General features: G+C 37.4%; 60 protein-coding genes and 1 tRNA gene (1 of these 61 cut by a window edge). 26 read left to right on the top strand and 35 right to left on the bottom strand.

Annotated elements, in window-relative coordinates:
* On the top strand, positions 1-4 hold the 3' end of the coding sequence (secDF, locus tag HA632_RS01215; RefSeq protein WP_176305422.1) for a protein translocase subunit SecDF. The gene continues 2,969 nt to the left of window position 1, outside the view; only the last 4 of its 2,973 coding nucleotides appear in the window; its start codon lies beyond the left edge, outside the window; it ends in the stop codon at positions 2-4.
* A 67-nt stretch (positions 5-71) separates the two neighbouring features.
* Here secDF and HA632_RS01210 read toward each other — a convergent pair whose 3' ends face one another.
* From HA632_RS01210 to HA632_RS01190, 5 genes are all read right to left on the bottom strand, one after another.
* The gene (locus HA632_RS01210; protein ID WP_176305421.1) at positions 72-452 is read right to left on the bottom strand and encodes a DUF4258 domain-containing protein; all 381 of its coding nucleotides are present in this window, start codon (positions 450-452) and stop codon (positions 72-74) included.
* A 66-nt stretch (positions 453-518) separates the two neighbouring features.
* Positions 519-1,712: an alanine dehydrogenase gene (locus tag HA632_RS01205; protein WP_176305420.1), complete on the bottom strand. Its 1,194-nt coding sequence runs from the start codon at positions 1,710-1,712 to the stop codon at positions 519-521.
* A 44-nt stretch (positions 1,713-1,756) separates the two neighbouring features.
* Positions 1,757-2,164 (bottom strand): tRNA (adenosine(37)-N6)-threonylcarbamoyltransferase complex ATPase subunit type 1 TsaE, encoded by a 408-nt coding sequence (gene tsaE / locus HA632_RS01200; RefSeq protein ID WP_176305419.1) that lies wholly within the window; start codon positions 2,162-2,164, stop codon positions 1,757-1,759.
* 84 nt (positions 2,165-2,248) lie between these two features.
* Entirely contained in the window at positions 2,249-3,802 is a 1,554-nt protein-coding gene (locus HA632_RS01195; RefSeq protein ID WP_176305418.1) for a bifunctional response regulator/alkaline phosphatase family protein, read from the bottom strand.
* 147 nt (positions 3,803-3,949) lie between these two features.
* Positions 3,950-4,153, bottom strand: coding sequence for a DUF2892 domain-containing protein (locus HA632_RS01190; protein ID WP_176305417.1), 204 nt, complete (start codon positions 4,151-4,153; stop codon positions 3,950-3,952).
* Positions 4,154-4,271: 118 nt separating this feature from the next.
* Here HA632_RS01190 and HA632_RS01185 point away from each other — a divergent pair, with 118 nt between their 5' ends.
* The 14 genes from HA632_RS01185 (at position 4,272) to HA632_RS01120 (ending at position 18,129) form a co-directional block, all read left to right on the top strand.
* On the top strand, positions 4,272-4,904 hold the full coding sequence (locus HA632_RS01185) for a Crp/Fnr family transcriptional regulator (protein ID WP_176305476.1): 633 nt from the start codon (positions 4,272-4,274) through the stop codon (positions 4,902-4,904).
* A 132-nt stretch (positions 4,905-5,036) separates the two neighbouring features.
* Positions 5,037-6,455, top strand: a complete 1,419-nt coding sequence (locus HA632_RS01180; RefSeq protein ID WP_176305416.1) for a rhodanese-like domain-containing protein — start codon at positions 5,037-5,039, stop codon at positions 6,453-6,455.
* Positions 6,456-6,464: 9 nt separating this feature from the next.
* On the top strand, positions 6,465-6,668 hold the full coding sequence (locus tag HA632_RS01175; protein WP_176305415.1) for a hypothetical protein: 204 nt from the start codon (positions 6,465-6,467) through the stop codon (positions 6,666-6,668).
* Complete coding sequence (gene trxA / locus HA632_RS01170) at positions 6,661-6,963, top strand: thioredoxin (protein WP_176305414.1); 303 nt, start codon at positions 6,661-6,663, stop codon at positions 6,961-6,963. The genes HA632_RS01175 and trxA overlap by 8 nt, the downstream gene beginning before the upstream one ends.
* Positions 6,963-7,163, top strand: a complete 201-nt coding sequence (locus tag HA632_RS01165; RefSeq protein WP_176305413.1) for a DUF6132 family protein — start codon at positions 6,963-6,965, stop codon at positions 7,161-7,163. The genes trxA and HA632_RS01165 overlap by 1 nt, the downstream gene beginning before the upstream one ends.
* Before the next feature lie 119 nt (positions 7,164-7,282).
* Positions 7,283-7,618 (top strand): hypothetical protein, encoded by a 336-nt coding sequence (locus tag HA632_RS01160; protein WP_176305412.1) that lies wholly within the window; start codon positions 7,283-7,285, stop codon positions 7,616-7,618.
* On the top strand, positions 7,611-7,919 hold the full coding sequence (locus tag HA632_RS01155; protein WP_228778733.1) for a hypothetical protein: 309 nt from the start codon (positions 7,611-7,613) through the stop codon (positions 7,917-7,919). Before HA632_RS01160 ends, HA632_RS01155 begins: the two co-directional genes overlap by 8 nt.
* A 117-nt stretch (positions 7,920-8,036) precedes the next feature.
* Positions 8,037-9,635: a hypothetical protein gene (locus HA632_RS01150; RefSeq protein WP_176305411.1), complete on the top strand. Its 1,599-nt coding sequence runs from the start codon at positions 8,037-8,039 to the stop codon at positions 9,633-9,635.
* 142 nt (positions 9,636-9,777) lie between these two features.
* The gene (locus HA632_RS01145) at positions 9,778-11,085 is read left to right on the top strand and encodes a TolC family protein (RefSeq protein ID WP_176305410.1); all 1,308 of its coding nucleotides are present in this window, start codon (positions 9,778-9,780) and stop codon (positions 11,083-11,085) included.
* 28 nt (positions 11,086-11,113) lie between these two features.
* Positions 11,114-12,199: an efflux RND transporter periplasmic adaptor subunit gene (locus HA632_RS01140; RefSeq protein WP_176305409.1), complete on the top strand. Its 1,086-nt coding sequence runs from the start codon at positions 11,114-11,116 to the stop codon at positions 12,197-12,199.
* Positions 12,200-12,245: 46 nt separating this feature from the next.
* Positions 12,246-15,461, top strand: a complete 3,216-nt coding sequence (locus tag HA632_RS01135) for an efflux RND transporter permease subunit (RefSeq protein WP_176305408.1) — start codon at positions 12,246-12,248, stop codon at positions 15,459-15,461.
* Positions 15,462-15,477: 16 nt separating this feature from the next.
* The gene (locus HA632_RS01130) at positions 15,478-15,783 is read left to right on the top strand and encodes a hypothetical protein (RefSeq protein WP_176305407.1); all 306 of its coding nucleotides are present in this window, start codon (positions 15,478-15,480) and stop codon (positions 15,781-15,783) included.
* 10 nt (positions 15,784-15,793) lie between these two features.
* Positions 15,794-15,979, top strand: coding sequence for a DUF2892 domain-containing protein (locus HA632_RS01125; protein WP_176305406.1), 186 nt, complete (start codon positions 15,794-15,796; stop codon positions 15,977-15,979).
* A 110-nt stretch (positions 15,980-16,089) separates the two neighbouring features.
* Positions 16,090-18,129, top strand: coding sequence for a M13 family metallopeptidase (locus HA632_RS01120; RefSeq protein ID WP_176305405.1), 2,040 nt, complete (start codon positions 16,090-16,092; stop codon positions 18,127-18,129).
* Between the two features lie 33 nt (positions 18,130-18,162).
* On the opposite strand, the gene HA632_RS01115 is transcribed toward HA632_RS01120, so the two are convergent.
* From HA632_RS01115 to rsfS, 7 genes are all read right to left on the bottom strand, one after another.
* Positions 18,163-18,939, bottom strand: coding sequence for a superoxide dismutase (locus tag HA632_RS01115; RefSeq protein WP_176305404.1), 777 nt, complete (start codon positions 18,937-18,939; stop codon positions 18,163-18,165).
* Between the two features lie 3 nt (positions 18,940-18,942).
* Entirely contained in the window at positions 18,943-19,218 is a 276-nt protein-coding gene (locus HA632_RS01110; RefSeq protein WP_176305403.1) for an acyl-CoA-binding protein, read from the bottom strand.
* A gap of 12 nt (positions 19,219-19,230) precedes the next feature.
* Complete coding sequence (locus HA632_RS01105; protein ID WP_176305402.1) at positions 19,231-19,881, bottom strand: phosphatidylserine decarboxylase family protein; 651 nt, start codon at positions 19,879-19,881, stop codon at positions 19,231-19,233.
* Positions 19,871-20,674 (bottom strand): phosphatidate cytidylyltransferase, encoded by an 804-nt coding sequence (locus tag HA632_RS01100; RefSeq protein WP_176305401.1) that lies wholly within the window; start codon positions 20,672-20,674, stop codon positions 19,871-19,873. Before HA632_RS01100 ends, HA632_RS01105 begins: the two co-directional genes overlap by 11 nt.
* Before the next feature lies 1 nt (position 20,675).
* Positions 20,676-21,281 carry an LUD domain-containing protein gene (locus HA632_RS01095; protein ID WP_176305400.1) on the bottom strand — a complete coding sequence of 202 codons (606 nt, stop codon included), beginning with the start codon at positions 21,279-21,281 and terminating at the stop codon, positions 20,676-20,678.
* 115 nt (positions 21,282-21,396) lie between these two features.
* Positions 21,397-23,331, bottom strand: a complete 1,935-nt coding sequence (gene ftsH / locus HA632_RS01090) for an ATP-dependent zinc metalloprotease FtsH (protein ID WP_176305399.1) — start codon at positions 23,329-23,331, stop codon at positions 21,397-21,399.
* Positions 23,332-23,350: 19 nt separating this feature from the next.
* Positions 23,351-23,722 carry a ribosome silencing factor gene (gene rsfS, locus HA632_RS01085; protein WP_176305398.1) on the bottom strand — a complete coding sequence of 124 codons (372 nt, stop codon included), beginning with the start codon at positions 23,720-23,722 and terminating at the stop codon, positions 23,351-23,353.
* 93 nt (positions 23,723-23,815) lie between these two features.
* On the opposite strand from rsfS, the gene HA632_RS01080 reads away from it, so the two are divergent.
* Positions 23,816-24,544 (top strand): biotin--[acetyl-CoA-carboxylase] ligase, encoded by a 729-nt coding sequence (locus tag HA632_RS01080; RefSeq protein WP_176305397.1) that lies wholly within the window; start codon positions 23,816-23,818, stop codon positions 24,542-24,544.
* A gap of 2 nt (positions 24,545-24,546) precedes the next feature.
* Here HA632_RS01080 and HA632_RS01075 read toward each other — a convergent pair whose 3' ends face one another.
* From HA632_RS01075 to HA632_RS01040, 8 genes are all read right to left on the bottom strand, one after another.
* Complete coding sequence (locus tag HA632_RS01075; RefSeq protein ID WP_176305396.1) at positions 24,547-24,912, bottom strand: glyoxalase; 366 nt, start codon at positions 24,910-24,912, stop codon at positions 24,547-24,549.
* 37 nt (positions 24,913-24,949) lie between these two features.
* Positions 24,950-25,153 carry a helix-turn-helix transcriptional regulator gene (locus tag HA632_RS01070; protein ID WP_176305395.1) on the bottom strand — a complete coding sequence of 68 codons (204 nt, stop codon included), beginning with the start codon at positions 25,151-25,153 and terminating at the stop codon, positions 24,950-24,952.
* A 3-nt stretch (positions 25,154-25,156) separates the two neighbouring features.
* Positions 25,157-25,693, bottom strand: a complete 537-nt coding sequence (locus tag HA632_RS01065) for a DUF2975 domain-containing protein (protein ID WP_176305394.1) — start codon at positions 25,691-25,693, stop codon at positions 25,157-25,159.
* 490 nt (positions 25,694-26,183) lie between these two features.
* Positions 26,184-26,411, bottom strand: a complete 228-nt coding sequence (locus tag HA632_RS01060; protein ID WP_176305393.1) for a hypothetical protein — start codon at positions 26,409-26,411, stop codon at positions 26,184-26,186.
* Between the two features lie 34 nt (positions 26,412-26,445).
* Complete coding sequence (locus HA632_RS01055; protein WP_176305392.1) at positions 26,446-27,183, bottom strand: hypothetical protein; 738 nt, start codon at positions 27,181-27,183, stop codon at positions 26,446-26,448.
* 215 nt (positions 27,184-27,398) lie between these two features.
* Positions 27,399-28,013, bottom strand: coding sequence for a response regulator transcription factor (locus tag HA632_RS01050; RefSeq protein WP_176305391.1), 615 nt, complete (start codon positions 28,011-28,013; stop codon positions 27,399-27,401).
* Positions 28,010-29,800: a sensor histidine kinase gene (locus HA632_RS01045; protein WP_176305390.1), complete on the bottom strand. Its 1,791-nt coding sequence runs from the start codon at positions 29,798-29,800 to the stop codon at positions 28,010-28,012. The genes HA632_RS01050 and HA632_RS01045 overlap by 4 nt, the downstream gene beginning before the upstream one ends.
* 4 nt (positions 29,801-29,804) lie before the next feature.
* Positions 29,805-30,254 carry a hypothetical protein gene (locus HA632_RS01040; RefSeq protein ID WP_176305389.1) on the bottom strand — a complete coding sequence of 150 codons (450 nt, stop codon included), beginning with the start codon at positions 30,252-30,254 and terminating at the stop codon, positions 29,805-29,807.
* 295 nt (positions 30,255-30,549) lie between these two features.
* Between HA632_RS01040 and HA632_RS01035 the strand changes: the two genes are divergently transcribed.
* Complete coding sequence (locus HA632_RS01035) at positions 30,550-32,037, top strand: aminotransferase class V-fold PLP-dependent enzyme (protein WP_176305388.1); 1,488 nt, start codon at positions 30,550-30,552, stop codon at positions 32,035-32,037.
* Positions 32,038-32,051: 14 nt separating this feature from the next.
* On the opposite strand, the gene HA632_RS01030 is transcribed toward HA632_RS01035, so the two are convergent.
* Positions 32,052-32,924, bottom strand: coding sequence for a lysophospholipid acyltransferase family protein (locus HA632_RS01030; RefSeq protein ID WP_176305387.1), 873 nt, complete (start codon positions 32,922-32,924; stop codon positions 32,052-32,054).
* Positions 32,925-33,023: 99 nt separating this feature from the next.
* Here HA632_RS01030 and HA632_RS01025 point away from each other — a divergent pair, with 99 nt between their 5' ends.
* Positions 33,024-33,653 carry a rhomboid family intramembrane serine protease gene (locus HA632_RS01025; protein WP_176305386.1) on the top strand — a complete coding sequence of 210 codons (630 nt, stop codon included), beginning with the start codon at positions 33,024-33,026 and terminating at the stop codon, positions 33,651-33,653.
* Positions 33,654-33,699: 46 nt separating this feature from the next.
* Complete coding sequence (locus HA632_RS01020; RefSeq protein WP_228778732.1) at positions 33,700-34,440, top strand: SIMPL domain-containing protein; 741 nt, start codon at positions 33,700-33,702, stop codon at positions 34,438-34,440.
* Positions 34,441-34,525: 85 nt separating this feature from the next.
* Here the strand turns inward: HA632_RS01020 and HA632_RS01015 are convergent, their stop codons facing one another.
* From HA632_RS01015 to HA632_RS00990, 6 genes are all read right to left on the bottom strand, one after another.
* Positions 34,526-35,068 carry a hypothetical protein gene (locus HA632_RS01015; RefSeq protein WP_176305385.1) on the bottom strand — a complete coding sequence of 181 codons (543 nt, stop codon included), beginning with the start codon at positions 35,066-35,068 and terminating at the stop codon, positions 34,526-34,528.
* A gap of 428 nt (positions 35,069-35,496) precedes the next feature.
* A tRNA-Tyr gene (locus tag HA632_RS01010) sits at positions 35,497-35,578 on the bottom strand.
* 149 nt (positions 35,579-35,727) lie between these two features.
* Positions 35,728-36,099: a TlpA disulfide reductase family protein gene (locus HA632_RS01005; protein WP_228778731.1), complete on the bottom strand. Its 372-nt coding sequence runs from the start codon at positions 36,097-36,099 to the stop codon at positions 35,728-35,730.
* A gap of 35 nt (positions 36,100-36,134) precedes the next feature.
* Positions 36,135-36,899 (bottom strand): DUF4369 domain-containing protein, encoded by a 765-nt coding sequence (locus HA632_RS01000; protein WP_176305384.1) that lies wholly within the window; start codon positions 36,897-36,899, stop codon positions 36,135-36,137.
* A 79-nt stretch (positions 36,900-36,978) separates the two neighbouring features.
* On the bottom strand, positions 36,979-38,391 hold the full coding sequence (locus tag HA632_RS00995; RefSeq protein ID WP_176305383.1) for a rhodanese-like domain-containing protein: 1,413 nt from the start codon (positions 38,389-38,391) through the stop codon (positions 36,979-36,981).
* Positions 38,392-38,455: 64 nt separating this feature from the next.
* Positions 38,456-39,241: a sulfite exporter TauE/SafE family protein gene (locus HA632_RS00990; RefSeq protein WP_176305382.1), complete on the bottom strand. Its 786-nt coding sequence runs from the start codon at positions 39,239-39,241 to the stop codon at positions 38,456-38,458.
* A gap of 205 nt (positions 39,242-39,446) precedes the next feature.
* Between HA632_RS00990 and HA632_RS00985 the strand changes: the two genes are divergently transcribed.
* Positions 39,447-41,408: an endonuclease gene (locus tag HA632_RS00985; protein ID WP_176305381.1), complete on the top strand. Its 1,962-nt coding sequence runs from the start codon at positions 39,447-39,449 to the stop codon at positions 41,406-41,408.
* A 48-nt stretch (positions 41,409-41,456) separates the two neighbouring features.
* On the opposite strand, the gene HA632_RS00980 is transcribed toward HA632_RS00985, so the two are convergent.
* Both HA632_RS00980 and mnmE read right to left on the bottom strand, forming a co-directional pair.
* Positions 41,457-43,424, bottom strand: a complete 1,968-nt coding sequence (locus tag HA632_RS00980; RefSeq protein WP_176305380.1) for a PAS domain S-box protein — start codon at positions 43,422-43,424, stop codon at positions 41,457-41,459.
* A 95-nt stretch (positions 43,425-43,519) separates the two neighbouring features.
* Entirely contained in the window at positions 43,520-44,929 is a 1,410-nt protein-coding gene (mnmE, locus tag HA632_RS00975; RefSeq protein ID WP_176305379.1) for a tRNA uridine-5-carboxymethylaminomethyl(34) synthesis GTPase MnmE, read from the bottom strand.
* Between the two features lie 146 nt (positions 44,930-45,075).
* Between mnmE and HA632_RS00970 the strand changes: the two genes are divergently transcribed.
* On the top strand, positions 45,076-45,909 hold the full coding sequence (locus tag HA632_RS00970) for a universal stress protein (protein WP_176305378.1): 834 nt from the start codon (positions 45,076-45,078) through the stop codon (positions 45,907-45,909).
* Positions 45,910-45,967: 58 nt separating this feature from the next.
* Here HA632_RS00970 and dnaN read toward each other — a convergent pair whose 3' ends face one another.
* The 5 genes from dnaN to HA632_RS00945 all read right to left on the bottom strand — a co-directional run bounded on the left by dnaN (position 45,968) and on the right by HA632_RS00945 (position 50,810).
* Positions 45,968-47,086 (bottom strand): DNA polymerase III subunit beta, encoded by a 1,119-nt coding sequence (gene dnaN / locus HA632_RS00965; RefSeq protein WP_176305377.1) that lies wholly within the window; start codon positions 47,084-47,086, stop codon positions 45,968-45,970.
* Between the two features lie 62 nt (positions 47,087-47,148).
* Entirely contained in the window at positions 47,149-48,831 is a 1,683-nt protein-coding gene (gene gldG, locus HA632_RS00960) for a gliding motility-associated ABC transporter substrate-binding protein GldG (RefSeq protein ID WP_176305376.1), read from the bottom strand.
* The gene (gene gldF, locus HA632_RS00955) at positions 48,831-49,556 is read right to left on the bottom strand and encodes a gliding motility-associated ABC transporter permease subunit GldF (RefSeq protein ID WP_176305375.1); all 726 of its coding nucleotides are present in this window, start codon (positions 49,554-49,556) and stop codon (positions 48,831-48,833) included. Before gldF ends, gldG begins: the two co-directional genes overlap by 1 nt.
* Positions 49,557-49,622: 66 nt before the next feature.
* Positions 49,623-49,919, bottom strand: a complete 297-nt coding sequence (locus tag HA632_RS00950) for a putative quinol monooxygenase (RefSeq protein ID WP_176305374.1) — start codon at positions 49,917-49,919, stop codon at positions 49,623-49,625.
* A gap of 66 nt (positions 49,920-49,985) precedes the next feature.
* Entirely contained in the window at positions 49,986-50,810 is an 825-nt protein-coding gene (locus HA632_RS00945; protein WP_176305373.1) for an S-adenosyl-l-methionine hydroxide adenosyltransferase family protein, read from the bottom strand.
* 123 nt (positions 50,811-50,933) lie between these two features.
* Here HA632_RS00945 and HA632_RS00940 point away from each other — a divergent pair, with 123 nt between their 5' ends.
* From HA632_RS00940 to HA632_RS00925, 4 genes are all read left to right on the top strand, one after another.
* Positions 50,934-51,887, top strand: a complete 954-nt coding sequence (locus tag HA632_RS00940; RefSeq protein WP_171222863.1) for a PhoH family protein — start codon at positions 50,934-50,936, stop codon at positions 51,885-51,887.
* A 248-nt stretch (positions 51,888-52,135) separates the two neighbouring features.
* Entirely contained in the window at positions 52,136-53,083 is a 948-nt protein-coding gene (locus tag HA632_RS00935; protein ID WP_176305372.1) for a phosphoribosylaminoimidazolesuccinocarboxamide synthase, read from the top strand.
* A gap of 150 nt (positions 53,084-53,233) precedes the next feature.
* Positions 53,234-53,608 (top strand): ankyrin repeat domain-containing protein, encoded by a 375-nt coding sequence (locus HA632_RS00930; protein WP_176305371.1) that lies wholly within the window; start codon positions 53,234-53,236, stop codon positions 53,606-53,608.
* Positions 53,609-53,801: 193 nt separating this feature from the next.
* Entirely contained in the window at positions 53,802-54,284 is a 483-nt protein-coding gene (locus tag HA632_RS00925; RefSeq protein WP_176305370.1) for a hypothetical protein, read from the top strand.
* Positions 54,285-54,359: 75 nt separating this feature from the next.
* Here HA632_RS00925 and HA632_RS00920 read toward each other — a convergent pair whose 3' ends face one another.
* The gene (locus HA632_RS00920; RefSeq protein WP_176305369.1) at positions 54,360-55,448 is read right to left on the bottom strand and encodes a M42 family metallopeptidase; all 1,089 of its coding nucleotides are present in this window, start codon (positions 55,446-55,448) and stop codon (positions 54,360-54,362) included.
* An 80-nt stretch (positions 55,449-55,528) separates the two neighbouring features.
* Here HA632_RS00920 and HA632_RS00915 point away from each other — a divergent pair, with 80 nt between their 5' ends.
* Entirely contained in the window at positions 55,529-56,200 is a 672-nt protein-coding gene (locus tag HA632_RS00915; protein ID WP_176305368.1) for a DUF4294 domain-containing protein, read from the top strand.
* Positions 56,201-56,776: the final 576 nt, after the last annotated feature.

The following is a 56,776-nucleotide window of genomic DNA, read 5'->3' as shown; positions in this document are numbered from 1 at the left end:
ATAGTTTTAGCTATATACAAACAAAAAAGGGTTGTCAATTTGACAACCCTTTTTTTGTTTGTATCTTTTAATTATTCTTTTGTTTCTGAAATGTTTTTTAAAACTGCTTTATTCGAATAATTAATAACTTCTAATGTGATTTCTTTTGCTTTCTTGTTCTGACCATAGATAACATATTTTTTTCCTCCTTCTGCCGGTATGTTACTTTTGTCAAAATCTACATCACCGTGAGTCAGTATGTTCTTTATATCAGCTTTATCGGCTAAACCTTCACTCATTTGCTTAGTGGCAATTGAATCATAATGAAAAGGTTTGTTTCTAAGGTCATTCAAAACTCTGGCGTTAGGGAAATAATTGCATCTGGTGTCTTTTCCGCTAAGTACTAAAACCACAAAAAACGATCCGATGACAAAACCCACTAAGTAGTAGGCCAATCGTTGGTAAAATTTCATAATTGATTATTTTTTTGGCAAAAGTAATCAATGTTCGATATTCAGTAAATGAAATACGGTTTTATTTTAGAATACAATCAGATTGATATCATTGTCGGGTAAATTGAACCAATCACCAATGGCTTTGTTAGTCAAAATCCCATGATAGAGATAAACTCCGTTTTTCAATCCTTTGTTGCAGCGAATGGCGCTTTCAATACCACCATCTTCCGCTATTTGTAAGAGATAAGGTGTGATGATGTTACTAATAGAAAGCGAAGCGGTTTTTGAATAGCGCGAAGGAATATTAGGAACGCAATAATGAATGATATTATTCTTGATAAAAGTAGGTGATTCGTGAGTCGTCACTTCTGAAGTTTCAAAACAACCGCCGGTATCAATACTCACATCGACAATCACTGCGCCTTTTTTCATATGCTCTACCATGGTTTCGGTCACTACAACCGGACAACGTTCTTTACCACGCATGGCACCAATAGCTACGTCGCATCTTCTGAGTGCTTTTAATAAGGATTTAGGTTGTATGGTAGAGGTGAATATTCTTTGGTTTAAATTGTTCTGTAATCGGCGTAATTTGGTAATGGAGTTGTCAAAAACTTTTACATGTGCGCCTAAGCCTAAAGCCGTTTTGGCCGCAAATTCTCCTACCGTTCCGGCACCGAGAATTACCACATCAGTGGGAGGAACTCCGGTGATATTGCCTAAAAGTAATCCTTTCCCAAATTGGTTGTTAATCATTAATTCGGCTGCGATAAGTACTGATGCGGTTCCGGCTATTTCGCTCAAGGATTTGACCGCCGGATAAGAACCGTCTTCGTCTTTGATATATTCAAAAGCCAAAGCGGTTATCTTTTTTTTGCTCAAGGCTTCGAAGTATTCTTTTTTTCGGGTTTTCAATTGGATGGCCGAAATGACTATGGCATTGGTATTTACTAAGGCAATTTCTTCCATGGTTAAGGGTTCAACCTTTAAAATCATCGGACAACTAAAAACTTTCTTAGTGTCTTTAGTAATTGTGGCTCCGGCATCACTAAACTCTTTGTCCGTATAGCTCGAACTCAAACCGGCACCGGCTTCAATCATCACTTTGTGTCCGTGTGAAGTCAATGAATTTACCGCATCAGGCGTTAAGCAAATGCGTCTTTCCTGATAGGATGTCTCTTTGGGAATGCCAATAAACAGTTCACTTTTATGACGATAGACTTCTAATTTTTCCTCTTGAGGTAAAAGTTGTTGCTTAGTGAATGGGGTTAAGGACATAAGGCTCAGTTGAATTTGCAACCAAATTACAAAAATTTATCGAATTATGTCAATCTTAAATCTCTTTTGCCTTCTACAGTAATGGATAGATCAATGGTAGAATAATGTTCCGGAAGCAAATTCGGAATCTTTTCGGCCCATTCAATAAAACACCAATGTCCTGAATACAAATATTCATCGATTCCCATGTCTAAAGCTTCCGCTTCCGATTTTAATCGGTACACATCAAAGTGATACACGGATTGGTTATTGTCAGTTTGGTATTCATTCACCAAAGAAAAGGTCGGACTACTCGTAGCGTCTTTCACTCCAAGTTCTTTGGCCAAAGCTTTAATCAAGGTGGTTTTGCCTACGCCCATTTGACCGTGAAACAAAATCACTTTATGGGGTTTTTCGGCTATGATTTTTTGAGCGACTTCTTGTATTTCGTCAAGTGAAAATATGATTTCCATGTTAAGTAAGTGGTCATTCAGTATTTAGTGTTCAGTAATTAGCTTTCAATGGATTACTAAATGCTGAACACTGTTTACTTTTTTTTATTTCGGATTAAATACTAAAAACGGCACAATCATTTCTTCGAGTGAAATTCCGCCATGTTGGTAGGTATTTCTATAGTAACTCACATAATGATTGTAGTTGTTTACATAGGCCAAAAATAAGTCATTCTTGGCAAATATGTAAGAGCTACTCATATTGATTGTTGGTAATCCAATCTTTTTCGGGTCTCTGACAGCGTATACATCTTTGTCTTCATAAGTCAAACTTCTGCCGGTTTTGTATCGCAAGTTCAAACTGGTGTTTTTATCGCCAATCACTTTCGACGGATTTTTTACGTTAATCGTTCCGTGGTCAGTAGTAATAATCAATTTGAACCCTAATTTTTGGGCCTGTTGAATGATTTCCAGCAAAGGAGAATTTTTAAACCAACTCAAGGTTAATGAGCGATAAGCCTTGTCATCCGAAGCCAATTCTTTTACCACATCCATTTCTGTTTTGGCATGTGAAAGCATGTCTACGAAGTTGTAAACCACAGTAACCAATTGGTTGTCTTTAAGTGCTTTAAAATTGTCGGCCAACTTTCTGCCACCGGCTAAATTGGTGATTTTGAAATAATCTTGTTTGATATTCAATCCTAAACGTTTCAAATGCGCGGTTAAAAATTCGGCTTCATATAAATTTTTCCCACCTTCTTCCACGTCGTTTTTCCAATATTGCGGGAACTGTTTTTCCATTTCCGAAGGGGTCAAACCAGAGAAAATAGAATTTCGGGCGTATTGAGTAGCTGTTGGTAAACTAGCGTAATACGGAATCTCTTTTTCCAATTTGTAATGATTCGCCACCACATTTTCCATCGCTTTCCATTGGTCATAGCGGAGGTTATCGATGACTACAAATAAAACGGGCTTGTCTTTTTTGACCAATTCGGGAACAACTAATTCTCTGAAAAGCGTGTGGGATTGTATGGGTTTGTCTGCTTTGGGTTCGAACCAACTTTCATAATTGCGTTCTATGAATTTTCCGAACTGCATGTTGGCTTCGACTTTTTGGCTCTCTAATATTTCAAACATGCTTTGGTCGTTGATGTTTTCCAACTCCAATTCCCAAAACAATAGTTTTTTATACAATTCTACCCAATCCTCATAGCTGTTGACCATGGCCATTTCCATGGCAATTTTGCGGAATTCTTTCTGATAATCCAAAGTAGTTTTCTCCGAAATCAGTCTGGAATGGTCTAAGTTTTTCTTCAAACTCAATAAAATCTGATTGGGGTTCACCGGCTTGATTAGGTAATCGGCAATCTTAGAACCAATGGCTTCTTCCATGATGTATTCTTCCTCGCTTTTGGTAATCATAATCACCGGTGTAGAAGATTTTTTCTCTTTCATTTCCGATAAGGTTTCCAAACCACTCATACCGGGCATATTTTCATCTAAGAAAACGATGTCAAAATTACCGTCTTCATAAGCGTCAATGGCATCACGACCATTGTTGTAAGTCGTTACCTTGTAGTTTTTGTTTTCTAAAAATAAGATGTGTGGCTTGAGCAAATCAATCTCGTCATCAACCCAAAGTATTTTGATTTTGTCCATAAGTACATTTTAATTTGTTGCAAATTACTACTTATAAAACGCAGTAGTATTAAAATTATTATAAAAAATCGGAAATCTTTTTTGAAATAATGTCAACAAAAAAAGTGCTGCAAAAGCAACACTTTCCAAAAGGCACAAATAAGCGGATTACTTAGTCTTGCAGGTATTGATTCCCAGTAAAGTATACAGTGGACAAAAACTTACCAAACTGGTTAGCAAAAAGATGACGCCAAACGCCAACAAAGCGTAGCCTAAAGTACCGGTAACGGTTCCGCTAAAATATAAATAGGCAAATACAGCAGCCAAAATCACTCGGATACCCTTGTCTAAAGTTCCCATATTTTTTTTCATAATCAATTGTAATTTATTGGTTTATAGTAAGTAAAGTTACTCATTTCATTTTTTAAAGAAATGATTTTTATCATGTCCTTTTTTTAGTCGAAATTTACAAGACCAAAATTCAATCATGATGTTAGAATTGCTCAAAGAAAGTTACGGTTTTGTTTTTGAAGAAAAACTATTGGAGGAAATTGCTCAAGTGTCACAGCTCAGAACATTTGAGGAAGGCGAAATTCTAATTGATTTTGGTGATTACATCAAAAATATGCCTTTACTACTTTCGGGCGCGATTAAAATTCTTCGCGAAGATTTTGATGAAGGCGAATTATTGCTGTACTTCTTAGAAAAAGGCGATACTTGTGCGATGACCATGGCTTGCTGTTTGGGAGAAACCAAAAGCGAAATACGTGCCGTGGCCGAAACCAAAGGCAAAGTAGTCATGATTCCGGTAGCTAAAATGGAAGAATGGCTCGGCAAATACAAAAGCTGGAGAAATTACGTTTTCAACAGCTACAACAACCGTTTGAAGGAAATGCTGATGGCCATCGATAATCTCGCTTTCATGAATATGGATGAAAGACTTTACAATTACCTTTTGGATAAAGCCCAAATCAACAAAACCAATTCTATTCAAAATACCCATCAGGAAATAGCCTACGATTTGCATACCTCTCGCGTAGTGATTTCCCGACTATTAAAAGCTTTGGAAAATGAAGGTAAAATCAAATTGCACCGCGCGTCGATTGAATTAGTTCGATCTTAAACTTCTCAATTCTTGTGTAACTTTTGATACTGATTGCCTCAATCGGTGTGACTATTTTTGTATTCGATGCAACTGATAATTATCATTCCGAATTAAGAATGGGAGCGATACTTTTGGGAAAAAACAAAAAATATGAAATTAGAACAAATTTATACCGGATGTTTAGCACACGCTGCTTATTATTTGGAGTCCAATGGCGAAGCAGCTATTTTTGATCCTTTGCGAGAAGTACAACCTTATATTGACCGCGCTCGAAAAGACAACGCCAAAATCAAATACGTTTTTGAAACCCATTTCCATGCCGATTTTGTATCGGGACATTTGGATTTGGCCCAAAAAGAAAATGCGATTATTGTTTATGGTCCAACGGCCAAACCGGGTTTTGATGCTTTGGTGGCCAATGACAATCAGATTTTTGAAGTGGGCAATTGCAAGGTCAAAGCCATTCATACACCCGGACATACCATGGAAAGCACCACTTATTTGGTGATTGATGAAAACGGAAAGGAACATGGCATCATTACCGGAGATACTTTATTTATTGGCGATGTTGGCCGACCGGATTTGGCCCAACACGTCATAGCCGATTTAACCCAAGACAAATTGGCACGATTGCTTTACCATTCGCTTCGCGAAAAAATTATGCCGCTGTCGGATGATTTAATCGTATACCCAAATCACGGTGCCGGAAGTGCCTGTGGTAAAATGATGAGTAAAGAAACGACAGACACTTTGGGCAACCAAAAAAGAACCAATTACGCCTTAAATCCAAAGTTGACTGAGGACGAATTTGTGATCTCACTTTTAACCGGATTGACCACGCCACCGGCTTATTTTCCTAAGAACGTTTTGATGAACATTCAAGGCTATGAAAGTTTGGATAAAGTAATGCACCGCGGTCAAAAACCTTATGATGCCAAGACTTTTGAAATGGTAGCCAATGAAACGCAAGCCTTGATTTTAGATACGCGAAAAGCTTCTGAATTTGCCCAAGGATTCATTCCGAATAGCATCAACATCGGATTGGACAGTAATTTTGCGATGTGGGTTGGCGAATTGATTCCCGATTTACAACAAGAAATTCTACTGGTTGCCGAGAACCATGAAAAAGTGGAAGAAGCCATTATCAGATTATCGAGAGTGGGTTATGACCATACCATTGGTTATTTAGAAGGCGGATTTGAAGCATGGGCAAAAGCAGGAAAAGAGGTTGACACTGTTAATAGAATCTCAGCCGAAGAGTTACAAGATTTGGAAGAAATACACGAAATCCCAATTTTTGATGTCAGAAAGAAAAGTGAATACGACTCTGAACACTTAGTAGGTGCTATTAATGTTCCATTAAATGAGATTAATCAGCATTTGTCAGACTTTCCCAAAGATAAACACTTTGTATTACATTGTTTAGGTGGCTATCGCAGCATGATTGCCGCTTCGATTTTAAAGCAAAGAGGTTTTGAGAATTTTGTCGATGTGATTGGCGGTTTCAACGAAATAAAATTGACGAGTTTACCGATTACCAATTATGTTTGCCCAACGACTTTATTATAATTTTTTGCGATGAAAAGAATACTGTTTTCCAATTGGCACCTCATGCGCATTTTCAGAATGGCTTTTGCCTTGTTTCTGTTTTATCAGGCGTATGCAACCCGTCATTGGTTTTTTGTGGCTTTTGGTGTTTTCTTTTTGTTTCAAGCGGTTTTTAATATGGGTTGCGGACCGAATAGTTGTACTGTAAATTATAAAAATCAAAAAAATGAATAGTACTTTTGATCAAATCATCCATTCCGAAAAACCCGTTTTAATCGATTTCTTTGCTACTTGGTGCGGACCATGTCAAATGTTGGCTCCGATTTTAAAGGAAGTTAAAGACAGTCTGGGAGAACGGGTTTCCATCATCAAAATTGATGTCGATAAAAATCAAGAATTGGCAGCACAATATCAGGTGCGCGGCGTTCCCACTATGATGCTTTTTCAAAACGGGAAACAGTTGTGGCGACAATCCGGTGTTTTATCCAAAGAAGAAATTGTGAAAACGGTAATCGAAAAATCAAACTGATGTCCCAAAAAGCAATTTTAATTACAGTTTTAGGGATTTTAGTTGGCGGATTATTGGGTTACGCTTACTATCATTATGTTGGTTGTGCCAACGGAACTTGTGCCATAACATCCCAACCCTTAAATTCCACTTTATACGGTGGTTTGATGGGCGGATTGTTGTTTAATATCTTTGTTTCTAAAACTAAGCAAGACCACTGAAGAAGGTTTTTACGGAATGATTCTTAAGTTAGTTTTAAGTTAATTTTTTGTCTGTCAATCTGTTTTAATGCTACATTTGATTTGCATAAAAGGATTTATTCTTGCTATATTTTGTCGCCATGAAGGTTTTTGCATTTACATTATGTCTTTATTTAACTGTTTTGACCGCTTTACCTTCGGCCAAAGCAATTAAAATGACTTATTTTGAAACTTGCCAAATGTCTTGTACCGATAATGACTCCGAAAGCGATTTACCCAACGGTTGCGGAAAAGAAAAATGTGTCCTCAATTTTAATTTCAACAATGCTACTTTTTTAGTTTTTACCACAGATTACCAATTGACCAAACAGTATATCAGTTTAGTTACTAAAGAAAAAATACAATATCACAAGAATTTAACGTCTCATTTTAGCGTTACCATTTGGCAACCACCGGAAACTTTAAGCGTTGCCTAAAATCATCAACCAAGAAAAGGAGCGAAGGCAAAACCTAAGCACCTCGGAGCATAGTAGCTCTAAAACCTTAAAGATAAATAATTTAAAAAAATATAAAAACATGAGAAAATTAGTTTCAACTTTCGCAGCAGTAGCTTTGTTATTTGCCCTTAATGCAAACGCTAACAGTACAGATCCAAAGCAAAAAAAGAAAAAAGCAAAAACTGAAAAGTCTTGCTCAACGGAAGAGAAAAAAGAATGCAGCACCGAGAAAAAAGCAGGATGTTGCGCTTCTAAAAAAGCTGAAGACAAAAAAGCTTAGTTATAAACTTTTGAATAAGTTGGAAAGCGTCCCAAGTTTGGGGCGCTTTTTTTTGTGTAACAAATGTGGCAAAACACTTGGTATGGAATCAATAGCTTTGAATAAAATATTATTAACATGAGACTAATTTACCCTTTGTTATTTTTGGTGTTTACCAATGTTGTTTTTTCACAATCTACTTTTGATTACCAAGTACAACTCAATCCGATATCCATACCCAATTTCCCCGGAATTCATTCCTATGCCTTTGCACAACACGAAGGGAAATGGTTAATCCTTGGCGGGCGAGTCGACGGAATTCATGCGCGTCAGCCGTTTAATGCTTTTCCGTCCTCAAATAACAATACCAATATTTATGTGGTAGATGTTTTGGCGAGTCAAGTTTGGTCGGTATCTGTGAATGTCTTACCAACGACCTTACAAGAACAATTGCAAGCCACCAATTTCAATTTTTACCAAGATGAAGACACACTTTATATCATCGGAGGTTATGCTTTTTCGGCTACAGCCAATGATCATATCACATTTAATAAGATGACATCGATTGATGTTTCGGGTTTGATTAATTCAGTAATTAATGGTACATCCGTTTTACAGCATTTCAAGCAAATGACCGATACCAATTTTGCCATCACCGGCGGGCAATTAGGCAAAATAAACAACACGTTTTATTTAATAGGCGGACACCGTTTTGACGGAAGATACAATCCGATGAACAATCCAACCTTTACCCAAACTTATTCCAACCAAATCCGAAAATTTTCCATCGATAATTCCGGAACGCAACTGAGTATTTCTAATTACGAAGCTATTACTGATGCGGTTCATTTACACCGAAGAGATTACAATCTGTTACCACAAATTTTCCCTGATGGTTCACAAGGTTACACGATTTCATCCGGCGTTTTTCAAATCAATGTCGATTTGCCGTTTTTATATCCGGTAGACATCAAACCCGAAGGCTATTTTCCGCAAACGACTTTCAACCAATATTTGAGCAACTACCACAGCGCCAAATCTTGTCTTTACGATGCCACCGAAAACCGAATGCACAATCTCTTTTTTGGCGGAATCAGTCAATATTATTATAACGGAACTACTTTGGTGCAAGACAATAATGTTCCTTTTGTCAATACCATCAGCCGAACAACAAGATTCGCCGATGGTTCTTTACAAGAATACCAACTGCCCGAAACCATGCCGGCTTTAAAAGGTGCGAGTGCCGAATTTATCCCTAACAAATCGTTGCCACATTACAGCAACGAAGTCATAAAACTCAGCGAGATTACTGCTGATGAATTTGTAATTGGGCACATAGTAGGAGGATTGACCAGTCCAAGTGCGAATCCGTTTTCGGTAAATAATACGTCAACCACTTCTGCTAACGCGACTGTTTATGAAGTGAAACTGATTAAAAATCTGCCTTTAGGAGTCCAACCCATAGAAGGCAAAAACCCTTTTTCAATGACCGTTTCTCCAAATCCTACCGACAGCAGTACCGTCAGAATCAATTTCAAAATGGCATATGCAACGAACATTGATTATTTTGTTTCTACCATGGAAGGGAAAATCGTATTAGACGGTGAAATTGAAGATACAACGCAAGGCGAGAACAGTATGAACTTTGAGTTAGACGGCATTTCGAATCAAACGGTAATCATCACTTTTATATTCGATAATAAGTTTTATGTTTCCCAAAAAGTGATTGTAAAATAAATCAAATCAATACCATATATTTTTGAGTGCCTGAGGAATCAGGCATTTTTTTTGTGTCCAGTTACCTCTGTAACAATTGTAACTGTACACGCTTTTTTACCACCCTATTTTTGCTTCATAATTCAGATAAACTATGATGAATATGAACAAGCAATTATTAACTACTGGATTTTTATTCCTATCAATTTTCGGATTCAGTCAAGATACGTTGACCATTTCCAAAAGCGATTTGAAACAAAAAGTATCCGAAAAAAACCTGCAAATCAAAATCGCAGATAAAAACTATCAATCGGCTAAAGCGGATTACCGCCAATCGAATGCACTCTTTTTGCCCAATATTAATGTGTCTTATACCGGAATAGTTACTACCAATCCGTTAATGGCTTTTGGTTCCAAATTAAATCAGGAAATTCTAACCCAATCCGATTTCAATCCGGCTTTGTTAAATGACCCGAAAACCACGCAAAACTTTGCCACTAAAATCGAAATCCAACAACCGCTACTCAACGTTGACGGTATTTTCGGAAGACAAGCCGCGAAAGCCAAAATGGAAGCTTTCCAACTGCAAACACAGCGAACCCAAGAGTATTTAGAACTCGAAGTGTCTAAGGCGTACATGCAACTCCAATTAGCGTACAAAGCCGTTAGTGTTTTGGAAAAAGCGGAGTCAACGGCTAAAGCCAACTTGAAATTGGTCGACAATTATTTCAAACAAGGTTTGTTGCAAAAGACCGATGTATTGAATGTGCAAGTACGCGTGAATGACATTTCAAATCAATTGCAATACGCCAAAAGCAATGTGCAAAATGCCTCCGATTATTTGGCTTTTCTATTAAACGAAGACATACAAGGAAAAACCTTTAAACCTTCAGAAGAACTGGAAAATACCATTAAGGTTGAAGCGATAAACACCCAATTATCAGAGAATAGGAAAGACATTCAAGCCCTAGACAAATCATCCGAAGCCTATAAAAAAATGATGGTGATGAGCAAAATGAATTTCTTGCCAAGACTAAACGCTTTTGGAAGTTATGAGTTGTATGACAGTCAGTTTTTAGGGACGGCTGCCAAAGGTTATTTGGTTGGAGCACAATTGTCTTGGAACGTTTTCGACGGTTATAAATCCTTCGGAAAATACGATAAAGCCAAAGCTGATTTTCAAAAAGCTTCGTTTGAAACAGAGCAATATAAAAAGCAAAGCCAACTCGAAGTAAGCAAAACTAATCGCCAACTAAAAGATGCCGAAAACAAAGTAGGTTTGTTGCAAATGGCTTTCGAACAATCACAAGAAGCGTATCGCATTCGCCAAAATCGTTTCACCCAAGGTTTAGAAAAAACCACCGATTTATTGACTGCCGAAACCCAAATGATTCAAAAGGAATTAGAGCATTTACAAGCGGTTTTTGAGTACAATTTCACCCAACAGTATTTACAGTTTTTGACCCAGTAGTATTAAAACAATAAAAAAACAGAACAACATGAATAATAAAATAATAACCACGCTATTTTTATCGACATTCTTATTCCTTTCTTGTGGAAAAGACCGAAAAGAAATTAAAGATAATGCAGCGGCTATTCCGGTAAAAGTTAGCGGAATGACTGTGCAAAACAATGGTTCTTTCGTAACTGCCAGTGGCAAAATTGAAGCCGAAAACAGTGCCAATGTGAGCACCCGAATGATGGGCTACGTAACCAAAGTGCATGTGAAAGTCGGGCAAAAAGTTAGCACCGGTCAATTGATGGTCAGCATCAACAACTCCGATTTACAAGCCAAAAAAGCCCAAGTCGATGCTTCTATTTTACAAGCGACTGCTGCTTATAATAATGCGAAAAAAGATTTTGAAAGATTCACCGTTTTGTTCAACCAACAAAGTGCCTCTCAAAAAGAGTTAGACGACATGACCTCGCGCTACGAAATGGCCAAAGCCGGATTGGACGCGGCCAAACAAATGCGAAATGAAGTGTTGGCACAATTCAATTACAGCAATATCACCGCGCCGTTTTCGGGTGAAGTGACCAATGCTTTTGTCAAAGAAGGCGATATGGCGAATCCCGGAATGCCGTTAGTGAGCATAGAAGGTGTTTCGAGATTACAAGTTACCGCGATGGTTTCTGAAAGCGATATAGCCAACATTCAAAACGGAATGGCCGTAAAAGTATTAGTAAAATCCATCAACAAAGAAGTAACGGGAAAAGTAATTGAAGTCAGCAGTTCGGCTAAAAATACCGGCGGACAGTATTTGGTTAAAGTCGGTTTGAACCAAATCGATAAAGCTATTTTATCCGGCATGTTTGTCAATGTTCAATTTCCTGTGGCCAATAAAACACAAATGACTATCACAACCGATAAAGTTTTGGTTCCCGAAAGCGCTTTGGTCAAACAAGGTCAACTCACCGGAATTTACACTGTCGGCAACGGTAACAAAGCCATTTTAAGATGGTTGCGCATCGGGAAATACTTCGGGAACCAAGTAGAAGTTTTATCCGGCTTATCGGCTAACGAGCAATATATCGTTTCGGCAGAAGGTAAGTTGTATAATGGCGCAAAAGTGAAATTGAATTAACTCATTTTCAAATTTTCAAATCATCACATTTTCAAATTAAAAAATCATGCAAGAAGGTATATCAGGTAAAATCGCCCATTTTTTCATCAATTCGAAGTTAACGATATTGTTAATGGTCGGATTAATGATCATCGGCATATACAGTTCGTTTCTGATTCCAAGAGAAGAAGAACCACAAATCAATGTTCCAATGGCCGACGTAATGGTGGGTTATCCCGGAGCGAGTCCGAGTGAAGTCGAAAGCCGCGTGGTGAAACCTTTGGAAAAAATTCTTTCCAATATCAAAGGCGTAGAACATGTGCACAGTATGGCGATGAACGGTCAGGCGATGTTGATTGTTCAGTTTTATGTTGGGCAAGATGTAGAACGTTCGTATGTAAAATTATACGATGAGTTGGCCAAACATGAAAATATGTTTCCGCAAGGCGTTTATAAACCAATGGTGAAAACGCGTTCTATCGATGATGTTCCGATGTTAGGCCTAACGCTTTGGAGCGAAAAACTAAACGATTTCGAAATCCGTCAAATCGCAGAAGAAGTAACTTCGGAGATTGAAAAAGTAAAAGATGTCGCCATCACCAAAGAAATCGGTGGCCGAAACCGCGAAGTTAAAGTGGTGTTAGACAAAGATAAAATGGCCGAAAACGGTGTGGATGCGTTAAGTATTATGCAAATGATTCAAGCCAATAACGGCAGCTCGCAATCGGGTAGTTTTGTTTCAGCCGATAAAGAATATTTGGTAACCACGGGTGAGTTTTTGCAAACCGCCGAAGATGTCGAAAACTTGGTAGTGGGCGTCAATGCCAATCTGCCGGTTTATTTAAAACAAGTGGCTTCGGTTCAGGACGGACCTTCAACGCCGAGAAGTTATGTGTCTTTTGGGTATGGCAAAGCCAATGAAAAATTTACTAAAAACAATTCGGAATATCCTGCCGTAACGATTTCTATCGGAAAAGTAAAAGGTGCCGATGCGATGAAAATTTCCGAAAAGATTTTGGAGAAAGTCGAGCATTTAAAACAAACCATTATCACCGATGATGTTCACGTAGAAGTAACGCGTAATTACGGTGAAACCGCTTCGGATAAAGTAGGTGAGTTGTTGCTGCATTTAGGCATTGCGATTATTGCAGTTACTCTTTTGGTGATGTTAGCCATGGGTTGGCGCGGTGGTTTAGTGGTTTTCTTTTCAGTGCCATTAACGTTTGCCTTGACTTTATTCGCCTATTATATGTTAGGTTATACGTTAAATCGTATCACTTTATTCGCCTTAGTTTTCGTAGTGGGAATTGTCGTAGACGACAGTATCATCATCGCCGAAAATATGCACCGTCACTTCAAAATGAAGCGATTACCATTTAAACAAGCAGCTATTTATGCGATAAATGAAGTTGGGAATCCAACTATTTTAGCAACGTTCACGGTTATTGCGGCGATTTTGCCAATGGCTTTCGTATCAGGAATGATGGGACCCTATATGAGTCCGATGCCGATTGGGGCTTCGATAGCAATGTTGTTGTCTTTGTTTGTCGCCCTGACTGTGACACCTTATTTGGGTTATCATTTGTTGCACGAAAAAGAAGAACAAGAACAAAAAGCCGAACAAGGATTGGAAACATCGTGGATTTACAAAGTCTACAACAAAATGGAACGACCGTTTCTAGAAAGTTCTAAAAAGCGTCGTTTGATGTTAGGGATTACCGTTTTATTGTTAATCGGTTCGGTTTTGATGTTTTTTACCAAATCGGTAGCCGTGAAGATGTTGCCATTTGATAATAAAAACGAGTTCCAAGTCGTGATTGACATGCCCGAAGGAACGACTTTAGAAAGAACTGCGGCGGTAACTCAGGAAATCGCGCAATACCTTTCCACGGTTCCCGAAGTGGTGAATTACCAAAACTACATTGGTACTTCGGCTCCGATTACTTTTAACGGTTTGGTGCGTCATTACGATATGCGTGGTGGCAGCAATATGGCCGATATTCAAGTGAATTTATTGCACAAAGAAGACCGCGATTTACAAAGTCACGACATCGCTAAAATCGTTCGTCCGGAAATTCAAAAGATAGCCAAGAAATATGCTGCGAATGTTAAGATTATAGAAGTGCCACCGGGACCGCCGGTATTATCGACATTGGTAGCGGAAATCTATGGGCCAAATTATAAAGAGCAAATCAAAGTCGCTAATCAAGTGAAAAGTATTCTGGAAAACACCACAGATATAGTTGATGTAGATTGGATGACAGAGGACGATCAAACCGAATATAAATTGGTTGTTGATAAAGAAAAAGCGATGTTAAACGGAATCGTTCCGCAACAAGTGGTAGGCAATTTGACTTATTTGCTTAAAGAATATCCTGTTTCTAACTTGTATGATGAAAATTCAAATGACAATGTTGGGATTGTATTGTCTTTAGACGATAAGGATAAAACGAGTTTGCAAGACATTCAAAGTTTGAAAATCAAAGGCAATCGTGGGAATGTAGTTCCGGTGAGTGATTTGGTTAAAGTGGTACAAGATACTTTGCAAAAAACGATTTACCGCAAAGACCAAAAGCGTGTAGTGTATGTAACAGCCGATATGGCAGGCGATTTGGAAAGTCCGGTGTACGCTATTTTGGGGATGAATGAGAAACTCCAAAAAATGCAATTGCCAAAAGGCTATAAAGTCAATGAGTTGTACATGGAGCAACCATCTGATGAAAGTGACTTTACCGTCAAATGGGATGGTGAATGGCAAATTACCTTGGAAGTCTTCCGCGATTTAGGAGCAGCGTTCTTAATTGTGATAGTAATTATTTACATGTTGATTGTAGGTTGGTTCCAAAATTTCAAAACCCCGATGGTGATGATGATGGCGATTCCGCTTTCGTTAGTCGGGATTGTATTAGGTCACTGGTTGTTAGGCGCTTTCTTTACCGCAACTTCTTTTATTGGTATGATTGCCTTAGCTGGTGTCATGGTGCGAAATTCAGTGTTGCTCATCGATTTTATTGAGATTCGATTGAATGATGGAATTCCGCTAAAACAAGCCATTATCGAAGCCGGTGCTGTGAGAACTACGCCAATTTTGTTAACGACCGGTGCTGTGGTTATCGGAGCGTCAATTATTTTATTTGACCCAATATTTCAAGGATTGGCGATTTCCTTAGTATTTGGAGCGATTGTTTCAACCTTACTCACGCTGATAGTAGTGCCTTTGATTTATTACATCACCGAAAGAAAAAAATGGGAGAGTAATTCATCAGTAACAAAAGATCAATAACTTAATTCCTAAAGTCATGAAATTATTAATCATCACCGCCATAACTGAATTTGAAAAAGACATCAAAACGCTCTTAAAAAAAGCCAATGTCAAAACGTTTAGCTACCGAAATGTAATGGGTTACAAAGATGTTTCGCAAGAGTTTATTGAAACCAATTGGTTTGCTTCCGAAATGAACGAAACCGAATCTTTACTTTTTTATGCTTTTGTGAAAAAAGAAAATGTGGATTTGTTCTTCCAACTCATAGCCGATTTTAATGCCAAACAAGAAACCAAGGCACAAGTGGATGTGGCTGTACTTCAAATTGAAAAATCTAATTAATATTAATACTATGAAAAACAGAATAGTTAGAGCTGTAGCGGGAACATTTATCCTAATCAGCTTATTGTTATCGATTTATGTCAATCAGAATTGGCTTTGGTTTACCGCTTTTGTCGGAGCCAATTTGCTGCAATCTTCCATAACCAAATGGTGCTTGATGGAAGATATTTTAGACAAACTAGGTATTAAAGACTAATGACAAAGCCACCTTCGGGTGGTTTTTTATTGTTGTTATTTTTACAAAAGCATTACATTTGGTAACATTTTCAATGTTCATTAGTCCAATACACATCAAAACATACTTTTATGAAATTAATAACTAAACTAATTCTTGGTTTTTTTTCAACGCTATTATTCGTTAGTTGTAACCAAAAAGAAGCCGATTTTATTGATCCTTTATTGACCAACAGAGATACAACTGTTAATCCCGGCGAGGATTTTTTTATGTACGCCAATGGCGGTTGGTTCAAACGAAACCCAATTCCGGATAGCGAAAGAAGCAACGGGATTTTCCGAACAATAGGCGATACCATCAATTCGCAGATCAAACAAATTTGTGAAAAATCTGCCGAGATGACTGATGCACCAAAAGGCAGTAACGAACAAAAAATCGGTGATTTCTATGCTTCCGGTATGGATACTTTACAAATTGAAAAATTGGGCTTGTCTCCCTTGAAGGCTGATTTAAATAGAATTAAAGCCATCAAAGACGTTCCGTCATTATTGAATACAATAGCCTATTTGCATACCATCGGTGCTAATCCTGGCTTTTCTTTGTATGTTGGGCAAGATGATAAAAATAGTGCTAAATATGCTGTTTTTCTTGGCCAAGGCGGATTAGGTTTGGGCAATCGTGATTATTATTTCAATATGGATAAGGAAACGGTAAACATACGTGCCGAATATGTAAAACATTTGGAAAAAATGAGTTTGTTGATTGGAAAAAATATAGACGCAGCTAAAGCCAATGCGAATACTATTATGAAATTGGAAACGGAATTGGCCAAAAACTCCAGAAAGTTAGAAGCGCTTCGTGACCCAATCAAGAATTACAACAAAATGGGTATCGCTCAAATCAACAATGCTACTCCGAATATTGATTGGGAAATGATGACCACAGCCATGGGGATTAAAAATGTTGATACCGTAATTGTCGGTCAACCGGAGTTTTATAAGGCTTTAAACCAAATGATCAAAAGTTATTCTATTGAAGATTGGAAAACTTATTTAGAATGGGACTTTGTCAATTCTTATGCTTCTTATTTGAACAATGCCATTGAAAAGCAGAACTTCTATTTCTATTCCACAGTGATGAGCGGTGTAAAAGAACAAAAACCCCGTTGGAAAAGAATCGTAGAGCAAACGGATAGTTCTTTAGGTGAGTTAATCGGACAAGTTTATGTGAAAGATTATTTGCCAAAAGGTTCCAAAGAAAAGCTTCTGGAAATTGGCAACAATATCCGTGACGTTTATGCTGAACGCATTAAAACCCTGGATTGGATGAGTGAAGAAACCAAGAAGAAAGCACTTTACAAATTGAGCAAGATTGTAATGAAAGTTGGTTATCCCGATAAATGGAAGGATATGAGCAGTGTAACTATCAACCGAGAAACATTTTTAGCCAATGTCATGGCAACCAATAAGTGGGCGATTCAAGATATGATTAAAAAGTTTGGCAAACCGGTAGACAGAACCGAATGGGGTATGTATCCACAAACTTATAATGCGTATTATAGTCCAAGTAACAACGAAATCTGTGTTCCGGCCTGTAATATTTTAGTGCCCGGATTTGAAGGCAGAATGCCGGATGATGCCGTTTTATACGGAATTATTGGCGGTTCGACTTTCGGACACGAAATTACCCACGGATTTGACGATCAAGGCAGTCAGTATGACGAAAAAGGTAACTTAAACAATTGGTGGACAGCCGAAGATTTGAAAAAGTTCAAAGCCAAAACCAAATTGATTGTAGAACAGTTCAGTCAATATGAAGCTTTACCGGGCAAATTCGTAAACGGCGATGCTACCCAAGGTGAAAACATAGCGGATTTAGGTGGTGTTGTAATGGGATTTGAGGCCTTTAAAAAATCAGCGCAATACAAAAACAAAGAAAAGATTAGCGGTTTAACACCGGAGCAACGTTTCTTTTTAGCATACGGTTACGCTTGGATGGTAAACATCAAACCTGAATCTTTAGCCCAGCAATTACTAACCGATGTTCATGCACCGGCCAAATACAGAATCAACGGACCATTGCAAAACAATCCGGATTTTCACAAAGCTTTCAACATCCAACCGGGAAGCAAAATGAGAAGACCCGATAATTTGAAAGTGGTTATTTGGTAAAATAAAATCCCTAATCTTGCGATTAGGGATTTTTTATTTTGTCACTGTTGCTTCCAAATACCGTTCGGAAACCTTTTTCCAGTTGATGACTTTGAAGAAAGCATCGATATATTTTTTTCGTTTGTATCGGTAATCGAGATAATAAGCGTGTTCCCAAACATCCAAACATAAAATTGGCTTTCCTTTTACAGTTTGGTTCGGCATTAAAGGATTGTCTTGATTTTGGGTACTTGTTACTGATAACTTTCCGGCTTTGTCTACAATTAACCATGCCCATCCGGAGCCAAATTGCTTCTCAGCAGCATCGGCAAACTGGTTTTTTAAGACTTCAAATGAACCAAAATCTCGGGTAATTACTGTCGCCAAAGTATCTTTAGGTTGTCCGCCTGCTTTGGGTGCCATGCCTTCAAAAAACAAAGTGTGATTGTAATAACCACCGGCATTGTTTCGCAAGTCGGCATTGTTCATATCGAGTTTTTTCAAGATATCTTCAATGGCCAAATCAACTAATAATGGATCAGCAGCAACTAACTTGTTGAGGTTATTGGTGTACGTTAGATAATGTTTGGAGTAGTGCACTTCCATGGTTAAGATATCGATGCTTGGCATCAAGGCATTGTATTCATAAGGCAACTTGGCCAAAGCGAATTGCCCTTCTTCGGCTGCGACATCATCGGGCTGGCCAATGGTTATTTTTTCTTCAGCAGAAGGCAATGGTACTTCGACTACTTCGGTCAACTTTTTTTTATTGCAGGAAGGCAATAAGAACGTAAAAGAAAAACATAATGCAAAAGCAATAATCCTTTTCATAATTTATTTTTTTTCGTTTACAATGGCGTTGATGGCTTCAATATACAACTCTTTGGCTTCGTCTACCGACAAGTGACTGATTTGCATCCAGGCATTGGTTTTAAAGGCATTTCTTAAATCAAAAGTAGAAGAGTTATTGTATTCAATGGTTCCGAAAGTGGCTTGTTTGTAATAGGCATACAACCGCAACTGTACATCTTGCGGGAGCGATGACTGTGTCATTTTGGAAGCAATTTCAACGGCTTCCAGAAATCGAACTTCTAATTCTTTTTCAGACATGTTTTGAGACTATTATTTTGAAGCGATAACCGTTTGGTTACCTACAGCATTTTGGTTTAAAGCAACCTCTATTTTGGTTCCTAAAGGGAAATATATATCTACTCTCGAACCAAATTTGATAAAACCGGCATCATCTCCTTGAACTACCTGTTGGCCTTCCTCTGCGTAATTTACAATTCTTCGGGCTAAGGCTCCGGCAATTTGTCGGTATAAAACTTCGCCAAAAGGTTTGGTTTCGATGACCACGGTTGTTCTTTCATTTTCGGTACTGGCTTTTGGATGCCAAGCGACCAAGTATTTTCCAGGATGGTATTTGCTGAATTTGATTTTACCTGAAGCACCATAACGCGTTACATGTACATTAATCGGCGACATAAAAATCGAAACCTGTACTCTTTTGTCCTTAAAATATTCTTCTTCAAATACTTCTTCAATCACAACCACTTTACCGTCAACCGGTGCCAAGAAATAATTTTCATTTGGAACGATTTTTCTATTGGGGTTTCTGAAGAATTGTAAAATCATTACAAAAAGAAAGACAAAAACAAGCTGAATTGAAATTTTAAGCCAATGAATGTGCACAAATTTATCCGTCAATAATAGTGCTGCAACAAAACTTAAAATGGCAATGAAAATGATTTTATAACCTTCTTTATGAAACATAATAGATAATTTGGTAAAACAAATAAACAAATGGTGCTACAAATATAATACTATCCAAGCGATCTAGAAAACCTCCGTGACCGGGCATAATATTGCCACTGTCTTTAACGCCTGCGATTCTTTTAAATTTAGATTCTATCAAATCACCCAATGTGCCGAAAGCACTCACTATCATCGCGATAATAATCCATTTTATAAGGTCTTGGTGCAAGTAAAATTGCGCTAATAAAATTCCGGCTACGACCGCAAAAATAACACCGCCAACAAAACCTTCTATGGTTTTCTTAGGAGAGATTCTTTCGAAAAGTTTGTTTTTCCCCATGGTGATACCAACCAGGTAGGCAAATGTATCATTGCACCAAATAATGACCAAAATACTGATGATGATTTCGGGTATGTATTGGTTATTGATAAAAGGGATTTTGGTAAAAATAATAATCGGAATGATGAGATAGCCGATGAGAAAAACATATTTAGTTTGCTTGTCTAGAAAGCGATCCTTTTTTTCAAAGAGAAACAACAGCGAACGAATTGAAACCAACAGAGCCGCAATAAGTAGTAATATTTCGTTGGTTTTGATGGTATTGTTTAAGTTGAATAGGATGTAACCTACAGTGGCAATAACAAGCGGAATGATAGGTTTTAAAGAGATTAATTTACAAAACTCTACCACGGAGAAAAGCAGTAAAATGCCAAACAACAACAAAAAACTGTATTGTGAATATAGCGTGGCGCCAACCAACAGCAGTACATATACTGCTCCGGATAAAGCTCTTGTTACGGTAGTCGTCATGCTATAAATCTTCTAAAAGCAAGAGGTATAAATTCTTGGCAGTGCTTCCGTATTGCAGGAAATCTTCGTCTTTGGCTTTTTCGAAATATTTGATGGTAGTGATATTGGTTGGGTAATCTTTATCGTATTTCTTTTTAATCACACGAAGACCGTCACTTTTGGTTTCCAAAATTTGACTGGTAGTGGCTAAAATGATGATATTGATAGGTAAATCGTTAGGTTTGTTTTGTTTGATTTGGTTGGAGGAAAACAACACCGAACCTTCATCGGCAATAAGGTTTTCGCAGCTGGCAAATAAGAATTTCGGGTTGGCTGGTTTGTCGTATGTTAGTTTGTTTTCATCCAACATGCTGAATAATTTCGGTTCATAGCAAAGTGCTTCACATTCGAACCAATCGTTTTCCTCTAAGATGTTTAAGAATTGGTCTTTTACTTCGTTTAAGTTCTCACAGTACAAAAACTTGCCACCGTTTTTTTTGAAATTATAAGTGAACTTTTCATCTACCGGAAGCAGTGAAAAGCTGGAAGGAGCATTGTTAAATTCGCTTTGACTTTCTTCGTCAGAGGCATCATTACCTGTGCCAAAAATTTTTCTGAAAAGACTCATGCTTGTATGGGTATAATCTGTTTTGGTATTTGAAATCCCTCAAAGATAAAAAAATCTTAATTCAAAAGTATGTTTTGAATTAAGATTTTAATAAAATGTTAAAAAACTGTGAATGTTATTCTATTACTGCATCTGCTACTGTTTCATCAGCATGATTGTCAAAAGGTCTTTTCCCGAAAATGGATTCCAAATCGTCTTTGAAAATGACTTCTTTCTCTATCAGAATATCAGCCAATTGCTGCAGCTTTTCCTTGTTGTCTTCCAAAATTTTGATGGCTCTTTGGTATTCCGTTTCAATCAAATTCGAAATCTCTTTGTCGATAACCAAAGCTGTTTCTTCAGAATAAGGTTTGGAGAAATTGTATTCACTTTGTCCCGAAGAATCATAGTAAGTGATGTTTCCTAATTTATCATTCAAACCATAAATGGTTACCATCGCACGCGCTTGCTTGGTTACTTTTTCCAAATCGCTTAAGGCTCCGGTTGAGATTTTGTTGAACATTACTTTCTCTGCAGCACGGCCACCCATAGTAGCACACATTTCATCCAGCATTTGCTCGGGACGGACGATTAAACGCTCTTCAGGTAAATACCAAGCGGCACCTAAACTTTGTCCGCGCGGTACAATAGTAACTTTTACCAAGGGTGCTGCGTGTTCGAGCATCCAGCTTACGGTAGCATGACCGGCTTCGTGAACGGCAATGGCACGCTTTTCATCAGGGGTTACGATTTTGTTTTTCTTTTCTAAACCACCAACGATTCTGTCAACAGCATCTAAGAAATCTTGTTTGTCTACCGCTGTTTTGTTATTTCTGGCTGCGATTAAAGCGGCTTCGTTACATACGTTTGCAATATCAGCTCCTGAGAATCCGGGAGTTTGTTTGGCTAAAAATTCTATATCCAAACCGTCTACTTTCTTCAACGGTTTTAAGTGCACTTCAAATATTTCTTTACGTTCTCTAACATCCGGTAAGTCAACATAAATCTGACGGTCAAAACGTCCGGCACGCAATAAAGCTTTGTCTAAAACATCTGCTCTGTTGGTTGCGGCCAATACGATTACGTGCGTATTCGTACCGAAACCATCCATCTCAGTCAATAACTGATTTAGAGTATTTTCACGTTCGTCATTAGAACCGGAGAAGTTGTTTTTGCCACGGGCACGACCAACCGCATCTATCTCATCAATAAAGATTATCGCAGGTGCCTTGTCTTTGGCTTGTTTGAATAAATCTCTTACGCGAGAAGCACCAACACCGACAAACATTTCCACAAAATCAGAACCAGATAAAGAGAAGAAAGGAACTTTGGCTTCACCGGCTACGGCTTTGGCCAAGAGGGTTTTTCCGGTTCCCGGAGGCCCCACTAATAAAGCGCCTTTCGGAATTTTACCACCGAGTGTAGTATATTTATCAGGATTTCTAAGGAACTCAACAATTTCTTGGATTTCTTCTTTAGCACCTTCTAATCCGGCTACGTCTTTGAACGTGGTTTTTAAATCGGTTTTTTCATCAAATAATTTGGCTCTCGATTTTCCGATGTTGAAGATTTGACCACCGCCACCGCCGGCACCACCGCCAGACATTCTGCGCATGATCAATATCCAAAGCCCGATAATGATGATGATAGGTAAGAGGCTGATGAATATTTCAGACCAGTTGCTTTTCGGTTTAAAATCGTAGTCTTTGATTTTGCCTTCCAGTTTGGCTTTTTCGATTTTGTTTTGGAAAACTTCGTCGTTACCAATTTCAAAAGAATAATGAGGGCCTTTGTTTGGATTACCCAACATATCTTTGGCTAACTTACTGTGTGCTTTGTCTTTTAAAGCCGCGGCAGTCAGATAGGCTTCGCCTTCCGTTTTGTTGAAAATCACTACTTTTTCGATTTGTCCTTTGTCTAGATATTCATTGAATTTAGACGAAGAAATCTTGGCCGTATCCTGAAAACCGGAACCGCCGATGTAGTTTAATCCGAAGAATATAATAATTAATCCGGCGTAAATCCACCATGGACTTACTTTAAAATTATTGGGTTTCTTTTCGGTAGCCATATATGTTTAGCGCAATTTTTTAATAGTTACTTGGAATGGTTGTAATTTGGGCATCGCCCCATAATCCTTCAATATTGTAGAATTCACGAATTTGTTTTTGGAAAACGTGTACTACGATGTCAACATAATCCATTAAAACCCACTCACCATTGTCCGTACCTTCTACGTGCCAAGGTTTGTCTTTTAATTCTTTGGAAACCAGTTTTTGGATAGAGTTAACAATCGCGTTAACTTGGGTATTGGAATTTCCGTTGCAAATGATAAAATAATCACAAACGGCGGTGTCTATAGCTCTTAAATCGAGTATGTCGATATCATTTCCTTTTACTTCTTCAATGCCTTTGATAATACTCGCCAAGAGTATATCGGTGTTTACTGCTTTTTTCGTCATCTAGTATTTATGTGTATTTGGCAAAGGTATTACTTTTTGTCCTTATTTTTGCTTAACAAAAGTTTAAAATTACGACCAAATTTTATTTCTATCATGCCTATAATCAAACTCGATGCCATAGATTCGACCAATGACTATTTAAAGCAATTGGCCAAAGAAAAGTGGTTGGAAAATTACACCGCTGTCATGGCTTTGGAACAAACCAAAGGTAGAGGGCAAATGGGAGCGGAATGGGTAAGTGAGTCTGGTAAAAATTTAACTATCAGCGTTTTAATCAAAGATATGCCGCAGGAAATGATCTCTATATATGATTTTAATGTAGCGGTAGCTTTAGCAGCAGTTGGGTTGTTGACCATGAATGGCATAACCAAAGTAAATGTCAAATGGCCCAACGACATTATGGCAGAAAACAAAAAAGTGGGTGGCATACTCATAGAAAATTCCTTGAAATCAGATGGTAGTTTTACGGCGGTAGTAGGTTTCGGATTGAATTTGAACCAAACCGATTTTGAACATTTGCCCCAAGCCAACTCTCTGACTAATATTACCCAGCAAGTCTATGACTTAGACGAAATGGCGGAGCGGTTTATAAAATCACTCAAGTTGCATCTTATTCTTTTTCCTGAGCGGACTGACGAAGCTTGGGCACATTACAACAGTTTGTTGTTTAAAAAAGACAAACCGGCTGCTTTTGAATTTCCAAACGGTGACCGATTTATGGGCATTATCAAATGTGTGACTCGTGATGGGAAACTCGCCGTACTTTTAAACGATGACAGTGTGGAATATTATGAATTGAAGGAAGTGAAGTTGTTGTATTAGCTTTACTTTTTAAACTCTCCAAAGTGCCACAAAACACCTGAAGGATCGTGTACAAAACATTCGCTTCCCCAGTCTAATTCGCGGATGGGAACAACCCGAACACCTTGGTATTTTGATGGCAAGTCTAAAGTTAATAATTCCCTGTAAAACTGTTGTACATCTTCCACTTCCATAAAAACCATAGTGTTGTCTATCCAATCTTTTACATAAGCATCTTGCAGGTAAAAGCCTAATGTCTCACTTTTGAAATAAGACATATTGGATGACAAGACCACTTCTTCAAAGCCCAAGTTGCGATAAAAGCTCCGAGAGATTTCATAGTTTTTGGCACCTATAAAAGCGCGGATGGATTTGGCTTTGTGGTTCATTTGTTGATTTTTTATTGATATCAAATATACAAAATAGTTAGTCGGTGTATTCTAAAATATCGCCGGGCTGACAATCTAAGGCTTTGCAAATCGCTTCGAGTGTGCTGAAACGAATGGCTTTGGCTTTTCCGGTTTTTAGGATGGAAAGGTTAGACAAGGTTAAATCTACCTTTTCGGAAAGTTCGTTTAACGACATCTTTCTTTTGGCCATCATCACGTCTAGGTTTACAATTATTGCCATAATTTATATCGTTAAGTCGTTTTCGTTTTGAATAGCTACTCCTTTTTTGAAAATAAGCGCAATAATATAGATTACAGCGCCCATTAAAATAAAAGCTTGACTGTCAGCCCAAAACTGGTTTAAGTTGTCGGGAACAAAACCGTGATGTGTTAAACTTTTAACCAGCTCTCTGGCAATGTGACTTAGCACTCCAATGGAAAGGGTAAAATAACTCATATGTAAAATTTGTTTTGCCACAAAAGTGTTGAACGGTTTTGACAAATCCATTTTGTGCATTAGTCTGATAACGGTATAAAATAGGCAAGCTTTTAAAATGGCAATGATGAGAATAAAGCTATAAACCCCGAAAAAAACCATTTTACTGTCATCATACATTTGCGTTAAGTCCAATTTTTGATAAAGATTTTGGACAAACTCAGGGTTGTACAGACTGAAAAAGAAATTAACGATTAAGCCTCCTGCTTCAATAGACAAGCCTACAAAAATGAGCCAAGCCACAATGTATAAGCCCCAAAATACGAAGTTGTTTGTTTTTGACATAAGAATTGAATTTAAAGTTTAACAAGACAAATATATAATAAATATTTATTGATAAACAATAAATATGCATTTTTATTTAATAAATATTTATTGTAAGAGAAATAATTATCAATTCTTTTTTTAAATCAATCTTAGCTTGTTTAGTTCCACTTCTATATGTTAGTTCTGTCCATGTAATTGAATCATTTTCAGTGATGCTTTTTTCTTGAAAGCTAGTAATATCAATATTTAAGACAAACAAAAGAATAAGTTGTATTTTTCATAATAAGTTTTGAATATCACGCACAACATGTTGAAAAATATGATATACAAATCAATTCGCCTACACTAATTAATTTACAAGAAACCACTTTTATCTTTTAGGAAACTATTTTGAGTTCCTTTGGATAAAGTGGTTTAGCTGTTTTTGTCACATTGAGGTCACTCCAAAACCCTCTCATTAAAGTCTCAAAATAACAAGAGGGTGGAGCGGTAGGTATAAAGTGCCGGTTTATCGTATGTTCATTTGCACAAAGTGCAGCAGTTTTTGACGTTCTACCGGCGCGGGGAATATCTTTAAACAACGGTCGACTGTAGCCGCAATGCGAATGCGCGGTAGGTCAGGAAATTCTTCGGCTATAATTTGAATAATAAACTTGCGGTCGAGTGGTTTCTCGACATTGATGAATGGGGTATCATACACCATTTTACACTGGGTTTCTACATTAGTCCAACACATGATTTTGTTTTTTTTAATTAAGGTTTTTCAAATGTTAATTGCTGTCAATTCTTCCTTTTTTGAGCCAAGACAACCCGAAGGCCAACAAGGCAATGCTTTCTAAAATAAAAGTGATATTGTAGGCTTGTAATTGGGGATAGCTTTCTTCCAGCCATACCGAATAAATCAAGATAAATAATAGGCAAACCAACATGATGATGCCACAGTATTTGTAAAAATTATGAGAAGGCATTTTGCCAAAGTCTCCCACTTTTGCGGTGCGTCTGAAATTAAAAAATGAAATCAGCGATAAAGTAGTAATAAAGAAACCGGCAAAAATATAATGTATATACCCTATGATTTCACTGCTGATGTAGGTGCGAACATTATCTGAAAGACAATGGTTAGAAGAAGTGGGGAACAGGGCAACACCCAAAGCGCAAAATCCGGCCAGATTGGTCATGAAACTGTCTGACGGAATAATTTCCTCATCGCGTTGCGGATAACCGTGATAGCTGAATAGTAACAGAGCCACGGCAAAAAGCGTTCCGGTGAAGAGTTCGCCCACGGTAGTGTAGTAATAATGGCCGATAGAAGGTTTAAATGAACTACCGGCGGTGTATGTATTGCATTGAGTCATCATAAAAGTCTCATCATTGAATAAATTATAATGATTGATCATATAATTGCCCGCAAGTAGGATAAAAGGCAAGGACAGTCCGAGCCAACCAATAGATTGGCGTATTCGGTGGTAGGAAATCACCAAGTTGGGGCTTAAGTTTCTTTTTGGCATGTAATTGTATTATTTGGATCTTACCTGATGAATAAAAACCTGCCCTTGTTACAAATATCAAATACCACTAAAATTTTTGCGAGGGTAGGGCAGGATTTATAAACTAACCAAAACGTAATTAATTATGTTTTTGATTACCGAAAGTTCGGGAATGAAAACCAAAAAAAAAATCCCCATCAATGGGGATTTTTTTTTGTGATTTAAAGGTAAAAATACTACAAATAGTCGTATTTTCGCTCTAAAGCGAATTTTATTAAATCGGTTTTTCCGATAATTTTGATTTTTTTTGACATGTTTTTTCGGTGGGAATCAACCGTAGATTTTTCGATAAACAGCACATCGGCAATTTCCTGAGATGATTTTCCTTCGGCAATTAATAACAATATTTCTTTTTCGCGGTTGCTGAAGAACAATTCGTTTTTAGGTGTTTCATATTCGTTTTCGGCTTCATTCACAAAATAGGAATACCCTTGGTTAACGGCTCTAACAGCATCTAAAACGGTTTGCAAAGAAGAGTTTTTCATAATATACCCCGAAGCACCGGCTTCTTTCATTTGCGAAATAGCATCGTCGTGGTCAAACATGCTGAAGGCAATGATTTGGGTATTGGGCAATTCGGTTTTTATGGTTTTGGTGGCAGCTATACCGTCACATTTTGGCATTCGGATGTCGGTGATGACTACATTGGGTTTGAGTTGGCGCACAATTTCAATGAGCGCAAAACCGTCGTTGGCATAACCTACAATTTCAATATCACTCTCGTTTTTCATGAATGATTTTATACCATCGATGAGTGCTTGATGGTCTTCGGCAATTACTAACGTTATCATAATGGGATGTCTATAATGATGGTGGTTCCTTTTCCTTCAAAGCTGTCAATATTAAACGTGCCGTTTAATTGTTCTGTCTTTTTTTCAATATTGGCCAAGCCCATGCCTTCTTTTTTGTTGATGGCTTTTGGGTTGAAGCCTTTTCCGTTGTCTTCAATGATGATGTTGATGCTGTCTTCATCTTGCGTCAAACTGATGGTGATTTCCGAAGCTTGTGCATGTTTAATAGTATTCGTTATAATTTCCTGTATCATTCGGAATAAGGTCACTTCAAGGGCATTTTCAAGCCGCTCCGTCATGCCAAAAGGAATGACTTGGACTTTTAGTTTGTTAGGAATAGAGACTTTTTTAGCAATGTTTTGAACGGCGGGAACCAATCCTTCGCTGCCGATAACCCCAGCATTTTTGGCATGCGCCATACCGCGAACTTTTTGGTAAGCTTCTTCGATTAAATCATCGGTTTTGGCAAACATTTCCTTTTCTTCCTCTTTGATGCCTTCTTTTTGTTGGTAAAGGTTCTGGAAATTGAGTCTTAGTGTTGCCAAAACACTACCCAAGTTATCGTGTAAATCATTGGCTAACTTCAAGCGCTCTTTTTCTTGTCCTTCCAGTATTTTGTCAATTTCAAGTAATTCTTGATCCTTGAGCACATTTTCGAGTTTTTGGCTTTCGATGAGCTTTTCCTGCTCGGCTATTTTTTTCTTTTTGTTGATATTAATGATTCTGAAATAAGCGCCAATTACGAAAAGCAAGAATACACCAACAAAAGAGTAGAGTATTAGTTTGTTTTTTTGGTCTTTGATTTTTAACTCTTGGTTCTCAAGCTCTTTTTTTTGGGTTTCGTATTTGGTATTAATGTCACGGATGATTTTGTTTTCTTCTTGATCGCTCAAATCGCTTTCGTATTTTTTTTTCTTATCAAGACATTCCAGTGCTTTTTCATAGTTCTTCATTTCTCGATAAGTATCAGATAAGAACTGATAGATATTGGCATTAAAAAGAATCCTATAATTGTCGAATTTTAAGGAAAATGTCTTTTCGTATAATGGTATGGCTTTCTCCGGCTTTCCTTCTTTTCTGTACATTCCGGCATAGTTAATATAGACATAACCGATACCTTCCTCAAAATTATGATTTTTGCTTTTCTCTAATGATAATCCCAAATAATAGCGTGCCATTTTGAAATCATTCAGACTTAGACGATAAGTAATACCAATTCTTCTGTCGTATATTGTTTCATCGATGTAATATTTGTTTTTAACAGCAATTGCTTTTCCAATTTGGTAGACCCTAATTGCTTCATAAGGCAAAGAATCCAAGAGGTTGCTGCCAACTTCTAAATAGGCAGAACTCAACAATTTTGGTTTATTGTTTTTTTTGGCATAGGCTATAGCTTCATCTAAGAGTGGTTTGTAATCTTTATAGACATAACCACTATATCTTTTTTGTTCCGCAATAGTTATGGCTAATTCCATGGCCTTGTATAAATCATGGGCTTTGAGGTAAAGTGCTCTGGATTTGACAAAATGTTCTACGGCACCGGCACCGGAGTTACGTAGATATTGTGTTTTTCCGGACAAATGTTCAAAAAGGGCTTGGTCTTTTATCGATAATTCTTTGGTGTTGAACTTTCTCAATTCAGCTAAACGCGTAGTGTAATCCAGTTTGTCAAATTTAGATTCAAACTCTTTTAAGGCTTTATTTTGTGCGAAAGCTACAGCTGCACTAAAAAGAAATAGTGCAACAAGCAAGAATCTGTTACCATATGTTTTTTTTACTTTAAGCATTTATTTACACCATATTTCCATTACCGGTAGACCCCGGAGGTGAACCGGCGGCTAAGTGTACATAAATACCGGCTTTGTAGTTTTTGATGTATTGATTGTCATCGGCATTAGTTGCCGGGTCAAAACCGATGCCGTGGTGGATGTAAACCTCAATCTTATCTCCGGTAGTGATGCTGAAAATGTCTTTGTCACCCGGTTCTAAATAATCAGTATTAAGTTTTCCGAATGAAATATCATTTTCAAGAAGATTAGCATCGGGTGGATAATTGGTGAAGTCGGTGTCGTTTTTGTCAACCGTTTGTAAAATACCAACTATAGCATAACGGTTGGCATCACAAATATTGTAAAACTCACTGATATAAAACTTATCCGGACTGATATCAGTCGTTTGGATGTCTAATTTAAAGGTGCTTTTTTTTGCTTCAAAGGTTCCTTTTGATTGATAAACGGTCATGATTTAACTTTTTTTGGTTTGTATCCTCAAAGATGAGAAAAATATTGTAAAAAAAATCGTCGTCAATGGGGATTTTTCAACATAATTTAAGTGGATAAATAGTACAATTTGATTTGAAGAACGTTTTATTCATTAAAAATTAAAGAGTGGAAAGTTTTAGGAGTATTGTTTTTAGCTTTCTAAGCTAATTTTAGTTTAATATGTAAAGAAGTTTTTTTGTGAATTTATCAACAAAGAGGAAATTTATTGAGCTAAAATTAAAAATAATGTATCTTTGAGCACAAATAGTTGCATTATGATTACCACAGAAACCCAAACAGCTTTAGAGCAATATTTCCAACAGTTTCGCCAGAACATTATTGGAATTGACCAAGAGTTTGAGTCTCCTTTCGGGAAGAAAAAAATCATTTACACCGACTGGACTGCAAGCGGAAGATTGTATCGCCCGATTGAGGAAAAGCTGATAAATGAATTCGGACCTTTTGTGGCCAATACCCATACAGAAACGACTATTTCAGGAACGGCTATGACTATGGCTTATCACGAAGCCCGTCACATTATCAAAAAACATGTCAATGCCAATGAAAATGATGTCTTGATTAACGACGGCACCGGAATGACGGGTGTAGTAAATAAGTTTCAAAGAATACTAGGTTTAAAAGTCCCTGAAAACTTAAAAGACTTCACAACTATTCCGCAAGAAGTAAAACCAATCGTTTTTATATCGCACATGGAACACCATTCTAATCAAACTTCTTGGTTAGAAACCATTGCCGATGTAGTAGTAATTCCGGCTAATGAAGACGGTTTGTTGTGCATGAAGGAGTTCAAAGAGCTATTAGAAAAATACAAAGACAGAAGCTTCAAAATTGCTTCTATAACTTCTTGTTCCAATGTAACAGGAATCAGAACGCCTTACCATGAAGTAGCCAAACTAATGCACCAAAATAACGGCGTTTGCTTTGTGGATTTTGCGTGTTCCGGACCATACGTTGAAATTGATATGCATCCGGATGAAGAAAGCTATTTAGATGCTATTTTCTTTTCGCCGCACAAGTTTTTGGGTGGTCCGGGAACTTCGGGTGTGCTGATTTTTAATAAAAATTTATACAAAAACAATGTACCCGATTGTCCGGGTGGCGGAACCGTTTCATGGACCAATCCTTGGGGCGAGCACAAATACATCGATAATATCGAAGACCGCGAAGATGGCGGAACTCCTGGCTTTTTGCAAGTAATTAAAACCGCTTTGGCCATTCAGTTGAAGGAGCAAATGGGCGTAAAAAATATCTTAGAACGCGAACACGAAATCGTAGAATATGTGTTTTCAGAATTGAATTCGATAGAAAACATTCACATTTTAGCCAACCAACATCAAGACAGGTTAGGGGTGATTTCGTTTTATATTGACGATTTGCATTTTAATTTAGGGGTAAAATTGCTGAATGACCGTTTCGGAATTCAAACTCGTGGCGGTTGCAGTTGTGCCGGAACTTACGGGCATTTCTTATTGCATGTGGATCAGGAAACCTCTCATGATTTGGTGTGCCAAATTACCTCGGGCGATTTAATCAAAAAACCGGGATGGATTAGAATGTCGATTCACCCAACAACTACTTCTGAAGAAATTCAATTTGTTTGCGAAAGCATCAAAGCTTTGGCATTAAACCATAAAGAATGGGGCAAAGACTATGAATACAATCCCAAAACCAACGAGTTCATTCATAAAAACGCGAAACATTCAGAATTGGCAATGGTAAAATCTTGGTTCACCACAAAATAACTGAAGTCTGCGGACTATTTTTTCTTGTGTTTCCAGCGCTTGTGTGTCCACAAATAATATTCGGGTGCTTCGTAGATTTGTTTTTCCACGCGTCTTAAAAACTCCTCCGAGATTTGATAATTAGGCACTTCACTCGGATGGTCAAACATGGTCTCTAAAGTGGCTTCATAGTAACCTCGCTTGACTTTTTTTACTTTTAAAAATATGACATTCATGTCAAATCGCTTGACCAACATCTCCGCACCGGTGTGAATAGGGGTTTCTATACCCAAAAAAGTGCCCCAATGATGGGTTTTACTCAATTGAGGCGATTGGTCGCTGGCAAAACCATATAAACCCAATCGCTTTTCAAGATGGTTTTTTTCAATAGTCGGAATGGTTTCTCGGGTAGTAATCAGTAGGGCTTTAAATTTCAAGCGAATGTCTTTCACCATTTTGTCAAAATAAGTATTTCCCACTCTTTTGTAAATGGCATAACTGGTCAGATTACTGTATTTATTCAAAGAAATTGCCCACTCGTAACTGGCATAATGCGCCATCATTACTGCGATACTTTTTCCTTGTTTTTCCATTTCGATTAATGCTTCGATATTGGTAAACGTAAACCGCTTGTCCATTTCTTCTTCAGAGAGCGACATGGTTTTCATCATTTCCAAAAACATATCACACAAATGGCGATAGGATTTTTTTTCAATGACTATTCGTTCCTTTTGTGTCAAATGAGGTAAAGCTGAGGCGATATTTTGCCGCACAATTTTTTTTCGGTAACCAATGAGATAATAGACCAGAATGTATACTAAATCAGAAGTAAAGTACAATACTCGAAAAGGCAGCTTTGAGATTAACCAAATAATGGGATAGAGCAGTAAAAAGGTGAGGAGTTGCATTGGTTTTTTTTTGTAAATATAAAGTTAAATGTCATTTTAAACCGATAACATTCATTAAACCTGAAGAAGTATTGTTATTTTTACCAAAATGTTTCGGTTATGTTCAACATATTTTTAATAGGCATTATCTTGGCCAATGTTCTAGTAAGTATTAAAGGGTTTAACGACCAATTGTTTTTTAGAAAGTACCAATTTCACGTAGGCAGTATTCGTGCCGGAGAACAAATAAGAATGATAACCTCTGGATTTCTCCACGCCGATGAAATTCATTTGGCTTTCAACATGCTTACCCTTTATTTTTTCGCACCGATTGTATACGGAATATTAGGAGATTTCTCTTTTCTTCTGATTTATGCGGCGAGTTTGGTTTTCGGAAGTTTATTGACGATGGTATTTCATGGTAATGACTATAGTTATAGTGCCGTAGGTGCTTCGGGAGCGGTGACCGGAATTATTTATTCGGCCATATTGCTAGCGCCCGATATTGAGATTTATGGTTTTATTCCGGGATATATTTTCGGATTCATTTATTTGCTGACGTCTATTTATGGCATGAAAGCCAAGCGGGATAATATCGGACATACAGCGCATTTTGGCGGTGCTATTGGCGGTTATGCCATCACGTTGATAAAAGACCCGGCATTGTTTCAAAATAGTACATCAACGGTTGTTTTATTGGCCATTCCAATTGTTGTTTTATTCGTAATGGCGAAAACCGGCAGATTATAATTGGCACAACTTTTGGAAACTCACTAATAATTTAAAATACAATATCATGAAATCGAAGATTCACGAATACCAAAAAAACAAATTTAATCTGATGAGTAAAAAAGCAGTTTTAATTTTAGCCCTATTAGTCGCAGGTATTTCCAATGCGCAAGAATCAAAAGCCCAAGTGCCTCAAATTTCAGTTTCCGGTGAAGGAAAAATAAAAATTGTTCCCGATCAAGCCGTGGTAACTGTTGGTTTTCAAAACTCAGGGAAAGATGTCAAAGAGGTAAAGACTTTGAACGATGAAGTGGTAGATAAGGTAATCAAGTTTTTAAAGAAGAGCGGTATTCCGGCTACAGATTATAAAACCAACAATGTTAGTTTGGGAAAAAGTTATGATTATGAAAAGAAAAAGTCAATTTTTCAGGCCAATCAAACTTTGAGCATTACCCTAAAAGATTTGTCAAAGTATGATGAAATCATGATGGGATTGAATGATGCCGGGATTAATTCAATTCAGGGCGTAGAATTCAAATCTTCTAAAATGGAGGATCATGAAAGAGAAGCCCGAAAAAAAGCCATATTGAATGCCAAACAAAAGGCCAATGATTATGTCTCGGTTTTAGGGCAAAAAGTAGGCAAAGCCATTTTGATTACAGATAACTCAAGTGTGCATGTACCACAACCTTACTTTAAAGGAAACATGATGGCCATGGCCACTGAGGCTGATTCTTCAAGAGAAACATTAGCCATAGGTGAAATAGAAATTGTGACCAATGTGAGTGTGGTTTTCGCTTTAGAATAACAGCCAATAGGTTTTAAATAAAAATCCCGCCTTGTTCAAACAAGGCGGGATTTTTATATTGTGATAAATTTTATTGTAATAAATTTTATTTTGGTAAAGGTGCTCCTACTGCAATACCACATTGATGTCCGGGTTGTCCGTGTGGTGGATTCATTCCCGGTGCTGTGGTTGTTTGTGCCGCATCCGGATTTAAAATGGCCGGAGCGCCTGCTGGTTGCGGTGTTGAGGTTGTTGTTTGTGTGGTGAATTTACTTGGATCAATTTGTTGGGTTGTAGCCGAACCTATTTTGGGCTGATTATTGTTTCCCGGAGGAGAATTCAAGGGCGCACCCACTGCTATATCACAACGGTGTCCCGGTTGTCCGTGTGGCGGATTCATCCCTTTTTTGGTGGCCGCTTGTGGGTTGGGTGTTAACGTTTGACTGGCAGTTGCCGTTTGGTTTTGGGTTGGAGCAACATTTTGAATAGCCGGTTGTTGCGTATAAGTTTGTGCCGGGATAGATTGAACTCTCGGCATTACAATTTCTTTTGGAGCGTCACTACTAGTTGTAGTTTCTTCTTCTTTTTTGCAAGAGGTAACGACAAAAGATACCGTCAATAGTGAGCAAATAAATAGATTTGATTTCATAAAACAATATTTTAGAATTCCAAAGATACCTTTTTTGACTATATCTGCAACAAAAAAAGTGCTGGTAATGAAGCACAATCATGTTAAAGTTTTATAATTACGTATTTATAAAATTTTGCTCTTTTGTGGAGAACAGATATGTTTCGTTTTCTTTAGCAAGATGCCCTTGCTCAAAGCAAAAGCGCGAAACATTTATAAATAAACAGTTTTATTTGCAGGATTATTTCATGATCCGTAAGGGTGAACCCTTACGCAAAGCAAAAAGTCCACAACATTTATAAAAGTAAACCAGTCTTTTTGTAAAGTAATGCTAAACTAGGAAAGGATTTTGCTTCGCAATATCCTTCAAAGCTACGCTTTGAAAATAGAATAAATAAAAAAAACGCTCAAGTGAACTTGGCGTTTTTTCTTTTTATGCTATTTATTCGTGGGGAGAGCAGGATTCGAACCTGCGAAGATGTAATCAGCGGATTTACAGTCCGCCCTCGTTGGCCGCTTGAGTATCTCCCCATTGCTTATAGCGATTGCAAATATAAAAACACTTTTGAGGTTCACAAATAAAAATGACACTTAATTCTACAGCTTTTTTTAAGCGATTGGTTTTAAATGACATAAAAAAATCTCCCTTAGGAGATTTTTTGTTTTTTTGTGAGTTTGGCTTATTTTGTAGCCAAAAGAGCTTCGATTTTAGCTTTCATTTCTTCGTGAGGCAAATCAATTCCAATAATTTTGCCCGTTGCATCCAACAAAAAAGTGGTAGGGATTAATTCAATTCCGTATTGAACGGCTATTGGATCTTTCATTTCTTTTAAATTGGAAACCTGTGTCCAAGTTAATTTGTCTTTGGCAATGGCTTCTTTCCACTTTGCCGGATCTTCATCCAACGATACACTGATGATATTAAATCCTTTACTGTGAAACTCATTATATAAAGCGACTAGTGTTGGATTTGCTGTTCGGCATGGCGCACACCATGAAGCCCAAAAATCAATCAAAGTTACCTTACCAAGGCTTTCTTTTAAAGAAACCAATTTCCCTTCGGGAGTAGGTGCTTTAAAGTTGGGCGCTATTTGATTAACTCTGAGGGTTGATTTGGCGCTGGTTTTTTTTTTAACGCATCAATATTCTCTTGAATGCTTTTAGCCGGTTTGGTTTTTTTCAAAGAAGCATCTAAAGAATTGAATGTATCTTCAATCTCTTTTGGTGTAAATTTTGGATTGCTCATCATCATTTGTACGATTAGAACACTGATGAATGATTTTGGGTGAGTTTTAGCATAACCAACCGTAAATCCTTCCATGTTTTTTTGAATCTCTTTTTGAAGAGGCTCATATTCGGCTCTTAGTTTGTTTGCAATGGCTGTGTCTCTGGTTTTTTCAACTTGCTCAATCAAGGCTTTGTTTTTGGCTTCAAAAGCTTTCATTTTCTTTTGTGCCGCTTTTTGAATTTTGCTTGATTCAGTATTGAAATTAGTAAACTCTTCATTGTTGTAAGTTCCTGATAATTTTGATTTGAATAGAGTGTCTTTATCTACTTCAATTTCAATTTCACCACCTTCTAAAATTAACGGAAGTTTGTTTTGTAATTTATCAAATCTGAGGTAGTGAATTTCCGGTTCGCCGGTTTTACCTTTAATTTCAAATTTTCCGTCTTCAATTTTCACAGTATCTATAGCAGTGAATCCCATGCCCATTGGACTTTGTTTTTCTAAGAAAATCAAACCTGTTTTCATGCCTTTTACATTCCCTGTGATAACATATTCCCCTTCTCCTAAGTTGTTACAGGCAAAAAGAACTACAGCTACGGCTACTAAAAGAATTATTTTTTTCATTTTTTTGTTTTAAATTTTACGACTGCAAATGTATTTAAATTGCAATAGTTTAAGTGATTTTTTTGTTTTTTTTATCGAATTATTTTTTGGTGGATGGACAAACAAATTGGGTACAAGAAACACTGGTTTGCTTGATGCCGTTCATCCCTTTTTCAACATTAATGATATTGTGGATACCTCTCGATTTTAATATAGAAGCCATTATCACAGAACGATAACCACCGGCACAATGCAAAAAGAAATCATTGCTTTTTGGTACACTTTGAAAATTCTCGTTCACAGTATCTAATGGTATATTGAGAGCGTTTTCAACATGTTCTGCTTCAAATTCTCCTGGTTTTCTGGCATCAACTACGGTGCTTTCAGGAGTTAATTGTTTTGCAAATTCCTCCGGTGTAATTGATTGGATACTGTCGGTTTCATATCCGGCTTCAATCCAAGCATCAATGCCGCCATTCAAATACCCTAAAACATGGTCAAACCCAACACGAGATAATCTTGTAATGGTTTCTTCTTCTCTTCCGGCGGGAATTACCAACAATAATTTTTGGTTGACATCTCTTAACAAGGCACCAACCCAAGGAGCAAAATTCCCTTGAATTCCAATAAAGATTGAGTTGGGAATATGCGACTTGACAAAATCATTTTCGTGTCGTACATCCAAAACCACAACATCACCTTGATTGGCAACGGTTTCAAATTCATTAGGTGAAAGTCCGATATTACTTTTTTGTATGATGTTATCCAGACTTTCATAGCCTTTGATATTCAGCAGTACATTTTGTGGAAAATAGGCAGGAGGAAGTCCTAAACCGTCTAATAATTCTTTGGTGAACTCCTCCTTAGTCATGTCGGCTCTCAAAGCATAGTTCGTCCGCTTTTGGTTACCCAAAGTGTCTGTGGTTTCCTTACTCATGTTTTTACCGCAAGCACTTCCGGCACCGTGACTCGGATATACAATCAAATCATCACTTAGCGGCATGATTTTGTTGCGCAATGAATCAAATAAATAGGAAGCCAATTTTTCTTGTGTCAACTCTTCAGTCAAGGCTTGTGCCAAGTCAGGTCGACCTACATCTCCGATAAATAGAGTATCTCCCGTAATAATTCCGTGTTGTTTTCCGTTTTCATCGGTTAATAAGTAGCAAGTACTCTCCAAAGTATGTCCGGGAGTGTGGATGGCTTTGATGGTATAAAGCCCTACTTTAAATTCCTGATTGTCTTGGGCTATTATAGCTTCAAAAGCAGGTTCAGCGGTTGGTCCATAAACAATTTTTCCGCCACTTTTTTGGGCCAAATCCAAGTGACCCGACACAAAATCGGCATGGAAATGGGTTTCAAAAATATACTTGATTTTAGCGTTGTCCTTGGCCGCTTTGTCTAAGTAAGGTTGCACTTCGCGTAGCGGATCAAAAATAGCAGCTTCTCCATTGCTTTCCATATAATAAGCCGCTTGCGCAATGCATCCGGTGTATATTTGTTCGATTTTCATAATGGTAATAGTTTATGCAAATTTAAAGATTAGATGTGTAGTTACAATTTGAATTTAGAATACTTTATGATAAAAGCTCTCGGTAAAGTATGAATATTGACATGGCAAAAATGAAGTAACCAAATATCTTTTTCAGCAATTTTTCGTTGATATATTTTTGAATAAATAGTCCGATAAAAATCCCAATGACAGACAATAAAGTAAAACCTAATAAAAATTGCCAATCAATGGTTGTAGTTTGTACATCGCCCAAGAATCCTATTAGCGAATTGATGGTGATGATCAAAAGCGAGGTTCCGATAGCTTTTCGGATAGTCAGTCGCGCCAAAGTTATCAAAGCCGGGATAATTAAAAATCCGCCGCCGGCTCCAATTAAACCGATTAAGATACCAACTAAAAACAACTGAAAAATCACCCAGTATTTATTTTTTGGTACAACAACTAACGGCTCTTTGGTTTCTTTCAACATTGAAATGGCTGCTAATAACATGACCATTGCAAATAGTAACATCAAAAAAGTACCTTTTGACAATTGCATTGACGCAAAGTAAAATAAAGGATCCGGTATACCGGGGACAATAAATTTTCGGGTCAAATAAACTCCGATGACAGAAGGTATGGCAAATTGCAAGGCAGTTTTGGGCGCCACTAAATTTTTTTTAAAATTCTGAATCGTCCCAAAAGCTGAAGTAGTACCCACAATAAAAAGTGAATAAGCTGTGGCAGTGATAGGATGCAATCCTAACAAATAAACTAATATCGGCACTGTGAGTATAGAACCACCGCCTCCGGTTATGCCTAATACGATACCAATTATTAAAGCGCCAATATACCCTAAAAGTTCAACCATTATTTGCAATCCATAATCAGGGTAAAAATAGTGTATTTATTTAAAAAAAAGGAAATCATTTTATGTACTAAAATTCTACAGTTAACCACGATTTTTTAAAGTTTTTTCTTTAAAATATAATCTAATAACACCAAAAAAATCATAAATAAATTGAATTTAACTTTTAATAGTTTGCATATCAATAAATTTGACAAAATTTCAATTAATGCTCAAAAAAATATTGTGCTATCTATTGGTGCTGTCCACATCAATGATACAAGCTCAGGTGGTTATTAACGAACTCGATTCTGATAACCCAAGTACTGATGATAAAGAATTTATAGAGTTAAAGTCGGCAACGCCCAATTTTTCTCTGAATGGTTATGTCTTAGTCTTTTTTAACGGAACGGGTTCATTAGCAGATAAAAGCTATTACACCATTAGTTTGAATGGATTAACCACCGATGTCAATGGGTTAGTTCTTATCGGAAACAATTTGGTATCTCCGGTTCCGGAACGAATTTTCACCAACAGCTCAATTCAAAATGGCCCCGATGGTGTTGGACTGTATTTGGGTTCAACGGCAGATTTTCCGGTCAATACCACCGCTACCACAGTTAATTTAATTGACGCTTTGGTTCATTCTAACAACAATACACAAGTACCATCTTTGCAAACCTTGTTGGGCGTGACAACTCAAGTTAATGAAAACGCCAATAGTTTAGGAACTACCCAGTCTATTCAACGTAAATCGGATGGCACTTGGGAAGTTAAGAACCCAACTCCCGGGGCTAATAACGACGGAAGCGGCTTTGTTTTTAACGGAATTACCATAACGGTCAATACTACTCACAAGAATGAATATGATAGTTTTGCAATAACGTTTACCACTGATACTAGTGTTACTGCCGATTTGACTTTCAATTTTACTCTGGATAATGCGAGTTTTACTACGGCAGATTTTACCGGTAATACTACTGTTTTTATCCCGGTAGGTTCAAATACATTCACCACAACCATTACCCTCGTTGATGATGTATTGGATGAAGGAGATGAAATTTTGAAAGTTAAGTTTGGTACGTTACCTTTTGGGTATAACCGCAGAAATGATAATATTGAGATTAGAGTCGTTGATAACGATTTTACGACATCGTCTTTCGGGACGCCTTTGAATCCAACCTACGGAAATGTTACCAGCACTGTGCCAACAGGCTATTATGATTCCTTGGAAGGTTTGTCTGGTGTTGCTTTAAAGCAAGCATTGCAAAATATTATTGCTGATCCTGCGGTGGTTCGGGCACACAATTACGGAGATATTACAAATATTTTAAAAGTGGCCGATCAAAATCCTTTGAACAGTAATCAGGTTTGGCTAATGTATGTTGAAACACCCAGAGCTAAATTAGATTTTCAAACCACGTCCAGTAATGTAGGGTCGTGGAATAGAGAGCATATTTATCCGCAATCTCGCGGTGGTTTTGCCAACGCTACCAATGATGTGCCTGATGGTATTAACGTTTGGTTACCAACCAATGCTGATGATATTGCAGCCGGTCATGGCGATGCACATCACATTCGAGCTGAAGACGGTCCGGAGAACTCATCAAGAAGCAATCGTGATTATGGTTTGACCGGATACAATGGACCTACCGGTACCCAAGGTTCTTGGAAAGGCGACGTAGCTCGTTCCGTGTTTTACATGGCTGTTCGTTACAATGCTCTTAGTGTAGTGAATGGTGATATTCCTGATACAACGGTTGGTCAGCTTGGGGATTTGGCTTCGCTTTTAACATGGAACCATACCGACCCAAGAGACGATTTTGAAATGAATCGCAACAATTATATTTATACTTGGCAGTATAATCGAAATCCGTTTATTGATTATCCACTTTTAGCCGATTATATTTGGGGTGCTAATACCGGTCAAGCTTGGTATGCATCGTTGTCTTCAAATGAAAATCAAACGGTTAATTACTCCATTTATCCCAATCCGGCAAGGGAAAGTTTTACGATTTCCGGAATCAATACAGAGGCCACTATTGAGCTTTTTAACAGTTTGGGAATGAAAGTTTTTGAGCAGCAATTTGTGGGTGAAACTCCTATTAATCTGAATGTAAGTGCCGGAATTTATTTGGCCAAGATTGTTACTAACGGCAAGACAAGAGTGCAAAAGATAGTAATTCAATAATCATTATCTCCAATATAAAGTAAGCCAATCAGGAATAGATTGGCTTTTTTATTTGAAATAAATCGTAAAAGTTGTGCCTACGTTAACCTCGCTTTCGGTTTCAATTTTACCGCCCATAGTGTCAATTTGGTTTTTAGAAATGAACAACCCAATGCCTTTAGCATCCGGATTGCTGTTGAAGGTTTTATACATCCCAAAAAGATCCTCGCGATTTCTTTTCAGGTTAATTCCAATACCGTTGTCTGAAATACTGAGCGCTTTTTTGGCCTCGTCAAAAGTTAGGATAATTAATGGTTTTCTCTCCGGATGACTATAACGAATGGCATTAGAGATAAAATTGTACAATATGCTTTCTAAATAAGCTGCATTGTAGTTAATTTGGATGTGAAGCGGCACCCGATTCTCGATGACAACTTGTTTGTCCTGTATTTGTCGCTGGAGAATGTTGAGGCTGTTTTCGATGAACTGATGTAAGTTCAGGCTTTCAATGGTTAGGTTAATATTGGTTCTGATGTTCACCACTTCGTTCAAATTTCTCATGGTTTCATCAAGCGATTTAGAGACTTGCTTGAGTAAATCAACCATTTCATCTTGCTCTTCTTTGGTTTTTACGCCATCTAAAAGGCTCGAAATCAATTCAATGTTACTCGTATGAGATCGCAAGTTGTGGGAAACGATATAGGAAAAATTCAAGAGTCTTTTGTTTTGTTCGGAAACTAATTTAAAGGACAGATTCAACTCTTCCACCGCTCTTTTTTTGTCAGTAATGTCTTCAACGATGGCAATATGATTTAAAACGCGGTTTCCTTCCTTCCATAACACGGCAACGACCAAGTTGACCCAAACAATTTTCCCGGTTTTATGGATGTATCTTTTTTCAATACAAAAATCATCAATGATTCCTTTTTTGATTTTATCCATATGATCCAAATCAATTTGCAAATCATCGGGATAAGTTATGCTTTGGAAGTTGGTCGCTAAAAGTTCTTCTGTAGAATAACCTACAATCCGGCCATATTCTTTGTTGATGGTAATAAAGTTCCCGGTTGTGGTGTCAATTTTGGCAATCCCAACCGGTGCTTGATTAAAAATAGCCCCAAATTCAGCTTCTCGCTTGATAATTTTCTGGGTTTGTATTTCAATTAGTTTTTGGAGTTCTGCCGGCTTTTTTAAGATAGAAGTGACCCATAAACTTACCATAATTGCCAATAACAAACTTAGCGAAATAGAGGTATACAATTGGTTGATAATGCCGTTTTGATTTCTTGAAATCAGATACAGTTTCCAATCGCCGTCGGGGATATCAACCATTAAATATGATTTGTCTTTTAAGGCTTTATCTTGTGGAAGAAAAAACTCTTCTTGGAGAGTTGAAGGATTGACCTTTGAAAATTGGAAATAATATTTGGTATCGTCGATGGCATTTATTCCCGACTGTTTGATTAAGGTCTCCAAGCGAATAACTACGGCTGAGAATCCCCAAAATTTATTGTTTTTATATATTGGAAGCCTTCCTACAACGCCAATTCCGCCTTGCTTTAATTTTAGTGGACCCGCAAAATACATCAATTTGGATTGGATTGATTTACGGGCTTCATATTTAACATAAGGCGAGTTTAAAATGTCATAATCAATAGCTTCTTTGTTTTCTTCATAAGGATAGACATATTTGATTACTCCATTAGGAACCAATTGAACCGCATCAATGGATTTGTTTTTGTCAACCAATTGAGGGGCAATTTTGTCAAAATACTCCGGTTCCCCTTTGTCATTTATGGTCATGGCCAAACTCAGGGCAGAAGTGTAACTATTTTTAAGAACCTGTTCAAAATTTTGACGCGCTACTTGGAGAATGTTAGACATTTCCCTACGTTCGTTTTCTTTGATTACTTCATATCGCAACTTTACCAGAAAGCTCAATAGAACCAGCATGATTAAAAAGACAATTACACCTGTAGTCTTAGGTCTTATTAAAACCCACTGGGCTGTTTTTTTGAAACTTTCTTTGAAGCTCATAGAGAAATTTAGCTTTAGATTAATAGACTTAAGTTGTCTAAAAATATTAAAAAAAAGATGGATTTTAAAAAAAATGTTTTGTGCTGCCAATATCCCTATTTTCCGATACAGAAATTCGCAAAAATATTACCCAAAAGCTCGTCATTGGTCACTTCGCCTGTGATTTCGCCAAAATAATATAAGGCTTGTTTGATGTCGATAGCCATTAAGTCGGAAGACAAATTAGTTTCCATACCAAAACGCACTTTTTGAATTTCTTCCAAAGCTTTTAACAGCGAATCATAATGACGCGTATTGGTTACGATGGTTTCGTTATTGCGCAAAGCACCGGTATTAACAAAGGACATGAGTTGGTTTTTTAAGTCATCAATACCTTCTTTATTTTTGGCAGAAATATAAATGGTTGTCGGTTGTCCGTTGTCGGTTGTTAGTTGTTGATTAATGGTCGAAAGCATTTCCGGTGCAATCAAATCTTTTTTGTTGATGATGATTACAATGGGTTTTAAGGGAAACTGATTTCGAATCTTTTCGATCTCAATTTTTACACCGGCCAAACTCTCAACTGACAATCGAGAACCGTCAACTAATAGCAAAACAACTTGCGCTTGTTCAATTTTCTCAAAAGTTTTTTTGATACCAATACTTTCTACCACATCTTTCGTTTCGCGAATTCCTGCGGTATCTATAAATCTGAATCCGATTCCTTCAATAACCAATTCATCTTCGATAGTGTCACGAGTTGTTCCGGCTATGTCGGAAACAATGGCGCGTTCTTCGTTTAATAAAGCGTTGAGTAAAGTTGATTTTCCCACATTAGGTTCACCCACAATGGCTACAGGAATTCCGTTTTTGATGACGTTTCCAACCGCAAAGGAATCTATTAGTCTTTTTAAAACAAATTCAATTCGGCTGAGTAATTCTTTAAATTGTGTTCGGTCAGCGAATTCTACATCTTCTTCGGCAAAGTCTAATTCGAGTTCGATTAGTGAGGCAAAATTCAACAGTTCTTCACGCAGTTTGGCAATTTCATTGCTAAAACCACCACGCATTTGCTGCATGGCAATTTGGTGACTGGCTTCATTGTCTGACGAAATCAAATCGGCTACGGCTTCGGCTTGAGATAAATCGAGTTTGCCGTTCAGGAAAGCGCGTAAGGTAAATTCACCGGCTTGCGCCATCTTACAGCCTTTTCGGAGTAATAATTGTATGATTTGTTGTTGAATGTAAGTCGACCCGTGACACGAAATCTCAATCACGTCTTCACCGGTATAAGAATTAGGATTTTTAAAAAGGGAAAGCAAGACTTGGTCATATACTTTTCCTTCATCAACAATGTGTCCGAGATGAATCGTATGGGTTTTTTGCTTGCTGATGGCTTTTCCGGAGACAGATTGAAAGACTTGTTCGGCAATAGTAATGGCATCCTTACCCGAAATTCGGATAACGGCAATCGCACCGGCACCCGAAGGCGAAGCTAAAGCTACAATAGTTTCCTGTGAAATCATTCTTATAAATTTTGGGCAAAGTTAATAAAACTAAATCAGTATATTTTTATTAATGAGTTTAGGTTAAATATTTCATAATCTGATAATTATCATTTTATTTCAAATTTTATAATCGTAAATTTGAGAGAATATCAAAATGAAACACCATGAAAAAGATACTGATTCCCTTAGATTTTTCCGAGACGTCAGACAATGCATTTGTCTATGCTTTAGAAATAGCGAAATTGCTCAAAGCCGAATTGGTTTTACTGCATACCTTTGAACTGCCTGTGGTTGATAACCACGCGATGTCGTTTAATTATGCAACCATTTACGATACCATCGAATTGGCTAATTTTGAGCATTTCAAAGAAAAATTACCACAACTTAGAAGCATAGCTTCGGAGAGAAAATTAGACCATATAACCATGAATCACATCCTGGTCGACGGTGATTTACTGAATAATATCAAGAAAGTTGTGGTCGAAGAAAACATCGATTTAGTGGTGATGGGAACAAATGGAGCCGAAGGTTGGTTTGACACTTTTTTAGGAACCAATACCGGATCCGTAATCACCAATGTCGAAGTTCCGGTGCTGAGCGTTCCGGCTGACGCCGAATACCAAAAAATTGAAACCATTGCTTTTACCACGCGTTTCAGACCAAAGGATATTGATGCCTTGCACAAAGTTTTGTTTTATGCTAAAAAGTTTCAGGCTCAGGTCAAATGTCTTTACGTAAAAACAAGTACCTCTGATGTAACAAGCGAAACTATTAACCGCTGGAAATCTCATTTTGAAGATGAGGAAAATTTACAATTCTTTATCATTCCCGATGAAGATGTACAAAGAACCATTGAAGATTTTTTGGACAACCAAAGCGCAGATATGTTGGCCATGCTGACTTACAAAAGAAACTTTTTTGTCGAACTTTTTACAACGTCTACCACTCAAAAATTATCCTATTATTTGAAAACACCGATTTTGGCTTTGCACGAATAAAAAAAACCGTCTCGATTGTAAAATCAAGACGGTTTTCGGTATAAATGGTTAGTTTATATTAGTTGTTCAACATTACCGGCATTACCAGCATGGTAACGGTTTCGCCTTCGTCTAAGCCATCAATTGGCGTCAAGATTCCGGCACGATTTGGCATTGACATTTCTAACATGATTTCGTCCGATTGTAAGTTGGTCAACATTTCAGATAAGAATCTGGAGTTGAAACCAATTTGCATGTCATCACCTTGGTAATCACAAGTCAAACGCTCTTCAGCTTTGTTAGAGTAATCTATGTCTTCGGCTGAAATGTTCAATTCGGCACCGGCTATTTTCAAACGAATTTGGTGTGTAGTTTTATTAGAGAAAATCGCAACACGACGAACTGAATTCAATAAAAGAACGCGATTAATCATCAATTTGTTTGGGTTTTCTTTAGGAATTACCGCTTCGTAGTTTGGATATTTCCCATCGATTAAGCGACAAGTCAACACATAACTGTCAAATGAGAAAGTTGCGTTAGAATCATTGTATTCAATAGTCACATCAGATTCTGATGTTCCTAAAATGCTTTTCAAAATATTCAAAGGTTTCTTTGGCATAATGAAATCCGCTACTTGCGATGCTTTTACATCCGTACGCGCATATTTCACTAATTTGTGCGCATCAGTCGCTACAAAAATCAAACCTTCCGGAGAAAACTGGAAAAACACACCGCTCATTACCGGACGCAAATCGTCGTTTCCGGCTGCGAAGATGGTTTTGCTTATTGCGGTAGCCAATACTTCTGAAGGAACTACAGTTGAAGACGGATTGTCTAAGCTAACCGATTTTGGAAACTCTTCTCCCGGAGCGTAGGCAATGGCGTATTTTCCTGAGTTGGAACTGATTTCAATCGTGCTGTTTTCTTCTACCGTAAAAGTCAATGGTTGCTCAGGGAACGTTTTTAGAATGTCTAATAACAATTTCGCCGGAACAGCTACGCTGCCTTTGCTGGTTGAATCAATTTCTAAAGTAGCCGACATGGTTGTCTCTAAATCAGAAGCCGATACGGTTAGTGTTTTATTGTCTAATTCGAATAGAAAATTATCTAAAATAGGCAAGGTATTGCTACTATTGATAACGCTACCTAAAACTTGTAGTTGTTTTAATAAGTATGAACTCGATACTATGAACTTCATTTCGTTTTATTTTTTACAAATATATCTTAAACTAACAGATTTCAAAAAGTTTTTTATTAACATTACTTGCTGTATTTTCGCTTGCGCAAAAGGGTAAAGGCTACGCCAAATAACAATAAGATAACGATTGGAACTGCTACAGTTACGACTTGCGAATAGGTGTAGTTGTCGTAGACTTTTTGTTTGTCCAGCATAGGCAAATCGACTTCTTTGCTGCGAATGTTAATAAGTCCGTTGTCGTCGAGCAAATAATTCACGCAATTCATCATAAACTCTTTATTCGCATATAAGTTATTGGTCCATTTGTCATAACCCAATTCGAGCGGCTGACCGTTTTTGTCCAATTGGTTTTTGATGATATCACCATCTGAAATCACTATCATTTTATTGGCTTTGCCCGAGTTTTTGAATGTTGCATCTTTAAACGGTACAACACGGTTTTCGTACATCGAATGGAATTGGCCTTCCAACAAAACGGCTACCGGATAATTGCCTTTGCCCACAAATTCTTTTTGTTCAGGGCGAAGCGAAACGATTTCTAAACTCACTTGCGCTGGTGTGCCAACCAATCGGGAAACTTGTGAGGACTGCAGTAAAACGGTTTTCTTAATGTCATTGCCTAAAAGTTCAATCGGACCGGCAAAGTCAAATTTGATACCGTCTAAATTACTCACTATCGGATGATTTGCAGTCGGATAAATCAAAGGCGAATAAAACCAAGGATATTGTGTGTATTGGGTCGCACTTCCTTGTTCGCCGGTTGCCAAAGCAATTGGAGTATTTTGCAAATCAAAAATCAAGTCGGGACGAATTCTGACACCATATTTAAAGAACATATCGTTCAAACCCAAATCTCTTGGGAAAGCCAAGTTAGAACCGGTTTCGTTGTACAAACTGTCCATTTCCATGTTCACTTGATCCACCAACCAAAGTGTTTTTCCGCCATTGATGATGAATTGGTCTAAGACTTGTTTTTCTTCATCGGTGAAAGCTTCTGTGGGTTTGGCGATTACAGCTAAGTCGTATTTTTTAAGGTATTTTAAAGTTTCATTCGGACTTTTAGCCACCGAATCCAACGTAAATGGCCCGATGTAATAATTGTCTCTTACAGCAGTAATAAAATTGGCTATGTAGCGGTCTTCCAATTCTCCGTTTCCGTTTAGGATAACCACTTTCTTTTGTTTGGCTTTGGCTACCGTATTGATGGCATTGGCAAAAGCGTATTCCAAATGTTGCACTGAGCTTACCACTTTTTCAGCAGTAGAAGCGCCCATCATGTTTTTAAGCAAAGGCACTTTTACCACTCGGTCACCGCAAGTGGCGACAGCCCATGGAAAAACTACTTCCTGGGTTTGTTGACCTTTGTCATTTACTGTTACATTAACCGGCGTCAAACCGCGTTCTAAGAACGATTGGATTGTTGCATCTCTTTGATCTTCGTCTTCCAAAGGGTTTACGAATTGGAAGATGATATTAGGATTTTCGGCTTTGAATTCTTCTAATAATTGTTGGGTTTCCGTTTGGAGTTTTTTGAATTCCCCCGGAAAATCCCCTTCTAAGAACACATCAATATAAAGCGGTTCTTGGACTTCACTTACAATGTTTAAAGAAGTTTCAGAAAGGGTATAGCGCTTGTCAGCCGTTAGGTCAAATCGCTTGAAAGCAAAATGACCGGCAAAATTTAAAACCACAACAAATAAGATGGTAATGGCTGTTTTCTTCAAGTTGTTTTTGGGCGCACTCATTACGATTTGAGGGATTTTAATTGATACACGGTAAACGATAAAAACAAAAAGGCGATGCTCACAAAATACATTATGTCACGGGTGTCTAATACGCCTCGAGACATGCTTTTGAAATGGTAATCCATCCCGATTTTGGCCACCACATCTTCAAAACCGGTTACATAACCGGAAACACCTTCGAATCCATAATAAAACAAGAAGCACAAAAACACCGAAACCAAGAAAGCCACGATTTGATTTTCCGAAAGGGTAGAAGTAAAGATGCCGATGGCAGTATATGAAGCCACTAAAAATAACAGTCCAAAGTAGGAACCCATTGTACTGCCCATATCGATATTGCCTTCAGGCGAACCTAAGCTTGAAATCACATAAACGTAAACTAGTGTTGGAATCAAAGCGATTACAATCAACAAAAACGAACCCAGAAACTTCCCGTTGACAATTTGCCAAATCGACAAAGGCTTGGTCAACAAAAGTTCAATGGTGCCTTGCTTTTTTTCATCCGAAAAACTTCTCATGGTCACCGCCGGAATCAGGAAAATCAAGATCCATGGTGCTAATGTGAAAAACGGACTCAAATCGGCAAAACCGCTTTGTAAAATATTGTATTCACCATCAAAAACCCAAAGGAACAAACCGTTGAGCAAAAGGAAAATGGCAATCACCAAATAGCCTATTGGCGAACCAAAAAAGGATTTTATTTCTCGTAATGCGATTGATTTCATGTATGTTTTATGTTAATTCGGTTATTCGGTAATTTGGTTATTTGAGGCCAAACTTACAACTCATAATTAAGTTAGTGAAACTAACTTATCCACACTCCACGCTTCGGGCTTATCGTTGAATAGTTTTTTTGTAAACGTCCAAACCTCGTCAAACAAGGCTGAGCGTCTGTAATTTTCTAAATCTTCTTCGGTTTCCCAATAACTATAGGTAAAGAAAATACAAGGGTTGTATTTGTCCTGGTACAATTCTAAAAAGCGATTGCCTTCGGAATTGCGGATTTTTTCTTTGATGCTGTCAAAATTCTCCAAAAACATCGGGATATTTTCTTCGTGAAAACTCATTTTTACTATTCTAACAAACATAGTCTTTTCTCTTATTTCTTTCTTCTTTCTTCTTTCTTCTTGCCTCTTTCTTCTTGCCTCTTGTTTCTAACTCTTAAAATCTATTATCACCAAATCCCTGTACTGCAACCCTAAAAGTGAACTTGCAGAACCAACCGTGTCAGGATTGCTTCTGAAAATGGCAATCTCTAAAAAACCGGCTTCGTTGAATATGGCCAACTTTTCGCCCTCATAATCTTTCCAAGAATACTTTTCTGAGACTACAATGTCCGAGTATTTCGGTAAGATGGTTTTAATGGTTTGGTTTTTAAATTTTATCTCGTAAGGTCTGCCTTTGCCCATCTCCAAAAATAATTTCTTAGAAATATTTGTTACGGCATTGCCTAAGTGGTCAATATAGATGACATAACCTTTAATTTGATTGTCTTGAACAATAGCTTGTAATTCGGTTACTTCTTTAACGGCCTTAATTTCCTTGCCAACGACATTCAGCAAACCGCCTTTAGCCAAATGACAGGCTACTTTTACAAATACATCTAAATCAGTAGCATCGCTTGGTAATCGGTCGTGTATGTTAATGGTAACCAATTTTTGCGGAACAATCTTTTGGATCAACATACTTAAAATGCCATTATCGGCACAAACAAAGTATTGGTCATTCCATTGCATAGCGATGTGCTGGTTCTCAGCATTCAATTCAATGTCAACCCCAATTAAATGAACCGTTCCTTTCGGGAAACTACTATAAGCAGCACCTATTATATAAGCAGCTTCCGCTATATTAAAGGCATCAATGTGATGGGAAATATCTATGATCGCAACTTCGGGATATTCCGACAACAATTTACCTTTTAAAGCCCCAACAAAGTGGTCTTTTAATCCGTAATCGGTGGTTAAGGTAATTATTGACATAGATTGTTTATAACTTGATGTAAATTGGGCTCAAAAATAGTAAAACCTATTCTTTTATTTGATTAAATTTGGATACAAAGCTAACAATATATAGCTAATTATTTTAATTTAATACTACTGCTTTTGAACGAACGTATCATTGAATTACACGACATCGCTCCCAAAGAATTTTGGGGCGCTCAAGATGCCCATCTTGAAACTATTAAAAGATATTATCCTAAACTCAAAATCGTAGCCCGAGGCACAACACTTAAAGCTTTCGGAGAGAAGGAAGAGTTAGATGAGTTCGAAAACCGCTTTAACCGATTAATGCTACATTTTACGCGCTATAACAATATTGATGATAATGTTATTGACCGAGTGATACAAAGCAATTCACAGGAAGAGCAACGCATGCCCGATCATGACAAAATTTTGGTACACGGTTTAGGAGGGAAACTCATTAAGGCCATGACGCCTAACCAACAAAAGCTGGTAGATTATGTTGCAAAAAACGATATGGTATTTGCTGTTGGACCTGCCGGAACTGGGAAAACCTATACGGGTGTGGCATTAGCCGTAAAAGCTTTAAAAGAGAAGCAAGTTAAAAGAATCATCCTTACACGTCCTGCGGTAGAAGCAGGCGAAAATCTTGGTTTTTTACCAGGCGATATGAAAGAAAAACTGGATCCGTACATGCAACCTTTATATGATGCTTTGCGCGATATGATTCCGCCGCAAACCTTGGAAGACTATATTTTGAAAGGCATTATTCAAATTGCGCCTTTGGCTTTTATGCGCGGACGAACGTTGGACAATGCTTTCGTAATCCTGGATGAAGCTCAGAATACCACGCATTCCCAAATGAAAATGTTCTTAACCCGTATGGGTAAAAACGCCAAATTTATCATCACCGGTGATCCGGGACAAGTAGATTTACCGCGTCGCACGATATCAGGTTTGAAAGAAGCCATCTTGGTTTTGAAAGACATTGAAGGCATCGGCATCATATATTTGGATGACAAAGACATCGTACGCCACCGACTGGTAAAAAAAGTAATCGATGCTTACAAGAGTATTGAGAATAACGATTACTAGATTTTTAAATTAATAATTTTGGAGCGAATGGCTTGGGAAGTTTCAGTAATGGCAATTCCCGCTGTTAGCTCCAATCTTTTTTTGCTTGTTGAGTTTATCTGGGTAGAAGCAAAAAAAGGATTTCCACTACATCGGGGCTAAAAAGTAAGCGAATTGATTTCCTTTTTTTTGCCTATCAATTTGGAACGACTTACTTTTGCACCACATCAATTTACCCTGAGCTTGTCGAAGGGCAACAACACAACAACATGAATACAATCACTACTACCAACTTCCAATTTCCGGGACAAAAATCGGTTTACCGCGGTAAAGTACGCGAGGTTTACAATATCAACGACGAATTATTGGTCATGATTGCCACAGACAGGCTTTCGGCCTTTGATGTCGTAATGCCCAAAGGAATTCCGTACAAAGGACAAATCCTAAACCAAATTGCCACCAAGTTTATGCACTTGACTTCAGATATTGTGCCGAATTGGTTAATTGCCACGCCGGATCCCAATGTGGCAGTCGGACATTTGTGTGAGCCATTCAAAGTAGAAATGGTCATTCGAGGTTATCTTTCCGGTCACGCAGCGAGAGAATACGCTGCCGGGAAAAGAACACTTTGCGGTGTCACTATGCCCGAAGGTTTGAAGGAAAACGATCAATTCCCAACACCAATTATAACACCAACTACTAAAGCCGATAACGGCTCGCATGACGAAGACATTTCGCGTGAAGCTATTTTGGAAAAAGGCATTGTTTCGGAAGCAGACTATTTGGTATTGGAAAAATACACCAGAGCTTTGTACCAACGCGGAACTGAAATCGCCGCAAGTCGCGGATTGATTTTGGTAGATACCAAATACGAATTCGGTAAAACCAAAGATGGTGAGATTGTTTTAATAGACGAAATCCACACTCCGGATTCTTCACGTTATTTTTATGCCGATGGTTATCAGGAACGACAAGATAACAATGAAGAACAAAAACAATTGTCAAAAGAGTTTGTACGTCGTTGGTTAATAGAAAATGGTTTCCAAGGCAAAGAAGGACAACAAATTCCCAATATGACTGACGAATACATCGAAACCGTATCAGAACGCTACATCGAATTATACGAGAACATTATCGGAGAGAAGTTTATTAAAGCGGATATCTCCAATATTAATGAGCGCATAGAACAAAACGTTTTGCACTTTTTGAAATCGTAAGCAAATCATAAATACAATATTATGAACCACGTTTAGGCGTGGTTTTTTTATGCCTAATGTTAAAATTTTGTTATAGTTAACTATTTGATGCAACGAAAATTAGGGTTGTGACGTCTTATCAGCAATCAATAACTTTTAAATCAAATCATCATGAAGAAAACAATCATTTTTGCAGGCTTAGCTCTAGTAGCTTTTACTAATGTTGCTTTAGCAACCAACGTTTCAAAAGCGTTTCCTCCCACCGAAGTGACAATCTATGAAGTAACACCTCTTTGTAACGCTATCGTTAAAGGAGATTTAACTACCGTTAAAAAATTTATCGAATATGGTTCCGATGTAAACGAATCAATGAATGGTGTTACGCCACTAATGTTAGCAGCTCGTTACAATAAAGTCGAAATCATTAAAGTATTATTGGAAAAAGGAGCAAGACCGGATGCCAAAGACGATAAAGGATTTACCGCTTTAAAGTATGCAGAGATTTCAAAAGCCAATGAAGCAGCAGCTTATTTGAAACAAATTTAGTAGCCCAAACAAAGCGCCGTTAAGATAATATACGGCGCTTTTATTTGTAAATCAGTTAGTTAAAAGTATTTAAAAGTTAAATTTATGTTAAAATTAAGTACTATGCAATACAAGATACTAGTTTTTAGCCATATATTTGCATAGGATATTAATAACAAGATTAAAATCATCATCAAAAAATAAATCAATCATCATGAAAACAACAATCATTTTTTTAGGACTAGCAGTTTTAAATTTCACCAATGGTAATGCTGCAAACGAATTAAACGCTCAAGATTTAGTTCAACAGGATTTAACTACAGTAAATGTAGACAACGCCCAAAAACAAAGTCAGTTGACCTTGGGAAAAAAAGAAATTTCAAATTTCACTATTGAAAACACCGGGGAAGAAGTTACCATTTTTAATCCGGCTACAGTAATTCAATCCAACTGCACCAAATCAATAGAAGAGGTAATTGCAGAGAATAATTTGGTTACCGATACCTGTGCTGATACTTACCAGCCTATTTCATTAGAAATGTCATTGGAAGACAGAATTGCAGAAAATAATCAAATCATAGAAAGCAGTTCAAATGATGAGTACTTGCCGTTAGATTTTGAAAAAATCAATCGCTCATTAAAAAACAACAAAGTTTGTAACAACAATATGGCGGTTACAATTGAGTTGAAATTATAAAGTTTAGGTAATAGCTAGTTTTACAGCAATGTAAATGTAAAAAGCATCCTTTTTGGGATGCTTTTTTATTTTAAATTATTTAAAGTAAGAGAAGGAATCGTTGTTTTCTATCTTTAGCAAACTTTCATAAATTAATTTAATGACATTTTCTACATCTTCTCGATGCACCATTTCAACAGTGGTATGCATATAACGCAACGGAAGTGAAATCAAAGCCGAAGGAACGCCTCCATTACTGTAAGCAAAAGCATCTGTGTCGGTTCCCGTTACTCTGGAAGTTGCATGGCGTTGAAAAGGAATCTTTTTGTCTTGAGCAGTGTTTACAATCAAATCTCTCAAAGTATTATGAACTGCCGGTGCATAGGCAATGACCGGGCCTTTCCCCATTTCCAAGTCGCCTTCGATTTTCTTGTCAATCATTGGGGTGCTGGTGTCATGGCAAACATCGGTTACTATAGCTACATTAGGATTAATGGTTTTGGTGATCATTTCAGCGCCGCGAAGTCCCACTTCCTCCTGGACAGAATTGGTAATGTACAGCCCGAAGGGCAATTTTTTCTTGTTTTCTTTTAAAAGACGAGCTACTTCGGCTATCATAAAACCTCCCATTCTGTTGTCAATGGCACGACAAACAAATTTATTGCCGTTCAAAATCATAAACTCATCAGGATATGTAATCACACAACCCACATGAACACCCAGTGCTTCAACTTCTTTTTTGTTACTACAACCACAGTCTATAAATATATTGTGTAAAGTAGCCGATTCTTCTTTGCCTCGATTTCTCGTGTGGATGGCAGGCCAACCAAATACACCTTTAACAATGCCTTTATCAGTATGAATATTAACCCTTTTTGATGGGGCAATCTGATGATCGGAACCGCCATTTCTTATTACATAAATAAGACCATTGTCAGTGATGTAGTTCACGTACCATGAAATTTCATCCGAATGCCCTTCAATAACAACCTTGTAAGGTGCATCAGGATTGATAACCCCCACGGCGGAACCATAAGTATCAGTAATAAAAGTGTCTACATAAGGTTTTAAATATTCCATCCAAAGCTTTTGTCCGTTCGATTCATAACCCGTCGGAGAAGCATTATTCAAATAGTTTTCTAAAAAGGTAAGCGAGGACTTGGTCAATATAGATTTTGTTGCCATAATTTTTTTTTGCTAAAATATAAATTTGGCATTACAGTTGTTAAGGATATTCTATATTTTTACCCTAATAAATCTTATGTATGAGAAAGTTGGTTTTTTTAGTTTTTGTATTACTGTTTGCTAACGGTTTAAATGCCCAGGTTACAACAGATTCTATCCGAAAAAAGGAAGTAATTGAAGATGAAAATGACACCATTGTAAAAGATCCTATTCTTCTGGAAGAAGTGGTTGTCTACAAAAACAAATTAACGGCTGCTGAAAAAAAAGAATTTCTGTTACTCCAAAACAGAGTCTATAAAGTATATCCATTTGCCAAAGCTGCTGCAGAGAGACTTACCATTTTAAACAAGAATATGGATAAAATGAAAACCAATAAGGAGAAAAAGAAGTATTTCAAGATTGTTGAAGACTACATGGAGAATGAATTCACGGGGCAATTAAAGAAACTCTCTAGAAAGCAAGGGCAAATTTTAGTGAAACTCATTCACCGACAAACCGGTTACACCACTTTTGAACTCATCAAAGACTACAAAAGCGGTTGGAAAGCCTTTTGGTCAAATAATACGGCCAAGCTTTTCGATATCAACCTCAAAACAAAATACCTTCCCTATGAGGTTAACGAGGATTTTTTAATCGAGTCCATTTTAGAGAGAGCTTTTGTAAAAGGCAGATTGTCACGTCAAAAACCTGCAACACCACTTGATATAGACGAGCTTACAGATCATTGGGAGAAAAAGGCTCAAAAGAAATAGTTTCCAATCAAGTTGAGAATGACAATTTGAAGCAAATGGACAGTCTGTGTCAGCCATCCATTTTCCCGCTTTTCGTTTTACTTCGGTACCACTGCAATCGGGGCTAGGCAGTATTTGTATTGAATGCCTGAAAACAATCAAAAAAACTTTTACTTGTAAAAATCGTAGAACCAACGAGTTGCAAAAAAACTTCCAAAAAAGAGTGCTGAAACATTTGCAAAAGCGAAAAAGAGTGCTACTTTTGCACCCGCAATTAAGCCGAAAGGCATATCACTCAACTCTTATGTTAAGTAAGATTATGTGAAGTGTTGAAGTTCTAATCTTAAGTCTTGTTGATAAAAATAAACAAGAAATCAAAAGAAAAATTTGTTGGAATAGATAAAACCAATTATCTTAGCAACCCTGATTTTTTGAAAATCAAGCGATAAGAAAATAAATTTAAAAATATTTTCAAAAAAACTTGTCGGAAAGAAAAAGATGCTTACTTTTGCACCCGCTTTGAGACACAAGCGGTATTAAAAAAGAAGAATACGTTCATAGACATATTGAATTGACAGCCGTTTTTAACAGAGATGT

It is taken from the genome of Flavobacterium sp. J49 (assembly GCF_011742145.1).
Lineage (GTDB): Bacteria > Bacteroidota > Bacteroidia > Flavobacteriales > Flavobacteriaceae > Flavobacterium.
Note: the sequence above shows the minus strand (reverse complement) of the source record. Positions and strands in the feature narration are given on the sequence as shown.

What these genes read in the sequence shown, in the direction of transcription:
- HA632_RS01210 (WP_176305421.1), bottom strand. Translation starts at nt 452, where the DNA reads ATGAAATTTTACCAACGATTGGCCTACTACTTAGTGGGTTTTGTCATC.
- HA632_RS01205 (WP_176305420.1), bottom strand. Translation starts at nt 1,712, where the DNA reads ATGTCCTTAACCCCATTCACTAAGCAACAACTTTTACCTCAAGAGGAA.
- tsaE (WP_176305419.1), bottom strand. Translation starts at nt 2,164, where the DNA reads ATGGAAATCATATTTTCACTTGACGAAATACAAGAAGTCGCTCAAAAA.
- HA632_RS01195 (WP_176305418.1), bottom strand. Translation starts at nt 3,802, where the DNA reads ATGGACAAAATCAAAATACTTTGGGTTGATGACGAGATTGATTTGCTC.
- HA632_RS01190 (WP_176305417.1), bottom strand. Translation starts at nt 4,153, where the DNA reads ATGAAAAAAAATATGGGAACTTTAGACAAGGGTATCCGAGTGATTTTG.
- HA632_RS01185 (WP_176305476.1), top strand. Translation starts at nt 4,272, where the DNA reads ATGTTAGAATTGCTCAAAGAAAGTTACGGTTTTGTTTTTGAAGAAAAA.
- HA632_RS01180 (WP_176305416.1), top strand. Translation starts at nt 5,037, where the DNA reads ATGAAATTAGAACAAATTTATACCGGATGTTTAGCACACGCTGCTTAT.
- HA632_RS01175 (WP_176305415.1), top strand. Translation starts at nt 6,465, where the DNA reads ATGAAAAGAATACTGTTTTCCAATTGGCACCTCATGCGCATTTTCAGA.
- trxA (WP_176305414.1), top strand. Translation starts at nt 6,661, where the DNA reads ATGAATAGTACTTTTGATCAAATCATCCATTCCGAAAAACCCGTTTTA.
- HA632_RS01165 (WP_176305413.1), top strand. Translation starts at nt 6,963, where the DNA reads ATGTCCCAAAAAGCAATTTTAATTACAGTTTTAGGGATTTTAGTTGGC.
- HA632_RS01160 (WP_176305412.1), top strand. Translation starts at nt 7,283, where the DNA reads ATGAAGGTTTTTGCATTTACATTATGTCTTTATTTAACTGTTTTGACC.
- HA632_RS01150 (WP_176305411.1), top strand. Translation starts at nt 8,037, where the DNA reads ATGAGACTAATTTACCCTTTGTTATTTTTGGTGTTTACCAATGTTGTT.
- HA632_RS01145 (WP_176305410.1), top strand. Translation starts at nt 9,778, where the DNA reads ATGAACAAGCAATTATTAACTACTGGATTTTTATTCCTATCAATTTTC.
- HA632_RS01140 (WP_176305409.1), top strand. Translation starts at nt 11,114, where the DNA reads ATGAATAATAAAATAATAACCACGCTATTTTTATCGACATTCTTATTC.
- HA632_RS01135 (WP_176305408.1), top strand. Translation starts at nt 12,246, where the DNA reads ATGCAAGAAGGTATATCAGGTAAAATCGCCCATTTTTTCATCAATTCG.
- HA632_RS01130 (WP_176305407.1), top strand. Translation starts at nt 15,478, where the DNA reads ATGAAATTATTAATCATCACCGCCATAACTGAATTTGAAAAAGACATC.
- HA632_RS01125 (WP_176305406.1), top strand. Translation starts at nt 15,794, where the DNA reads ATGAAAAACAGAATAGTTAGAGCTGTAGCGGGAACATTTATCCTAATC.
- HA632_RS01120 (WP_176305405.1), top strand. Translation starts at nt 16,090, where the DNA reads ATGAAATTAATAACTAAACTAATTCTTGGTTTTTTTTCAACGCTATTA.
- HA632_RS01115 (WP_176305404.1), bottom strand. Translation starts at nt 18,939, where the DNA reads ATGAAAAGGATTATTGCTTTTGCATTATGTTTTTCTTTTACGTTCTTA.
- HA632_RS01110 (WP_176305403.1), bottom strand. Translation starts at nt 19,218, where the DNA reads ATGTCTGAAAAAGAATTAGAAGTTCGATTTCTGGAAGCCGTTGAAATT.
- HA632_RS01105 (WP_176305402.1), bottom strand. Translation starts at nt 19,881, where the DNA reads ATGTTTCATAAAGAAGGTTATAAAATCATTTTCATTGCCATTTTAAGT.
- HA632_RS01100 (WP_176305401.1), bottom strand. Translation starts at nt 20,674, where the DNA reads ATGACGACTACCGTAACAAGAGCTTTATCCGGAGCAGTATATGTACTG.
- HA632_RS01095 (WP_176305400.1), bottom strand. Translation starts at nt 21,281, where the DNA reads ATGAGTCTTTTCAGAAAAATTTTTGGCACAGGTAATGATGCCTCTGAC.
- ftsH (WP_176305399.1), bottom strand. Translation starts at nt 23,331, where the DNA reads ATGGCTACCGAAAAGAAACCCAATAATTTTAAAGTAAGTCCATGGTGG.
- rsfS (WP_176305398.1), bottom strand. Translation starts at nt 23,722, where the DNA reads ATGACGAAAAAAGCAGTAAACACCGATATACTCTTGGCGAGTATTATC.
- HA632_RS01080 (WP_176305397.1), top strand. Translation starts at nt 23,816, where the DNA reads ATGCCTATAATCAAACTCGATGCCATAGATTCGACCAATGACTATTTA.
- HA632_RS01075 (WP_176305396.1), bottom strand. Translation starts at nt 24,912, where the DNA reads ATGAACCACAAAGCCAAATCCATCCGCGCTTTTATAGGTGCCAAAAAC.
- HA632_RS01070 (WP_176305395.1), bottom strand. Translation starts at nt 25,153, where the DNA reads ATGGCAATAATTGTAAACCTAGACGTGATGATGGCCAAAAGAAAGATG.
- HA632_RS01065 (WP_176305394.1), bottom strand. Translation starts at nt 25,693, where the DNA reads ATGTCAAAAACAAACAACTTCGTATTTTGGGGCTTATACATTGTGGCT.
- HA632_RS01060 (WP_176305393.1), bottom strand. Translation starts at nt 26,411, where the DNA reads ATGTGTTGGACTAATGTAGAAACCCAGTGTAAAATGGTGTATGATACC.
- HA632_RS01055 (WP_176305392.1), bottom strand. Translation starts at nt 27,183, where the DNA reads ATGCCAAAAAGAAACTTAAGCCCCAACTTGGTGATTTCCTACCACCGA.
- HA632_RS01050 (WP_176305391.1), bottom strand. Translation starts at nt 28,013, where the DNA reads ATGATAACGTTAGTAATTGCCGAAGACCATCAAGCACTCATCGATGGT.
- HA632_RS01045 (WP_176305390.1), bottom strand. Translation starts at nt 29,800, where the DNA reads ATGCTTAAAGTAAAAAAAACATATGGTAACAGATTCTTGCTTGTTGCA.
- HA632_RS01040 (WP_176305389.1), bottom strand. Translation starts at nt 30,254, where the DNA reads ATGACCGTTTATCAATCAAAAGGAACCTTTGAAGCAAAAAAAAGCACC.
- HA632_RS01035 (WP_176305388.1), top strand. Translation starts at nt 30,550, where the DNA reads ATGATTACCACAGAAACCCAAACAGCTTTAGAGCAATATTTCCAACAG.
- HA632_RS01030 (WP_176305387.1), bottom strand. Translation starts at nt 32,924, where the DNA reads ATGCAACTCCTCACCTTTTTACTGCTCTATCCCATTATTTGGTTAATC.
- HA632_RS01025 (WP_176305386.1), top strand. Translation starts at nt 33,024, where the DNA reads ATGTTCAACATATTTTTAATAGGCATTATCTTGGCCAATGTTCTAGTA.
- HA632_RS01020 (WP_228778732.1), top strand. Translation starts at nt 33,700, where the DNA reads ATGAAATCGAAGATTCACGAATACCAAAAAAACAAATTTAATCTGATG.
- HA632_RS01015 (WP_176305385.1), bottom strand. Translation starts at nt 35,068, where the DNA reads ATGAAATCAAATCTATTTATTTGCTCACTATTGACGGTATCTTTTGTC.
- HA632_RS01000 (WP_176305384.1), bottom strand. Translation starts at nt 36,899, where the DNA reads ATGAAAAAAATAATTCTTTTAGTAGCCGTAGCTGTAGTTCTTTTTGCC.
- HA632_RS00995 (WP_176305383.1), bottom strand. Translation starts at nt 38,391, where the DNA reads ATGAAAATCGAACAAATATACACCGGATGCATTGCGCAAGCGGCTTAT.
- HA632_RS00990 (WP_176305382.1), bottom strand. Translation starts at nt 39,241, where the DNA reads ATGGTTGAACTTTTAGGGTATATTGGCGCTTTAATAATTGGTATCGTA.
- HA632_RS00985 (WP_176305381.1), top strand. Translation starts at nt 39,447, where the DNA reads ATGCTCAAAAAAATATTGTGCTATCTATTGGTGCTGTCCACATCAATG.
- HA632_RS00980 (WP_176305380.1), bottom strand. Translation starts at nt 43,424, where the DNA reads ATGAGCTTCAAAGAAAGTTTCAAAAAAACAGCCCAGTGGGTTTTAATA.
- mnmE (WP_176305379.1), bottom strand. Translation starts at nt 44,929, where the DNA reads ATGATTTCACAGGAAACTATTGTAGCTTTAGCTTCGCCTTCGGGTGCC.
- HA632_RS00970 (WP_176305378.1), top strand. Translation starts at nt 45,076, where the DNA reads ATGAAAAAGATACTGATTCCCTTAGATTTTTCCGAGACGTCAGACAAT.
- dnaN (WP_176305377.1), bottom strand. Translation starts at nt 47,086, where the DNA reads ATGAAGTTCATAGTATCGAGTTCATACTTATTAAAACAACTACAAGTT.
- gldG (WP_176305376.1), bottom strand. Translation starts at nt 48,831, where the DNA reads ATGAGTGCGCCCAAAAACAACTTGAAGAAAACAGCCATTACCATCTTA.
- gldF (WP_176305375.1), bottom strand. Translation starts at nt 49,556, where the DNA reads ATGAAATCAATCGCATTACGAGAAATAAAATCCTTTTTTGGTTCGCCA.
- HA632_RS00950 (WP_176305374.1), bottom strand. Translation starts at nt 49,919, where the DNA reads ATGTTTGTTAGAATAGTAAAAATGAGTTTTCACGAAGAAAATATCCCG.
- HA632_RS00945 (WP_176305373.1), bottom strand. Translation starts at nt 50,810, where the DNA reads ATGTCAATAATTACCTTAACCACCGATTACGGATTAAAAGACCACTTT.
- HA632_RS00935 (WP_176305372.1), top strand. Translation starts at nt 52,136, where the DNA reads ATGAATACAATCACTACTACCAACTTCCAATTTCCGGGACAAAAATCG.
- HA632_RS00930 (WP_176305371.1), top strand. Translation starts at nt 53,234, where the DNA reads ATGAAGAAAACAATCATTTTTGCAGGCTTAGCTCTAGTAGCTTTTACT.
- HA632_RS00925 (WP_176305370.1), top strand. Translation starts at nt 53,802, where the DNA reads ATGAAAACAACAATCATTTTTTTAGGACTAGCAGTTTTAAATTTCACC.
- HA632_RS00920 (WP_176305369.1), bottom strand. Translation starts at nt 55,448, where the DNA reads ATGGCAACAAAATCTATATTGACCAAGTCCTCGCTTACCTTTTTAGAA.
- HA632_RS00915 (WP_176305368.1), top strand. Translation starts at nt 55,529, where the DNA reads ATGAGAAAGTTGGTTTTTTTAGTTTTTGTATTACTGTTTGCTAACGGT.